This is a genomic window from Oscillospiraceae bacterium, assembly GCA_035380125.1.
Classification (GTDB): domain Bacteria; phylum Bacillota; class Clostridia; order Oscillospirales; family JAKOTC01; genus DAOPZJ01.
Genome location: DAOSWV010000021.1, coordinates 1 through 55,266, shown reverse-complemented (window position 1 = coordinate 55,266; position 55,266 = coordinate 1). Strand labels below are relative to the sequence as shown.

Below are 55,266 nucleotides of genomic sequence, written 5' to 3'. Positions count from 1 at the left end.
CGCTACTCTTTTTTTCCTCCTCCCTTTTGTAACACATCAATTGTAATCCTACAGGAATGACAGTTGAAATTTGGCGAAAGCATTGTAATCATAGACAATGTATTATATAATAAATGCATATTTGCTGAATGATTTTAACTTGGACTGCGATTTGCAATGAATCACAGCAGATGTGGAATTCGCGAAACAGTATGAACCGCCCGTATTCTAATTGGGGTGTATCCATTATCCGGTTTTATCGGGCTGTTTTGCGACAAACAGAAAGGAGCCGTTATGAAAACATTAAAACGCATATTTCTTATAGCCGTTGCTATGATGCTCATCGCTTTTAGTTTCGGCTGCAGTTTCAATTTCACCACGGCAACCATCACAAGCGCGATCATGACTGACAGTATCGATATAGACGGGATACCGGGTGATGAAGTGGCGTCCTTTGCAGCGGATGCGCCTATGCTCTATACTTCCGCGATACTTCAAAACGCGCCGGATCACACGCAAATTCGCATTGTTTGGGCGTACGTCACCGGCAAACAAGTGATGGATGAGGTCACACTCGACAGCGGAACGATCTCCGACCGCTATATTTATTCCAATTTTGAGCCGTCCGCGCTGCTGCCGGAAGGGGACTACCGGGTGGATTATTTTATCGATGATCATGAAATTCCCGATGCAACGGTGGCGTTTACCGTTACAGCTGCTGAATATGATGACACATGGAATGAACCCTCTGCCACGGCCGGCGCTGTCATCAGTGAAGCGCATATGACTTCATATATGGACGAGAACGGCGTTCCTGTGGATTCGATTGAAGTCGTACCGACTACGGGTACCTGGTATGTTTCCGTGATTCTGAGCAATACCCAGGCCGATACGATCCTTCATTTCGTTTGGTACAACATTGACGGAAGCGTGATTGACGTGGGGGACGTTGACCCGCAGGGCGCTACGGACGTTTATATTTACAGCACGCTGCAATTGTCCGGCGCGGCGCCGGAGGGTCAATATTATGTCGGCGTCTTCATCAACGACGCAACCGAACCCGCCGCAGCGGTCAGCTTTACTGCTTCGGATAACGCATAAAAAGCGCGGCATCCATTGAATGGTTCAAATCTGAAAAAGCAGCCCGATTTCAGACGGGCTGCTTTTTTGTTTCAAACAGGAGGAGTGAATGAATTGTACCTATGCCGCCTGAAGATACTTCATTGATATAGCGACGCAGACCGCAGAAATCATATCCGGAAAACAGGCGTTTCTGTCCCATATTTATAACAATTCAAAGAAGTGAATAATGGTGTTCTTGCGGGAATGAAAAATACGGAAGCTTTAATGAAATATCCCGTTTGTTTTGGCACTTTTGAATATGGGATATCTGTTATCCGGATGGCGAAAGTCCATAATACCTGGAATGAATTAACCGTTACAGAGATATGATCGTTTGTTTGGTATCAGATTTTCCGGCTAAGCGTTTACACGCAGTTTGCGTAGCGTAATTGTGATAAATACACCTGTTGCGGTCAGCATTAAAAAGTAAACCGTATAGGGTAGGATGGAGCCGCCGCCATTTCCCATCGCCGGAACGCTTGCCGCGCTGTAAACGCCCTGCGAGGTCGGGGCCGATGTCGTAATGTCGGACGCAACCGACGATACTGTCGAGGTAGCAGCCGATGATGTCATCGAGGCCGCAGCATTCACCGTCACGCTGATAGTGACTACTAATGAAAAGTGATTGGGATTTAATACATCGAGTGGCAGTGATACAACACCGCTAACCGTAAAGGTCTGTGCGGTTTTAACCGATGGGTTGTAAGTGCATGAAGTCATATTCCATATCACAGAGGAGACCTGGCTTCCGTTGTCGGTCACAAGCGTTACCACAGAGGGAAGGCCCAGCGCATTGATGGTTCTCGATGTGCCGTTTGCAAGACCCGTGATCGTCGAAGGCGGGGTAATGCCGATCAAATTACTGTATACGGGGGCAGGCGCACGAACTTTCAGTGTGAATGTTGTCACTGCAGAGGATGCGCTGTTTGTGGTAAGGTTGATTAAAGCGGTCAGCGTCACGGGGTAACTCCCTGCCCTAAGTCCTGCGGCGATGTCCAATTTCTTTGTCGTATTGTTCCAGACGATCTTACCGTTGTAGGTGTTGTCCTGCGTCACTGTCGGTGAGGGAATACCCCCTACCGTAAAGGTCCCTGTCGAAGTTGCCGTGTACCCCTCCGAAAGCGTCATTTCAGTCGGGCCGGATAGCGAAGCACTTTCGGTTACCGTCGTATAGTGTATGGTTCCGTTCCAGATCCTGTCCGAAAGCACTATGCCGGTGAATTCCGGTTTAAACCAGCCGTTTCCGGCGATGATTTTCAGATTTCCGTCTGAGTATTCGGTTCCGACAGGCATTTCGGTATATCTCATTACGGCGGTGGGGTGATCTTCCACCATCATATAAAATCCATAGCGTATCCCCGGTTGAAGGATGATGCCGCCGATATTGAGCGGAGTGGGGATGGATCTGTTGTTCGGTATGACGCCGGACTGCGTGCCTACAAGCGTCCATGCCGCAGCGTCCGTTTCATAACCCGCATAACCCCCCTCACGGTACCAGACACTGATTGTACAGGGGTCGCCGTCAACGTGGACGTCGAACGAGTTGATACGAACGGGGAGTGTCCCCGTGACTTCTACGTCAAACATATTACCCGCAGCGTTGCAGTTCGATGTAAAAGTGGTCGTCAACGCACCGGATGTGCCCACCGTCAACGTAACATTCAGCACCGCGTTAGGCAAAACGCCGTTGGCGGCGGTCAGCATCACGGGATAATTTCCGACCGCAAGCCCGGCCGCGATGTCTAGCTTTTTCGTCACATCGTTCCAGACGATTTTGTCGTTATAAGTCGTGTCCTGCGTTACTGTCGGTACAGGATCGCCGCTTACGGTGTAGGTATCCGTCGTTGTGGCGGAGTATCCCATGGTCAGCGTCGGTTCTGTCGGGCCGGATATGGTCGGCGCGGTACCCGGGGTCGAGGTCACGGCAAAAACTGAGGCGGGCATTAAGATCAGCATCATCAAAAGGCAGAGTATGCCTGCAAGTATTCGCTTTTTCATTTTTTGGGTCTCCTCATCGTCTTTTCGCCTTTTCGACAGTAGATTTACGGGGCCTCCTTTTTTTCACTGACGAATAGCGGCGTTTTTATATAACTATATTTTAATCATGTCGGTCGTGCTTTGTCAACAACAAAAACTTGCTCATACCGCGTCCGGCGAGAAATTCCGCGAGCGCGACAGCTGAATGATAGCCGTTTTTAACTTACCGGAGCGAAAAATTGAAAATCAGTGGTCGTTGTTTTGATTATACACTTTTTCGAACCAGAGTTCGCGGTTGGGGATCGGGCGGACCGGGACAAAATGGTGTTCGGCGGTCAGCTTTTCGAGATCGCAGGTGAGTTCGCCGACATAAGCATATTTCGGGTCGGATTCGGGGATTTGGGAAGGCCCTGCGGGTTCGAACGAGGCGGCATAGAGTGCGCTTCCACGGCTGACGCCGCCCTGTTTGGCGTACTGCTGCATGGCCGAGAGATAGGCGAACTGGGTTTGCAGAATGTCTCGGTTAATCAGCGCGTCTGTAATTTGGCCGGGAGCCGCCGCGGTGACTTTTTCGAATTTGATAAGATCATTCCTGCAGGCCTCGAGGGCAAATTCGAACGCATCCGGGTTGCGCAGCACCGAGGCAAAACGGGTCATGCGCTCCTGATACCGTTTGCGCAGGGAAAACAGGTCTTTTCCGCTGTTGGCGGTCAGATGACGGATTGTTTCGTTTAAGGCGGTGACAGAGGTTTCGCCCTGTTTGATAAAAAGTTCGGATTCGGGCAGTTCGCGGTAATGCTGTGAGATATACTGCGCGGCACGCAGTGAAGTCACCTGCGTGGAATTCAAAGCCGCACCGCCGGGCCGGTAAACGCCGAAAACGCCCGCAGCTTCGCCCGCTGCGAAAAAGTGGGGCAGGTTGGTCTCGCTGTTTGTGTCGATCAGCAGGCCGCCGTTGTTGTGCTGAGCACAGAGATCAATCTCGAGCGGTTCATGTTCAAGGTCAATGCCGTGGGATTGATATAGTTCAATCGCTTTTGGGTTTAACTTTTTCAGCCGTTCGATCGGGGTATCCGCCGTGACGGGTGTACCCGTTATTGCACCGGAACGGGTCAGATAATCCTTGGCTTCGGCGCCGAGAAGGCCGAGATTAAAAGGGCTGCGGGTGAAGTCCAAAAAGACCCGCCGGCCTTTTGCGCGTTCGGTGAAAACCGCTGCGTCGATCGCGGAAGAGCCGTTCAGCTTTTTTGCGTCGAAAGGCCATTCGTAGCCCTTTCTGAAGATGGCGTTGAGCTGACCGGTCGGGTTGGGGATGGTTCCGGAGAGAAAATCTTTTTCGTAGCCGCCGTCTTCGCCGATTGAAAAATAGCGCGGGATCACCTGCTGATAGGAACCGGAGACATTCCAGCGGAATTTCACCGAGGAAAGCCCGAACTGCCACTCGGTGAGGTTGACACCCTTGACGCCGGCCGCAAACGCCGCCCCGTGCGCGCAGGTCTGGCTTTCGGGATAGACAGCGGCGGCGTAAATGCCCGCGGGACCGCCGGTGGCCCAGATGATATTGGTGCAGCAAAACAGGGTGAGTCCGAAATCGGGCTGCGTCTGTTTTAATTTATCGATGGCAAGCAGGCCGAGGGCTTTTTCTTGGTCGCGGATGACGGTTACAACCCGAAAACCGTCGAAAATCGGGATATTTTTTGCGCGGACTTCCGCCTCCAGCGCCTCGGTCATCAATTTTGACGTCAGCGGGCCGCAGGAAGTTGCGCGGGAAGTATTGTCATGGTCGGTGCGATAGCCGACGTATTCGCCGAATTCGTTTTTCGGAAACGGCAGGCCCTGTTCGATGAGATGATAAAAACAGGACAGGGAATTCGCCGCCTCTGACAAAGCCAGATCGCCATGCATCGCGCCGCCGGAAAAATAGCGGTTGGCCATTTCGCCGATGCTGTCCGGCGTGTCGCCGGTGGTGGAAAGTTTATAATAGGTCTGCTTATCCGAACCGGTGTTACGGGAGGTACCCATGTTGATGCCTTCGGTCAGCAGGGCAATATCGGACTGCCCGTGCTTGACGAGTTGAACGGCGGCGTTGAATCCGGCCGCGCCGCTGCCGACAATGATGGTATTGAACAAGTGCAGCGGGTAACTTATACCGCTGATTTCAATTTGCATGGGACCGCCTCCTTTCATTTTGGCTTTGACATCTCTATAGAAAAATTGTAATATAGGAAACAGAGATTGTCAATCGGCGCGCCGCTTGCGGAAAGGAATAAATTTTATGATAAATCCCTATCCGGAGATCCCCTTTTTTTCTGAGGACTGTTCCGTTTTGAAAAAGCCGCTTGCGGTCGGGTTAAAAGCCGCGCCGGACCGGCTGGTCTGTCAACCGATGGAGGGTTGTGACGGAACCGCCGACGGCAGGCCGGGTGAGTTGACGCTGCGAAAATATCAACGTCTTGCGGCGGGCGGCAGCGGCTTGATCTGGGTCGAGGCCACCTCGATTTCCCGCGAAGCCCGCGCCAACCCCAGGCAATTATGGCTGACCCAAGAAAACAAAGAAAGTTTTAAGCAGTTGGTTGAACTGATACACACTTCCGCAGAAAAAGCGGGATTTGAAAAGCCGCTGCTGATTTTACAGGTGACGCACTCCGGGCGGTATGCAAAACCCGACGGAACGCCGAAACCGATCATCGCCTACCACAATCCGATTTTTGAAAAAGAACCGCTGCCCGACAACTGCATTATCAGCGACGATGAATTGGACGCGATGCCCGAAAAATTTGCCGCGACGGCGCGTTTGGCAGAGGAATGCGGCTTCGATGGGGTGGATATCAAGGCCTGCCACCGGTATTTGTTATGTGAGCTGCTGTCGGCATTTACCCGCCCGGGAAAATACGGCGGTTGTCTCGAAAACCGCACACGGCTGCTGTTTGACGCGATGGAAGCCGCGCGGCAGTCCTGCGGGTCGGATTTTATCGTCACGAGTCGGATCAATGTCTATGACGGATTTCCTTATCCGTACGGATTCGGCGTCAATGAGGACGGCGGGTTGGAAGTCGATCTGGCCGAGCCGATTCAACTGATCGAGAAATTGCAAAAAAGCGGTGTGAAGTTATTAAACATTACGATGGGAAATCCCTATGTTAACCCGCACGTCAACCGGCCGTTTAAAACGGGCGCTTACACGCCGGAGGAAAAAGCGACGGAAGGGGTCAGGCGAATGCTCGAAAACACGGCGGTCTTGCAAAAAAAATTCCCCGATCTGCCGCTGATCTGTTCGGGGATTTCGTATTTAGCGGAAAATGCGGCGCATGTCGCGGCGGGACTGATCGAAAACGGCGGTGCGGCGATGGCGGGATTCGGGCGGCTGACGCTGGCCTATCCCGACTATGCAAAAGATATCCTTAGAGAGAAATCGCTTGAACGCGGCAAGTGTTGTATCGCGTGCAGCAAGTGTTCGGAACTGATGCGGGCGGGCAGCGTGGCCGGGTGCGTGGTGCGGGACAGTGAGGTTTATCTGCCGATTTATAAACGGGACGTGCTGAAAGAGGGAATATAAGATGAAAATCGCACTGATTACGGGGTCTTCGCGGGGGATCGGGCTGGGCATTTTGAAAGCGCTGAACAAAGACGGCTATTTCACGGTCATGAGCAGCACCGGGTACAATGATCGGGTAAAGACCGCTTTGGAGGGGCTTGAAAACTGCGCCTATCTCCCGTGCGACATCTCCGATTCCGATTCCCGAAAGATGTTATTTGAGCGGATCGAAAACGACTACGGACGGCTGGACGTGTTGGTCAACAATGCCGGAGTCGCGCCCAAAGTCCGCGCCGATTTATTGGAAGTCGGCGAGGAGAGCTATGATTTTGTGGTCGATACCAACCAAAAGGGCACGTTTTTTGTCACGCAGGCGGCGGCGAATCTGATGGTCAAGGGGATAAAAACAAAAAGCGCGGGCTATTGCCCACGCATTGTCAATATCTCATCGGTTTCGGCTTACACTTCTTCGGTCAACCGCGCCGAATACTGCATTTCAAAAGCCGGGGTCTCGATGATTACGAAATTATTCGCAGATCGATTGGCCGAATACGGCATTCCGGTATTCGAGGTGCGTCCTGGCGTGATTGATACCGATATGACCGAGAAAGTTCATGAAAAATATGATCGGCTGATTGAAGACGGGCTGCTGCCGACAGCGCGCTGGGGTACGCCGGAAGACGTCGGGAACGCTGTATCGCTGTTGTGTTCGGGGAAACTGGATTACTCGACCGGACAGGTGATTGATGTCGACGGCGGGTTTCATTTGAGAAGATTGTAAATCGGAATCAGTAAAAAACCCGCGTGACCATTCGGTCACGCGGGTTTTAGTGAAGAGTGAAAAGATCAGGTACCGCGTGGCGGGAGATCCTATTCGACCACCCCCGCCCTTCGGGCACCCCTAAGGCGTCAAAGTCGCCCACAGGGCGGCATAGCGACGCCATGCAGAGGGGAATTTCAAAGCATTTCGATCAATTTGATTCCGTTAATAATTTGGTCGTCCGGGGTGGGGTTTTCGAGAATCCCGCCGCGGACGGCTTTGTTAAACTGATCATATTGATATTCGCCGATATGTCCGCCGAATTCGCGGTGTTCTTTGACCTGTTCGCCGTTGACGGAAGCGGACAGGTCGAGTTTGATTTTACCGTAAACGGCGTCCACCCCGCAGTTGCGGAAAATGGTGCCGTTTTCAAAGTTCAGCTCCAGCGTGTAGAGATAATGACGGCGGTCATCGATACAGAATGAGGCGAAGATGCTGCCGATGGAACCGTTTTTATGAATCAGGGAGAGTTGGGCGTTATCCGAAGTCGGGCGTTCGGTAAAAATACAGGATTGAAAGACCTGCAAATTTTCGATTTCGCCGAAATAGCGCGAGATGTCGTTGATCAGATAGATACCCAACCGATAGATCGGTGCGGCGGGACAGCGGTTGGGGTCGTCGTACCAACTGCCGTCGGGTTGCTCGCGGTAACGACACCAAGTCGAGGCGCGGTAGGCGATCGGTCTGCCGAGATGGTATTGCGAAATCAAGTCGTCGATTTGCCTGATATCCTCCGGCGGGGTTGGCGCGGGAGAATTGAGGTGGATGGTTCTGCCGAGGGAACGGGCTTTTTGCAAAATACGGCGGGCTTCTTCCGAACTGCGCTCAAACGGCTTGGTCGTCAGCACGTCGCGTCCGGTATCGAGGATTTGATCGATCAGTTTGGCGCGGCCTTCGGGTGCGGTGAACAGGCCGACCGCCTCGATCCCGGGGTCGGCGAGTAGTGTTTCAAGAGAAGTATAATACTTTGCAATGCCGTATTCGGCGGTAAGGCGTTTGGCGAGGGGTTCGTCCCGGTCGCAGAGCGCGGCGATCTCGATGAACGGTTGATTTTCGGGCTTTTGCAGGTCCTTGATCATCAGTTCGCCGAAATGCAGGCCGACAAGGCCGAGTTTGACGGGTTTGTTGTTCATCGGGATGGCCGTCCTTTCGCGGTTTTCGGGTTGGGAAATTTATTTTCCGTCTTCCGAATAATCGAAATAGTCGAAATCGGCGGGCGTTTTTTGCCCAGTCAGGTCTTGGCAGCACAGGCCGACAAACGCGCCGGTATAACCGGTCAGGGCACTGTGGTCATCGGTCAGGGCGACAGTGTCGAACACCGGGCCGATGGATTTGAATTCCTCGTTTGCAACCGAATAATAAAATTGCAGATCCCGGGTCTTGACCTCAACGCGCAGGCGGATTGCTTTATGTTCCGGTAGAGGGATATCGTCAATCGGATAGCTGTAGGCGTTATTGTCATTTGCCATGATACCCAGCATCTTTTTGCCGTCGTCGCGGCTGACGCGCAGGTAGAGGAAGTTGCCGGTGTCGTGCAGACAGACGAGTCCCGCCATCTGTCGGTATTCATTCGGCTCGAATTCGAGCAGGGTTTCGGCGGTGTAATTCCAACTCTGCTGGCGGCGGACGATCAGTGACTGGGGTACCGGTGCGGCAAACGACGGGCCGCCGTATAACCGCAGAAATCCGGGTCGGGCGGTCAGGGAGAGCTTTTCTTCGCCGAGCGCCGCATAGAGGGTTTGATAATGGATACGCAGCGTTTTTGAATCGAAATCATCCCGGGTGGGAAGTGCTTCAAAGGAGTGAGCCGGAAGATCGGGTGCGGGAACAATGAGTTGGGGCTTGGAACCGCCGCTTTCAAGCCGCAGCCAGCCGTCATTTGTCCAGCAGACCTTTTGCAGGCAGGTCTCGCGGCCTAAAATGCACTCGCGGGTGCCGGGGAAAGGTCTGGAGGCCAAATGAACCAAATACCACTCGCCGGTTTGGGTCTGCACAAGGTCGCCGTGACCCGCTTTTTGCAGCGGATAATCGGGAAAATCTTTCGTGGTGACGACGAGTCCGATCGGATCGTTTTCATAAGGGCCGAAAATGGATTTGGATCGCGCCATCGAGACCGCGTGGTTATAACCGGTGCCGCCCTCGGCGGTCATCAGATAATAATAACCGTTATGGCGATAAAGGTGTGGACCTTCGGTGGTTCCGAGTTCGGTGCCGGAGTAGATGTTTTGAATCGGGCCGATGAGTTTTTGCGCTTTGGGGTCGTATTCCTGCAGGAGGATACCGCCGAATTTCGGGTGGTCTTTGCGGAAATCCCAGCTCATATTGACAAGCCATTTGCGGCCATCTTCATCATGGAACAGCGAGGGGTCGAAACCGGTGCTGTTGAGCCGGATCGGTTCCGTCCACGGGCCTTCGATGGCCTTTGCGGTGATGAGATAATTATCGAGGTCTTTGAAAACACCCTGATGACCGTAGACTACCGTATAAATCAGATAAAATGTGCCTTTATCATACGAAAGACACGGTGCCCAGATACCGCCTCGGGATGGGATGCCGCGCAGGTCGAGATTCGTGAGCGGATGGGTCAGCAGCCGCCAATGCACAAGATCGCGCGAGTGGTGAATCTGCACACCCGGAACCCACTCGAAAGTCGAAGTGGCGATGTAGTAGTCGTCCCCGACCCGCAGAATCGAGGGGTCGGGATTGAAACCGGGCAGGATGGGGTTTTGAACGAGCTGCGTTTTCATAATTTGCCTCCGATGATTAAGGTTGCGGGTGTTTTTATAAGCAACTGCCAGAGTCGGGCGTGCAGGTTTTGGGCTTTGGCGGGAATGCCGTTTATGGCGATGATCGGTTCGCTGTTCGAGAGTAATAAGAGTTTTCCGGTTCCCGTGGTGCGGCAGGTGATGCCGTGTTCGGTCTGTTTCAATTCTGAAATTTTACCACCGATATAGTCGAGAATCGAGGGGTTTTGATAGGGCGTGCCGTAAACCGCCGTCATATGGTGTTCGCCGGAGGTATAAAATTCTTTGGGAATCGTGCAAGCGCCGAAAATCGGAACATTGTCCACGATCAAGTGCGAAAAATCGCCCATGCCTGTTCGGTCGAAACTCCAGCGGCCCCCGTAGGCCCAAAGGCCGTCTATTTTCGCGGACAGTCCGCCGGGCAGAACCGTGATCGTACCGCCGTCTGTCACAATACCCGCAAGGGATTCGAGGATCGTTCGGTACAGACCTGTGGCGCAGTTGAGATTCCACGCCTGCCCGAATTTTGTCCAGCCGGTTTCGGGGTCGAGGTCGTCAAAATCGGCGAGCTCCATGACCGCACGGCAACGATTCCACATGCGGCAGATCGTTTTGACATAACGGCGGGAGATGTCGAGAAAACGTTCATTATCTCCGTAAGCAAGGGCGCCGTACCGCATCAGTTTGAGCGCATGGATATCCCAGTGCAGATACCACGAATGGTGGACGCTCTCGGTGTGAGTGTGGGAATCGGATGCGGGCAGCGTGCGGATGCCCAAATCGGTCAGATAATTTTGTCCGATAAAGTCCGCAATTTGACCGATTTTCGGCAGATACAGCGCAAGGCCTTGCCGGCTGTGTGCGGCGAGATAATCATAGAGCGGGTAGATTTGATTGGGATTGCCGTGATCGTCGAGTCCGTCGAGCAGACCGCCGGTTGCGGGGTTGAAAAAGGCTTTCAGATAATTTGATTCGATCAGATCGGCGGTTTGAGCGGTAAGTTCGGCGGTTTCACTATCATTACAGGTGGTTGCGATTTCGGAAATCAGACGGGCGGCGAGATAAAACGCGCCGGTTTCAATCGAGGTGACGCCGGTTTCGGTTCGCCCCATTGCGCGGGGGTTATCGGGGTAGAAGCCGAGACCTTTAATAAAACCGCGGGAATCCGCTTTTTTCTTCAATCCGTTCCAGAGCTCCAAAACCGTCGGATAACACTCTTTTAAAAACAAGGCATCACCGGTTTCGCAAAAGTGCTGATATATCAGCGAGATCAACAGGCAATCGACAGCGCCGAACTGCATGGTCTGCAAGACCTCATAATCGCGGCCGTAACGGTGCGGCACACTGCTGTCACGCCAGCGGTGGGTGAGGAAAAATTCGATGATTGCCCGTTGCCCCTTGAGATCGCCCCATTTGGACAGTTCGTGGGCGGTGACGAGATTGTCCCAACCCCAGACCCAGTAATAGCTGCTCGCCGAGGCCCTTGTCATGCCGCTTTTTTGGGTGGCCGCCTGCACATAACCGGGCAGAGCATTAAAAATTTCATCAAGTTCGGTGTAGTCGTTGAAAGTGACAGAGGGTTGTTTTCCGGCGATTTTTTGATAGCGTAAAATCTGCTGTTTGGCAGCCTGCGAATAGGTGTTTTGAAAGCGCGCCGATTCGGCTTTGGCTTCTTCAACGCTGTCGCCGAACGAAAGGTTGAAGCGGATGGAGTTTGATTGAGCGGTAAAAGTCAGCGTATAAATGCCGTTTTCTTCGGTGGTTTGAACCGGATGAGCGCTGTCGAGAATTAAAACGGTGCGGGAATTGATGAAAAGCTCATCACTGTTTTTAACAGATTCGATCATCGGGGGAAGAACATCAAGGTTATTGACATCGAGCAGTGGGTCGGTGCCGAATATTTGGGTGTGTTGTGAGACTGGCACCAGATAAGCGCCTTTTTGTGAAACCCAATCGCTGAGCTTATAATGGTTTTCGCCGGTAAAGATCAGCGGAAAATCCCCTGTTTCTCTTTTCCAGACCATATGCCCGTGGACATTGGTATTCAGGGTACCGGAGTTGAAGCGGAGGGAAAAAGGTTTATTTTCTGTCAATTCGATATTGAAAAAGATGGATTTGCCCTGTGCCATGGCGAACAACTCACCTACAGAATGCTCGTTTTGAAGCAGTTCGGCGAAACAGCACCAAGGGGCGGCTTCGTATTTACCGAGGGTGAGCGGAATAAAGCCGTTTTGGGAAAATCCGAATTGCAAGGCGGGAGATGTGGTCGAACCGGTCAGAATTTGGGCGTTGCGGCTGACCGGCTGCTTGCCGTGATAATCCAGCCCCGAAAGACCGGTTTTGCAAAATCGCGCGGCGATGACCGCGTCGGTGATCCAGTTGTGCGGCACTGAGAGCCCCGCAAAGCCCGCCGGATAACGGATGGGATGGCTGCCGAGAAAAGATTTATAATCCATAGGCGCGCCTCACTCCGAAAAACGGAGAAGTTCCGTTTTGCCGCCATGCCGCCATTCGACACCGGAGAGATTGGGCAGCGGTGATACGGTGCCGATGGTTTCACCGGGTTTATGCGGATAAAGGAAGGTCAGGTAGGTGGAATTCGGGGCACAGGAGGTGCGCAGCAGGGTGATTTTCTCGCCCATCGGTTTCATCTCGCCCTCCCACATCCAACGGAAATTGTGCCAGTCCATGCCGAATGCGCGCAGAAACATCGGTTCGTCGAGGCCGTTATAGCTCCATTGGAAAGTTTGGTTATCTGGGCTTCCGAAAGTATGAACTGCGATATCGACGCCGAATTGGCCGGTGAAGTCCATACAATTATTTTTGCGCTGCATATCATCCGCGAATAAGAGAAGGTTCTGATTAAAGGGCAAATTACCGGTCACGCGGTCGCGGATGAGTAATGCGCCGCTTTCCTTTTGCCATAAAAGATCACGCTGCCAGCGGTGAGGCGGAATCTGATCGGGCGGAGGTTGGCGGCGGAAGTTCCAATCGGGGTCGCGGGTCGGCCAGAGCGGCCACTCCTGAACGCGGTCGATGGTGACTTCCAAGGAGGTGAAATCGGCTTCGGGGGTCGAGGAGAACGAACACAGACGGCCCCGGCTTTCGTCGGTTTTGCCGTCGACGGAGATGCGGTTATGCAAAAAGGTTGCGTCGACGCCGGGAAAGTACTGGCTGCCGATATCGGCTAAAATCGGAACACCTTTTTCGTACCAGATCAAAGAGCCCTCGTCGTGGTCGTAGTGCATGGCGGCCTTGCCCGCTTTGAGCAGCAGATAACCGGTCTCGGAACGCATGCAGGCGCCGAATTCGGGGAATTGTTTACTCTCGGGCGGGTCGTCGGGGGCTGCGGGCAGATCGCGGTCGATTAATGCGAGGGTTTTGAAGGTGGAATTGAGTTCGCCGCCGGCGTTGATGACCGGTTCCCCAGCCCGATTCCAGGCGCGCATCATTCGAGCGGAAAAAGCGGGGTTTTCGCGTGCGAGATTGGCTGCCCAAGCGAAGATGTTTTGAAAGCTCTGGGTCCAGTAGTTGGCGGCGGTGTCGCCGACGGTGGGCAGCATATGGATATTGCTGCGGATATCGAGCGGGGTTTGAATCGCGGCCAGAAAATCCATGGTCGACAGAAAACGGGAGTCGGTTGAAAAGTCCCGATAACCGCTGTTTTTGAGCGCGGTAAACAGTAAAATCAGATAATTCATCGAGTAGGCCTGATAATTCGGGGCCTCGATCCATGCGCCGCCGGGATAGACCGCGTAATCGAGTTCTTTATCGAGTTCGGTCTCGGCATAGGCAGCCCAAGCATCGGCGTCGGGGTGGCCTTTCAGCAGGCAGGCGAGGGTGCCGAGCGCTGAAAAATGATCGCTGTGGAAATTGCGGTTACCCTTGGAAAATCCGGCGCTCTCCGGCGGCCAATAGTCGGGGTCGGCCATACAATGGGCGATAAAAGCGAATTGCCGCAGGATATCGGTTTTTTCCTGCGATGAGACCGACAGAGAATCGGCAATCAGGTCGAAGTCGAGGGCGACCAGGCGGATGGGGCGGCTGAGGCGGATGCAGACCAGTTCGTGCAGGGAATAGCCGAAGCCGGTGAGCAGCAAAATTCGGGTGCGCAGCCACTCGGCAATCTCGTTTTTCGCAATTTCGGCATAGGTCTCGTCGCCGGTCAGCAGATAAACCCCGGCGGGGTCAAAGCCGTTGGGGTCGTCCTTATGCACTTGCAATGTCTCTCGCAGCCAAGGCCAGTTTTGAACCTGTTTGCGCAGCTGGGGAACGTCTTGGCTTTGAAGCAACAGGTGTGGATGGGTGTCGGCGGGTGTCCAATCACATTGCCGGCGCAGAGTATTTTCGAGGGATGGGCCGCCGTAGACCGCGCAGAGGGTATCTGCGTAATGAATTTTACCGATCGGGTTTTTCAGCATGTTTTCCCAGTTTTGATAGGCGGAAGTCAGTTTGACGCCTTCTATCAATGGGTCATCAGAGCGGAGCGAAAGCACCCAGACGCGCGAACCCTCGGAAACGGGCAAGTCAATTTGATTGGGTTTGACCACAGGACCTACGGTTTTGCCGTTTTGCCACTGAGAGGCGCAGACGGGAACGACGCAAAGAGAGATTTCGTTTTGATAATAAAGCTGCATCAGGGTTGCGGTGTCGGTATCCCAGGTGTAAAAGGGCTGCAGACGGATGGCGTCGTCGGTGCTTGGGGTATATTCAATCCGCTTCCACTCATCCGTGCGGCCTTTTTCGGCGAACGGCGAGTGCATGCGGGCGTAAATTTTTTCGGGAGTCCGGTCGGAGCGCAGTGTGAATTGCAAAGGTTCTTTGCAGGAGAACGACTCGATGATTTTAATATCTGCCGTATCTTTGAAAAATTCGAGGGTGATGTGCCAGGTGTCGCCGTTTTCAAATATGTAGTTTAAATTTGCCTCGACCGTAAGCGGGCGGCAAGTCAGATCGGTTTGCAGCATTGTGCCGCAAGGTATGTTTTGAAGTTCACCTGAAAGGCGGAGAGATTGATTGAAAAATCGCAGAATCGGTGACGGCGGGATTGTATAAGAGCCGCCGGACGGGAGGTCACAGGTGAATTCGGGGGTGCGGATGGAGAGAAAGCCGATTTCTTGAATGATTTCGGCAAAACAGGCATGCAGTGTTTTTATTTCGCGGATATCATATTCGAGCGTCTCGTTCGGGTTTAAAGAGAGCATCAAGCCGACAGTCAGAATATTTTCGTGCAGATCGAGAAAGTCGGCGGCGACCGGTGCGCCGGAGGACTCAAACAAGGATAATTGATCGAGGGAGACAGTGGTTGTGAGCGTGGTTTGCAGACGGACATACTGCCGAGGCCGGAAAATGCCCAGCGGTTCTCGGATTGTCAGTTTGCCGACTGTCAAAATGCTGCCTCCGTCACGGTGATGTCGAATGTGAAAATATCTTTTTCGCCGTTTTGGTCGGCGACGGTGATCATAAAATTGTTTATGCCCTTGTCGGCAGATGTCGGCGTGCCGTGCAGGTAGCCGTCGTAATCGCGGATTTGCAGCCACGCGGGGCCTTGGATCGAAAAAGTGAGCCGCTGGGCATGGTGAAAACCGGTGTACATCGGTTTGTCGGGCAAGCGGTTATAGAACAGTTTTCCGAGTGAGCGGACGGCTTTGACATAGACGGCGTATTCGCTGCCGACACGGGCGGTGGTTTGGATGGAATTTTCGAGAATAAACGGGTGCGGCAGAGCCACACAAGGCGTCGGAAGACCGCCGATGCCTGCGGCGTTGATCGCACGGATGCGATAATGGCCGTAAACCCAATCGGCTTGCGTGAGTTCGAGTTCGGTATTCGGCGTGATGCAGATCAGATTTGCGGGGTAAATTTCGCGGATTGCAGGAGAATCGGTGCGGTGCGCCCAGACCTCATAGGGGGTATGGCTCGGGGTGAAGCCGTCCTCGTCACTGCCGTAGACGGCATAGGTGAGATTTTCACCGGCGGGCTGCCAACGCAAAAATAATTTACGATCTTTTTGAATCAATTCAAGATCGGCGGGAATGGGCGGCGCATCCCAGATAAATGATTCGGGTTCGCTCCACGTACTCCAAATACCATCGGCGGTTTTGCCGCGTACCCGCCAAAAATAAGATTTTAAAGGCGGCAGAATCAATGAGGGGTCAATAGTGAGTTCGGGTTTTGTTACGCGTTGGTGGAAGATCGGCGCATACGGCCAAGCGAAATCGGCGCGGTCGCTGAGGAGGAATTCGTACTCGGCGGCGCCGTTTTCTTTCCATCGGAAGGGCTGGCCGGGGATAAAAGAGAGAAGTTTCGGCGGCGTTGGCGGAGAAACGGCGGACTCGCGGCAGATATGCGTAATTTTTAACGTGCTGTTCGGGTCGGCGCGCAGTTCGAGCGTGTTTTTGCCGGAACGCAATGCGGGCAGAGACGGGCGGCAGACCTGAAACAGAAGTTTGATTTCGTCAATTTTAAAATCGGCGTCTGCCGATTCTATGATCAATGTGCAGTGGTGGCTTGTTTTGGCGAAAGCATTGCAGACATTCTTGAAATCGAAGGAAAATTCGCCGGGCTGCGTGATTGAAAGATGGTTTTTCCCGGAGGCATGCAGAAAAACAGCAAGCTGACCGGAATTCAGTTTACCGTGGATGTAAAGCCCGGTGATCGGCCAGGGGCAGTCGTCCCAATAAACATAGGATGATTGATCTTTTTTCAGGGCATGGCTGCATGCCGCGCCGAGAAGCCGTTTTTCGCCGGAGACGAGATTTTGGTGCGGGAGCTTTTCGCCGATGAATTTATTATAATAAAAAACCAACTGCTGGCCGGGTTGGAGGGTAAAGGACATGTCGCGGGGATCCGTATAAGAAGAGATTCTGTCAGTGCGCCAGTGATCGCCGCTGCCGAAAAGAGAAGCGAGTTCCCCGATTTCGACCGGACCTGCACGGCGGGTCAAAAAAGAATCCAAACAAAGCTGTTCGTGGGATGCGACTTCTCCGATTTCGTCGAGAATAAAAGCGCCTTTGAAAAGGTGTCCGGCGTTCGGGTAGAGCGCGTCGAAATAACGGCTTTTCCCATCGAAAAACAGTTCTGTGACCGCGTGACTGCCGTCGGAAAGCGAACCGGTGCGGGTCGGAATACCCGCCGCGGCAGCAAGCAATGCCAATGAGCCGTTAAAACTCCCGCAGGCACCGCTGCCGAAACCGTTCAGAAAACGGATCAGCGAAAAATCGGGGCTGCGAAAATCCTGATCGGGCCAAGTGATGCCGAAGGTGAGATATTGCCTCAGAAACTGCCAGAGGGCAAGGGCTTTTTCACGGTCGGTGTTGTATTGCCCGCAGACGGTTTTCAGTAAACCGGGTAGGGATGAAAAATCGCACCCGTTTGCAGTCAGGGCATTCACCTTGACCGATGTGGCGGTGGGATTTTCGAGAATCAAGGCGAGGTTATTTTGAAAAGCGGGCGGGTCCGAGGGTTCGGCGGAAGTGTTTAGACTGTCGATGGTTGTCTGTGTCAAAATTCGATATTGACAAAATCCGCTTGAATCCGTCGTCAGGGTTTCGGTATACTGCTGTGCAGCGGCGTCAGCGCAAAGCGAGCTGTTTTCGACAGCGTTTTTCGGAGTTGCCGGAGCTTGCTGTTTTTCCGGGTTTTCACGCGTCGGTTTACTCATGTGATTTCTCCCTTGTCGCTTGCTTTATCAATATTTTACCACGGTTCGGCGTTTTCGGCAATCGGCTGATTGTCGTTTTTTATGATTGTGAAGATTCCGGCGGGAAAAACAGATCGGAGATCTGCAGGGATCCGGTCACATGTTCGGCAAAAAGCGCCGGTCCGAATGCGGTTTCGACCGGCTTCGGCGTAAACGGTTCTCCGATGACAAAGGGCTGCTGCGCGTTGAGTAGGAGTTCCAGCCCTTGAAAGTCGCCGTCGAGCGGAAGCACATAAATTGAAGCGTCCCGAAGGCCGTTGACCTCCAGTTTGTGCCGTTGGCGGTAACTGACCGGCGCGCGTTCTTTGCACTGCAAAACGCCGCCGACAGACTGACGGACGAATACGCGGCACGGGGCGTGAGCTGCGCGCGGCAGGCGATAGACCGAACGGCCGTTTTCCAAGATGGTCTCGAAACCGGTCAGAAGCGGTGCGCCCAAAGGTGTATTGAAATGAATATCCGTTGTGGTATCGGGATTGTAAGCGGAGAGCCAAAGAGCATTGCGGTTTCGGTGCAGGGTGATGACCGGAGCAGGCGTTTGCGGCGACCGCAGCACAAATCGGGTGCTGTAACCGAATTGTTCCGCGGCCAGCGCAAAATATCGGGCGAGCGGCGCGGTATCTTGGTCGGTTTCCGCGTTGGCAGAGGATGACCCCCGGCACCAGACAATTCCGCCGCCGTTTCGGTTCGGATCGGAAGTATGGGATAAGACGACGCGCGCTTGATCGTTTTGACGGACTACCGCAAGAGCGGAGAGGTTCGGCGAGCCGTCCGTCGATTCGGTGACGCCGCCGTCGGTTAAAACGCCGTCGTAAAAGAGCCGCGAAGAGTAGGTTCCGGTTCGGAAAATATCACCTTTAAAATGGGTTTCCAGTGCCATTTCACCGGTCAGGGGCGATTTGTTGCGAATTTTTAAGGCGTTTAACAGTTTTTCATCGGCGGACGAGAGCGCGCCGTACAGCATGATTTGGCCGCCGTTTTGAACAAAACGCAGAAGTGCATCGTTCAGCAGGCTGCTGTTTGCGGGTACGGGAACCACGAGAACCGAGTGCCGCAGAAAATCGGGACTATCGGCGAAAAGGCGGATAAAATCGTCGGAGGCGATTACGGTGTTGAGCGGAAGTCCGTTATTGATGGCCTGCACGATGAACCGATCCTCGAAAAACAGCTTGGCGATATTGCCGGAGGCGTTTTCGTGGTATTCGTTAAACGGATAGACCCAGACGAACGGGGCGGGTGCGTCGGGTGCAGTCTCGAATCCCTTAAGCAGGTGCGGGATGACCTCGTTGACGCAGTTTTCCGGCATTTCACCGAGGGAATTGTCGACGGTCAGCAGGTTCAGATGATCCGGCGTCACGGTCTGCCCCTGCGGGTTGATGCGGGATACCGAGAGCGGCAGATAGATGTCGTGGGGTTGGCTTTCATAACGATCCAGCCACGGGCTGTTCATCCACCACGGGTCGTGGAGATAAAAGCGGAACAGATAGCTGTCGGGATCGTTTTCGTAGGCGGGCAGTTTCGCGATGTGCGACAGGTAGCCCGCCAGTTCCAGCCCGAAATCGCCGTTGATTGCCGCCCAGGGCGAGTTCGGCGGGGCCAGAATGTTGAAATCGCCCGCGTAGATTTTTTCAAGATTGACCGCGTCGGTCGCAAAATCGATTCCGGTAGTCAGGTTGGTGCCGCGCGTTTGGACGGGCAGGTGAAATTCGCTGCGGAACAAGCGCCAGAAATCGAGAATGCGTCGTTGGGTTTCTTCGATTTTTTCGGGATAAAAGGTTTTGCCGTCGAAAGTCGCGCCATTGACGTTCCAGGTCTCGGTTCCGAAGCCGAATCCGTTAGAGAGCCACAGATAGTCAAACCCCAGATCGGTCAGAAACCGTTGCGCTTGTTTTCCGAAAAACGTGCCGAACGGCGTGTTATCCGGGATTCCGTCGGGATAGGCGGCGTATGCGTGGGAATCGGCATTGAGCGTCGCATAACAACAGACCATGCTTTTTTGACCCATGGAGGCGCCGACGCAGATTTCGCGGTGGCGGTTGTATTTAAAGTCGGATTTGGCGAATTCGGGGCCGGGGTCGAAGGTCTCGCCGACGAGGATCGGCTTGCCCGTCGCTTCGGTTCCGATCCGTTTCAAGGTGGTAATCAGACGTTTTAAAAAGCCGTTGGTGAAGGTCGGCGGGTTTTTGGTGTAGAGGTACCAGCGGGTGTGCAGGCCGACGCCGTCGGGATCGGTCTCTTTATTCAGGTTCAAAAGCGGATTCGCCCCGCCGATATAGCGGCACCATTCCAGTTCGGCGTCTTCGCGGCCGTCGTAATCGAGAATCTCACTGCCGTCTGCCGTCCACAGCAGCACGCAGACGGTCTGCGCGTGTTTGGTCAGCGGTTTCCACGCCTCGAACAGTTCTCGGCAGACCACCTCGACATCGTTTTGGTCGGTCGAGTGGAAGGGTTTTAAACTCATTTCCAGTGTGACGGCTTTTAAGGGTTTCATTTTCGGCTCCTCGTTTTCGGGCGTTTTTATCGGGTTTCGGTCGCGGTTTGAGATTAAAAACATTTTACCACAGTACAGCTTGATCGGCAACCCGAAACGACAGAGGCGCATTGACATGAAATCAAGTTTTATGGTAATATAAGCCAGATTGTGATTTCGGCAAAGGGATAGGGACGGGCGAACTAGAGTTTTCAGGCGAGGTGTGACCGTCGGTATAGAAAAAGGGGACAAGACGATGAAAAGAATCATTATGATTTGCCTGGCGCTTTTTATGGTTTTAGCCGGATGCGGACAAGCGGAGGTTTCATCGGCCGGTTCAAACATTGAATCGTCTGAGCTGGAGACAAGTTCGATGGTGAGTTCATCTGCGGAATCGGTGGTTTCGCAGGAGGCGTCATCTGAACCGGAGATCATAACACAATATACTTATGATGAGGGCTGTGTTTTTATAAGAAATAAAGATCAAGGATACGGCGTTTTAACAGACGGGAGAGAAATTCCGGCTTCTTCGGAGTATGAATCAGAAGTTGGCGTATACCGCTGCCAGTCGGTAACAGTTCAGGTGTATTCGAATGGAAAAGAAGAGATCATTGGAACCTCAGAACAATATAAAACCTATAATATCGCGTCATGGGATAATCGAGAGGAAGCACCACAGAAATTTGTTCAATACATTTTGGAAAGCTATATGAACACGGGATGGCATTGCGCTATCTCGGATTATAAAATTAACGATATCCAGGTAGAATCGGGCCTTGAATCCGGTTCGATTATTTTTACGGTGAATTACACAATAACACCGGCACCGTATGCCATCTCTTTTAAAACATATCAATACACATCTGGAAAAGCCGATCAGGAATCACTCACTATTACCCAGCGCATCACATTGGTTGAATATTATAAGGGGTGGTATTCGTATACTCGTGATACCGATCTAATTTACCCTTATCTGAAAGAAAGCCAGGACTACGGTGAATATGAAGACAGAACTGTATTGTTATATGAGACAGACAGATTCACTTATACTTTTATAAGAACTTATGCAGAAGAGCAAGATCCGAATGATTTACCGCAGTTCATCGGAACCTTGGAGCGCTATGATAAAACCAATGGCAGTGTATATGTGGTTTGGCGGACGCAGACGGTCACGATGGGATTTCTCGCACAATATGGAGACGATATCTATTTTTATGAATATGATTGTGGTAATTTTACCTGGTTTGATTGCGGGTTTATATGTATTTCCGAAAAAAACGGTGAAGTGATTGAAACAAAGGAATATCTGCGTTGTGCGGTAACCGATGAGTATATTTGTTGTGGAAATTATAACGACGATTCGCAGTTGATTCTTTATGTTTATTCCATGAAAGAGAAAAAATTTGTACACATTTGGGAGGATGCGATTCTTAGCTGTGACGATACAGAGTATACATGCCAGTGCATCGATGGAATTTTAATGTGGTACGATTTTGATTATGAGGAGAAATGGCATCATTTTAACATTGAGACCGGAGTTGATATAATGACGAATACTTATTGGGAATGGAGTCGTGAGGGATAATATGAAAAGAGCGTTTGCGGTATTGTTGTTATGTTTGATAACACTGAGTGGATGCGGACAGGCGAATGTTTCGGAGGAAAATGAGTCGGCACAAAGCGATACCTCGAAGCAGGTAATTGTTTCGGAAAGCTATTCTCTGGTTCAAGGCGATATATCCGAATTGATTGAAAGCGAACCGTCGACGGTTCCGAAGAATATATCGCTGACAGCGGGACTGCCGTATACATCGGAGGGCAAAATTGACTTTGAAAAAATCGCATTAGGATATAATTTGATTTATTCTGCCGAAGCAGAATATCATGGCGATTTTGATTATAAAGAGGCATTTCAGATCGTTATGTATTTTGGGATTTATGATTTTACGGAACATGTGAAAAGTCAACTCAAGCCGTATTTTAATGAGGACGAGTGGTGTATCACGCTGCCGGCGGACGCAGTGGACGAGTATATACTCTCGAAATTTGGCGTCTCCGTCGACCGGTCGCTAATTGAAGAATACAACTCCAAAACAGAGACCTATCTGATTTATCCTTTCGCGGGAGAATATTATTACGAGACTGAAGTGCTGTCGAGCAAGACACTTGGAAATGGACAATATGAGTTTTATATCAAGACCACAGGAGAACAATTGAATGAAGAAGGGACGCCGGTTCAATCGTGGGTGCAGCGGTTTGTGATCGATTGCACGAGTGATGATTATAAATATATCTCCGTGAGTTTGGAAGAAACCGATACGCATTGAATGATTGTTAGAAAAGAGGGATCAGAATATGAAAAAGGTGATCGTAGTTGCTTTGGCGGGTTTGCTGTTGTTGAGCGGGTGCGGACAAGCGGAGGTTTCCGTGAACAGTTCAAGCGCGGAATCGTCTGTGGAATCGGTGGTTTCGCAGGTGAGTGTTGAATCTTCAAATCAAACAGCAGTCGTTTCAGAGAGTCAGAATACGCATGAAATTGTTGGTGATGATATCTTTGAAGGCGACAGATACGTATCTCCGGAAATTCCGGAAGACACCTATTCGTTGATTCCTGAACGGGCGGCTCCGGTTAAGGACGACGCTTACTGGGAAGCGCTTTTAAACGATGTAGAGGAATGGACGGGTGATGATACACTTGAGGAGATATTCATTAGCCTTGCCGGGACATTGGAGATTATTGGTCTCCGCGAATATAATTTTGATAAAATTGAAAAAGACAAGATCGGCTGTTATGATGAGATGATTTTTGTTGCTTTGAGTTTCTCAACATTTGAAGAGTGGGAAGGAGAACTTGACCTCACTTGTTCACACAAATTTTATAAAGAAGAGATTATTGATAAATATGTATATTACCTGTTTAATCAGAAAATTGATTTTATGAAGGTGACCGGATATTCGCCGAGTCAGGCAGGGGTATGGGCGAATGAATTCGGCTACGGCGGCGGCGGTCGGGGACCTGAGATTGATCAGATTGAAGATACCGGAGATGGAAATTATACGGTTTTAATGACTTTTATCGATGAAGAAGATAACCATTTGCTTTGGAAGAGCGAGTATAAGTTTACGGTTGAGGGTAAACGGATTATTGTGAACTCGATTGAGATTTTAGAGATATATGACCAGGATTGGTTTTGAGACGGGATTGCTTAAAACGCAGGGAGAAATCGTATGAAAAAAATAATGAGGTTTGCTTTGGCGGGTTTATTGATGATCGCGGGTTGTGCGGGGCCGGGAACGTCGGGCGTGGGGTTAGATATTTCAGAAATTTCAGAGACACCGGTGGCGTCGCAAGTGTTTTCAGAACCTTCGGTATTAATACCGGAAGCATCTTCAGAGTTGTCTACAAGATCGGCGGCTTCGAAAACTGTGTCCGGAGAAACCGAAAAGATTGCAAGCGCGATAATTTTTATTTTGGATCAGAATAATTATAAAGCAGTGTCTTATGACGGAGAAATGATTCAGTTTTGGGGTTTGGGCAGTGAGATGCAATCAGGAGACAGATTGGAAAATGTCCGTATTAAGAAAAATTTCGCTGGAAATTGGTATGTGGCAGATGATATCAATCATTATTCGTGCAGATCACAATCGCCGATTGCCGCGGAGCAGGATAAAGCACCGGAGGTTTTTTGCCGATATTGGTTCGCGGGCAAACTGTTCAACGGACAAGGCGACGCGCTTTCGGATTATTCAATAAAGAGAATTACCGTTCTGGATGGTGGTAATGAACATATGATCCGGTTTCGTGTGGTGTATACCGTAACACCGGCACGGTACGCCACTAAGTTTTCGTGGTATCGTCTATATGAAGATAAAAAATTCGGAAGCATGGAACCTTCAAAAGAATTGACGGCGGATGTGACGCTGGTCGGTACCGATGGGCTGTGGATGCCGGTCAAAGAAACGATCTCGGAAATAAATAATTGGAATACTCCCCATGAAGTTTATCCGGATTATCTCTATGTAGCACCTCTTATTAATGTTCATTTCCAGAGCGATAAATACACCTATTATTCGGAATACCGGGTGGCTGTGGATAAAGATGGCACGAATCAGGAGAGCACAACACTGACCACGGTTTATGCATATCGAAACAGTGACCAAAAAGTGACTCCGGTGATTAAAGATATTGAGAATATGGAACTGGAGTTCTTAGATAAGGCCGGAGACAAAATAATCTTTTCATCCACTTGGCATCATCCTGAGGGAGAACCGGGCAGCGGACCGATTTATGTGATGGACGAAAGCACCCTAAAAGTTAAGGAAATCCCATGTGTTTGCATTTATACCGTCAGCGATCAGGGGATATATTACGGCGAGAGGTATAACGATGAGTATTACTCTCAATTGTGTTATTATGACTACGCCTCCGATAAAATCACAAAACTGCCCGGAGCATGCAAATCTCTCAGTGACTATCCGGTCATCAATGAGAGTACGCCCTTTTGCAGTTATGAGGGGAAATTGATCTGGTTTGTCGGAGATAAGTGGTTGTGTGTGGGGCCTGATTCCGATATGGTCTCCGAATACGTGTGGAAGTGAGTGCGACAAAATGGAGGAGCGCTTATGAAAAAGATCGTAACAGGTTTATTGTTCGTGTGCCTGCTGGTCGGATGTGCGGCGACAGGTGGGACTAGCTCGGGAATTTCGTCTGTTCCAACTTCACATCGTGCAAGTTCGGCGAGTTCTGCGGCTTCGATTGTCTCAAACAAGACTTCGTCCGCAGCAAGCAGCACAAGATCGTTACCATCTGAGGTTTCGTTTGCGGTCAGTATTGATTTTACGGGGCTGAGCGGCAATGAATATTATTTGGCGTGTCTTGAAGCGGGAAAATATGACGCCTTTGATATCAGAATCGGCGATCCGATCGGAAATGCCGAGAATGAATTCGGAAAGGGGGAACCGTATTATTACGGGCTAGGCGCGGATTGTTATTACTTCGAGAATGCGAATGTGACGGTAGCTTATGTAGAGGATTATATGTCATACCGAAATAAAATCTTGTTTATTGATATCATCGGAGTGGAAGGTGAGGTCACGGTTTTTGGCCTGACAACCGGAAAATCAACCCCGGAGGATGTTCAGGTAATTTTCGGTGAGAACCACAATATCGAGCATCATTCATACGGTTCTTCCTGTTATAATGAAGATGTTTATGATGAAGGGGAAGATTATGAAACGTTTGGTTATTGCAGTGATAACGGAAAACATTACATCAGATTTTTCTTTGAAAAAGGTAGTTTGAATTATATATCACTGGGGACGACATTTGCCGGAATTAAATACTGATATTGAATTGCTCCGACAGGTAAGAATGAAAACTAATTGACATTTCGTTGAGGTATCCGTATAATCTGGTAAGAATAAGCAAAGGGGTGCGGGAAATATGCGCATGAAAACCATCTATGCAAGCGAGACCGGGGCGAAACTTGACAGCGACGTTTATACCGGCGGAGGGACCGACGATACTGCGGCGCTGCAAAAGGCGCTGAATACGGCAAATACCGAGGGCGGCGTACGCCTGATCATGGACGGCGCGGCATTGATTACCGGGCTGACGGTCTATTCCAACACGACCATCGAATGCCTCAACGACGCCTGCGGGTTTTATCAGGCCGATAATTCCAATCAAGCGATGCTGATCAATGCGCACCCGTCGAAAGGTGAGCGGATTGACCGCAACATCAAATTGGTCGGCGGCACCTACAACCAAAACTGCCTGCATCAGGCGCACCATGTCCCGCCCGAAAAGCCCTATCCCGAGGGCGACTCGCTGGTCGTTCTGATCTCGTTTTTCGGCATCGAGAATTTATTGGTGCGCGACGTGGTCATCCGTAACCACCGCACCTTTGCGTTTTTAATCACCAACTGGGAAAAAATCGTGATGGAGAATATCCGCTTTGAGCTGCCGGATTATATCCGCTGCGGCAATCAGGACGGGATTCATGTGCAGGGACCCGGGCGGTTTCTGACGATTCGCAACGTACAGGGCAAGACCGGCGACGACATGATCGCGCTGAATGGCGACGAAGAGGCCAACGGCGAGGAACGCAACTGGATGCACCCGTATGCCACCGTCGGGCCGATGTCGGATATTGTCATTGACACGGTGTTATCCGATGACGCTTCGCAGGTCGTGCGGATTTTATCGCGTGAAAATCCGATTGATCGGGTTACGATTCGAAACGTCTCGGGCACTTACCGCAGTTTCGGATTTTATCTGCACGCGTGGGATCTGCGCAAAAAGGGCTTCCAAGGCGACTACGGCAATATCTTTATCGAAAATGTCGACCTGCGGCAGACCGAGGCCGACTATACCTATACCAGACGGTTTTTGTTCCGCATCTCCGGCAAGCACAAGTGCATGACGCTAAAAGATATCTATTACCGCGACCCGACCGACGACCGCTATCTGATTTGGCTCGAGGGCATCTCCGATATGAAGGGCATGGGATATGCACCGGCGCAGATCGATTCGCTGGTGATCGATGGGCTGCATATTCAGGATGAGGGTGACGCGCCGCAGACCTATCCGTATATCGCGGCCGAGGGCATGGTCAAACACATGGTCATCCGCAACAGCGAACTGTATTGCAAGGCCGGGAAAGAACCGGTGTTTTTGGCGACGGGTGAGGTGTCCGACATCGGGCGGCTGGCGATGTACAATGTGGTTTCGGAGAACGTCGGCACGCTGATTGACGACCCGGAGGGAAAAATCAAGGCGCTGGAACTGGACAGCGAGGACTGCGAGTAAGGGTTAGAACCTGAAAAGGTATTCACGGAGATCCGCAGGCTTTAATTAAGCCGAGATCCTTCGACTACGCGCAAAGCGCTTCGCTCAGGATGACATACACTGAGGACTGTGAGTGGAAGAAGCATAGGTAAGAAGATATGCGGCGGGCTGTGGTCAGCCCGCCCTACTTGTTTTTATCGGTTTTTTAAGGTATGATAGCAGGGTAAATCTTGAAACTATTTGTGAACGGAGATCAAGGGATTATGGCAAAACGGGCGGTTGTTTACGGGGCGGGGAAACTGGTGCGGTGTTTTATCAGCCAGATTCTGCACGCCAGCGGATATGAGATTGTGTTTTTGGAATTGGGCAAAGATCTGGTGCGCATGCTGAACGAGGCAAAACGCTATCCGGTGCGGCTCGTGACTAACGACGAGACCGTGGAATTTTACATCGACAGCTTCCGCGCCGAGGACAGTTCGCAGCCCGGGATTGCCGCAAAAGAAATGCTGGACGCCGATTTGATGGTAACCAGCGTTGGGGCGCGCAACCTGCAGTATATCGCGCAGCCGATTGCAGAGGGCATCAAAGCGCGCATTGACGCGGGGAAAGCGCCTTTAAACATCATTTTAGCCGAAAATCTGAACGACTCGGGCAACTATATGCGCGAGCAGGTATGCAAACACCTTGACGAAGCGACCATTGCGAAAATAGACGCAAACGTCGGATTTATCGAGGCCAGCATCGGGCGCATGGTGCCGGAACTGGCCAAGGGCGAAGCGGACGATCCGCTGTTGGTGCGCGGTGAGCCGTATGAGATTTTGCAGATCGACGGCGCGGCGGTGGTCGGCAAAAAGCCGGAACTGGTCAACACGCTGTTCTGCGACCCGATTGAGCCGTATATCCAGCGCAAATTGTTTGTGCATAACATGTGCCACTGCGCCTGCGCTTATCTGGCGGCGGGCAAATATGAATTTATCCACGAGGCCATGACCGATCCGGCGATTCGTTATTTGGTCGAGCAGGCCGGACTGGTTGGGGTGCGCTCCATCGCCGCCGAAGGGCAGATGGGCTATGATTCGCTGCTCGACTTTTTAATGAAGCTGCAATATCGGTTTTCTAATGTCAGTTTGCGTGACACGGTTGCGCGAGTGGGCGCCGACCCGGTTCGCAAGCTCGGCAACGACGACCGGATTACCGGGCTTTACCGGTTGGCCAAAAAACACGGTGTTGATACCTCGTTTTTGATGCCGGTGTATGCTGCGGCGCTTTGCTATCGCAATGAAGCGGACAAAGCGTCGATGCAGGTCAACGACGATTACAAAACAACCGGAGTGAAAGAGACGCTGAAAAAATATACCGAGATCGAATTTTCGGAAGAAGAAATTAAGCAAATTGAGACACAGATTGAAAATTTGCATAAAGGTGAGTTTACCGAACTTATCCGGCTGGCGGAATCGGCAAGAGCCAAGAACACCGAGACGACGTGAGGATGATATCAAAAAGGAGGTAAAACTTGAAAAAGGAAGAATTCGAAAAATACTATAAAAATGCAAAGCCCCTCTTTATTGATAAGGATGATTTAGAATCTATTAAACCATTAACAAAACAAAAATATCAGCCGGGCTTTGATAAATGGATTTTAAAATACGAAGCAGAAAAAGATATTGATGTATTTTTTAAAATCTTGCAATTTTCATATGCCGGTTATGATTATTATAAAGATAAAATTAACTTTATTGATGTTAAAAATCAAATATTGGCGGAGTTGCCTGAAAAAGACATAACGACTACAGACTTTGGGAAGGTAATTCATCATGCACTATACCCATATATAACTGATTCGCATTTTGTTTTTTTAATTGAGGGAGAGTATTCGTTCAAAAAGCTATACCGGGCTTATTTTACCGATTTGCTTTTAGAATTAAAAGATGATTCATATATTGTTATAAAAGGTAATGAAGACATTAAAGAAGGTTATTGTTTTTCATATAATCAAGTCAAAGATTATCTTTTTGAGACCTTGCCAGCAACAAATGGAAATAAAAGATACTTATTAGGAATCTATACATTGCAATTCCCTAACAATATCTCAATAAATGGATATGAGTTATTATTGCATCCATGTAAAACAGATGATATTCAACAAATAAAAGAAGGAGTTAAGATAGATATAATAAATGGTGTACCTATTGTACACCATTCCACATATAGTTTTAAATCACCTCAACCATCATTTGATGAATATCGAGAACTCGGTCAGAAATATAAAAATACCGAGTATTTAGTTTGGTCAATTTTATCAAATAACGGGGGGAATAGTGAATATCCTAAAAGCTTCATTATGGGGTTAAACGACTATGCTATATGGACTATGAGTGCCGCCGTACTTAATAATCCTTCTTTAGAGAATTTATTACCGTTAAAATCTTTTAAAATCTATGAGGAAGGCAGTATAAATTTAGCTTGCTCGAATTATAAGGGGACTTTATATATTATTCAAAACAAAAAAGTCGCTTCTTCCGGAGAATCAGCTATAATGTATGGGCGTTGTGTCAGAAATAAGGTCTTCGTAGGCAGTGCATCTATGGGATGCGGACAATTTGGAGATACGCTGCTATATAAACTGCCATACTCAAATCTCTTTTTTTCGATGGGATATAAAGTATTTAATATGAATGGGTTTGAGGAAGGGAAAGGAATCTATCCCGATTATTGGTTAGATAGTCAAGACCCAGTGAATGATGTAGTGAGATTTATTTTATTGCGTAAAGAATTATAAGTGATATTTTAGTGGCTTATTTGACAAGCCGCTTGTTTGTAAGTATAATTTCTATATATATTTGATATATTCAACTATAGATAGAAATCAGTTCAAAAACAAGGTTATTGTTTTCCGGATAGGGCGGATATAAGATGAAATCACAACGGCGCGGTTGTTTGATGAAAGGGGTCGAGCATATGACGGTTTATTTCGGAGAAAACCTCAAGCGGTTGAGAAAAGAAAAAGAGCTGACGCAGGAAAAACTGGCCGATTTTCTCGGGGTATCGTTTCAAGCGGTGAGCAAGTGGGAGCGCGGAGAGACCTTTCCGGATATCACGATGCTGCCGTCGATCGCCTCGTTCTTCGGAACGACGGTTGACGATATGCTGGGAGTTAATCGGGCGGAACGCGAGCAACGGGTGCAAAATTATATCGACGAATATTACAGGTTGTGGAAACCCGGGGAAATCGGTAAAGTGCGCGAAAAGATGAAAGAGGCGATCACCGAATTTCCGGGCGATTTCCGGCTGCTGGCACGGTATCTGAACGCGTTAATCGGTGAAAAAAACACGACAAACGAGGGCGCGCTTGAAATTTTGGATGAGGCACGGACGATTTATGAGAACATTAACGAGTACTGCACCGAAGACAGCATCCGGATTTGGGCGAAAAAGTTGATTTGCATGCTGTATAAGCGGTTGAGTTTCGTCGAAAACAGCGGGATTCAGCTCTCGGATATGGAGAAGATTCTTGACGAGATGCCGTTGATGCAGAACGGGCGCGACTATGTGGCGACTTTTCTTTATCCGCCCGGAGAACAAAAGAAAAACGCTTGTAAAAACGCAGTGCAGGAATTGATTTACCTGTTCGGCGGTGCGGTCAATAATGCGTTTTATTGGTCAAAGGAAATTTCGCCGGAGGAAAAGCTGGAAGCAGCGAAGACCGAGCTTGCCGTATATGAAATCGTCTATCCCGACGGCGATTACGGCAAGAGCTGGCTTCGTGCGATCAATACCTGCCTGTATGCGGGAAATTGGGCGTATCAGTGCGGAAATCCGGATCATGCGGTAGCATATTTGAAAAAAGGAGCTGAAATGGCAAAGAAGTTCGATGAACTGCCCGATCAGCTGGAGAAGAGTTCGCTGCTCACGAGAGGGTTGGATATCAAAAAGAGAGAAATTCCGGTGTACGGTGAGAATCTTCGAGAGCGTGCGAAGAAAGTGATCGGACAGTATACGTTTGAAGAGGAGTTCAGGGATTCAATCGGGTATAAAGAGGTTTTGGATATCTTGGAGGAATAAAAAGTCTGGGCGGGGAAAAATCCCCGCCTCGATTTTTTATAACCGAAAAGGGGGAATTTTCGGGCGGCCACATGGGGCCGCCCCTACGGTTGCGATGCGGGCGATTGCAAGTCGTAGAAAAATGACCACCCCGTCACTCCGTGCCACCCCTAAGGCGTCGCTGTCGACGCCTTAGAGAGGGGGATTTTTTTGAATACATACACAGATATACTCCTGTGGTTGCGATGCGGGCGATTGTGAATCGCCCTTCGATTATAGTGCGGGCGGATAATATCCGCCCCTATAGAAGATCACCGAGGTTGGCAGCGCGGATAGAAAGAACCGCTTTAAAGCGTTTCTCTTAAAGAATATTCCTGGCGAAATATTCTTCCCGTTTTATAAAGATCAACAGATTCTATTTCGCGTATGAAAACGGCGTCATAACGGCGGAACGGTCAAGACCGTTCCCTACAGAGAAAAAACGAGTGGGGAAACGCGGCTATGTAGCGATAGAATTCGCAGATTCTGCTTCGCGTTTGTGAGCGGGTACTGCCCGTCGGAGCGACGAGGTCGTCGCTCCCTACAAGACAATCACCAAGTATGGAAGCGCGCGCTATCGGGTGAACGGAACGCAGATTTCAAGACGCGTTTGAAACCGCCATGATGGCGGTGCGTATTGCAAGCGGCTTTAGCCGCATGCGGGTATCTCATCCGCCGGTTGCAAAATGGAGGGGTTTCGAATATAATAGGGAGGTGTGAAAACACGGATTTTAAAAATCCGTTTCGGAGGACGTTGATTCATGAAATTATTCGTTGATACCCCTGAAAATATCGCGCGCGCAGCCGCAAAAAAATACATAACGCTGCTGCGCGAGAAGCCCGACGCGGTGCTTGGATTCGCCACAGGATCGACGCCGCTGACGCTGTATAACGAGTTGGCGCGGCTGTACAAAACAGGGGAAATCAGTTTCAAACAGGCCAAAACATTTAATCTCGACGAATACGCCGGGATGAAAGGAATCGAAGAACAGAGCTACCGCCGGTTCATGGACGAAAATCTGTTTTCCAAAATCGACATTGCGCGAAGCAACACCCATGTGCCGTCCGGAATGGACATCGACGCCGCACCGCTTTATGATGAGGCGATTGAGGCGGCAGGCGGGATTGATCTGCAGCTGCTGGGCATCGGAAACGACGGGCATATCGGCTTCAACGAGCCGGGAACGCCGTTCGGCAGCAAAACCCACCACGTCAAACTGACTGAGATGACAAGGGAAGCCAACAAGCGGTTTTTCTCTTCCGTTGATGAGGTGCCGACGCATGCAATCACGATGGGCATTAAAACCGTGATGAACGCGAAAAAGATCATTTTTATCGCGTTGGGCGAAGATAAAGCAGACATCGTAAAGCAGGCGTTTTTAGGCGAAGTAACACCTGAAGTGCCGGCTTCGGTGCTGCAGTTGCATCCGTTTGTGGAAGTGTATTTGGACAAATCGGCGGCAAAGAAATTATAAGATCATCTTGAAAGTTTCACCGTCCGGTGCGAAGAAACACATGAAAAGGCGGTACAATCGGTATATCGGCGAAATCGCCGGAACACTTTATAAATCCATGATGTAAATTGAAAAAATATAATCATGAAGAGGGAGAGTGCCAATGGGCAAGTATTTCGGAACAGACGGATTTCGCGGAGAGGCCAACGTCGGCCTGACTGTAGATCACGCCTTTTTGATCGGCAATTATCTGGGTTGGTATTTCGGACGTGAGCACAAATGCAGCATTGTGATCGGCAAGGACACGCGCAGAAGCAGTTATATGTATGAGGCGGCACTGTGTTCGGGGATCACTGCGGCCGGTGCGGACGCGTATATCATGCACGTAACGACCACGCCGAGTGTCTCGTATGTGGCGCGCACCGAGGATTTCGACTGCGGTATTATGATTAGCGCAAGCCACAATCCGTTTCAGGACAACGGCATCAAGCTTTTAAACCGAAACGGTGAAAAGATGGACGCCGAGATCGAGGCCGAGATCGAACGTTATATCGACGGCGAGATCCCCCGGCTGCCGTATGCTACCGGTGAGAAGATCGGGCGCACCATCGACCATTATGCGGGCAGAAACCGCTATATCGGATATTTAATTTCGCTGGCAGTCAATTCATACAGGGGCAAAAAGGTGGGTCTGGATTGCGCCAACGGCAGCACCTGGATGATTGCAAAAAGCGTCTTTGACGCGCTGGGCGCCGATACTTACGTTATCAACAACACACCGGACGGCTTGAACGTCAACCGAAACTGCGGCTCGACGCACATTGATGGTTTGCGGAAATTTGTCGTCGGCAACGGGTTGGATATCGGATTCGCCTTTGACGGAGACGCCGACCGCTGTCTTGCGGTGGATGAAAACGGGGAAGTCGTCAACGGCGACAAAATCATGTACATTTGCGCGGCCAGCATGAAAAAGTTTGAACAGCTGGGCGATTCCAAAGTCGTTACGACCGTAATGTCGAATTTCGGGCTGTATAAGGCGCTCGATAAGCTGGGCATCGGGTATGAGAAAACCGCCGTCGGCGACAAATATGTCTATGAAAACATGGTCAAAAACGGCCATCTGATTGGCGGTGAACAATCGGGGCATATCATTTTCCGCAAATATGCCAACACCGGCGACGGGATTATTACGGCCATCAAAGTGATGCAGACGATGCTCGAGAACAAAACGCCGCTTTCCAAACTGACCGAACCGATGGTTGAATACCCGCAGGTGCTGAAAAATGTCCGTGTCAAAGACAAGGACGCGGCACTGAATGCCGCAGCGGTGAAAGAGGCGGTGGCGAAAGCTGAGGCACAACTGGGCGACAGCGGACGTGTCCTGCTGCGCAAGAGCGGTACCGAACCGGTGCTGCGCGTGATGGCGGAGGCGTCGGACGCAAAGGTCTGCGAGGAACTGGTGGACGGCATCATCGGTGCCATCGAAGGTGCGGGGATGTTGGCGTAACCGCGTCTCCGGGAAGATTCTTGTTTGCGAGATCCTTCGTTGCGTGTTTCCAAAACACGCTCCTCAGGATGACAGCTTTAGCGGAGGGATGAAAGATGAACTGTAAAACCGTTGACATGCTCGATTTGACCAAGACAAAAGCCGCACCGTTGCTGTTGGGCGTTGAATATCCCTGGGAAGCGCTTGACAAGCTGAAAAGCTTTATCCTCGAAATCGGCGCGTTTTTGCCGGAGAATGAGTATGATCACCCGCAGCCCGACGTCTGGATCGCGAAAGATGCCGTGATATTCGGATCGGCATTTGTCAAGGGACCGTGCATCATCGGGCATAAGACCGAGGTGCGGCAGTGTGCGTTTATCCGGGGCAGCGCGCTGGTCGGAGACGGATGTGTAGTCGGCAATTCAACGGAATTAAAAAATGTGATTTTATTCGATAATGTGCAGGTGCCGCATTTCAATTACATCGGCGATTCGATTTTGGGCTATAAGGCGCATATGGGCGCGGGCGCGGTCACTTCGAACGTCAAGAGCGACAAGACCGACGTGGTTGTCAAGGACGGCGGCGAATGCCTTGCGACAGGACGGCGTAAACTCGGTGCGATTTTGGGTGATTTCGTCGAGGTCGGCTGCAACAGCGTGTTGAACCCGGGAACGGTCATCGGGCGTAACACCAACATCTATCCGCTGTCATGCGTGCGCGGGGTGATCCCCGAGGGCAGCATCTATAAAACCGGCGGTGTGATTGTGAAAAAGCAATAAAATAATACATATTGTATATATAATCGATAAAAATACCCCGTGTGCAGGATTTTAATCTGCTTGCGGGGTATTTTTTAAAAGTCGTATTGAATTATTAATCAGGGGCGGAGATGACGATGTAATATTTCCAGAGCTGTTTCACGGCGGTGACCACTTCTCCTGCCAGAAAGTAACGATCCTTCCCCTTGGGTGAACCGTCGGGAAAGAACCTATCCCATGTGTTGGGGTCATAGACTTCAAAATAAGTGGTGCCATCGATAACCCGATACCCTTTGACGATTATGTAATGGTTGCTGTTGTTGATACCGTATTTATTGATGCGCTGCTCCGAACTGAAATCGGCGGAGATGTATTCCATGTCCAGCAAAAGTATGAGAATATTGCCTTGATTGAGTTCCTTTTTAAAAGAGAAAACGCTTGCTTTTTCATAAGAGAAAGGAATATCGCTCTGCTTGAGGTAAGACCCCATCACTTTTGCAGTCCAACCTTTCCCTGATAAAATGAATTGCGCACGCGCTTCTTCGACGGTTTCGGAGAAATTTTTGTCGTACCATTTAGCAGCCATGACACAGCAGGCCGGACCACAGTTCATTTTGCTGTGGGTTCCGGAATCGTATTGGTCAACATACCACTCGTAATCCCGGCCGTTGCAGACATAGCGGGTCTCATTTTCGCCGAGCCCCCATTTTTCAAGATTCTCGGTGGAGATCGGTGTCCCGACATTTTTACCGCACCCGGTGTAAAATAACATCAAAACCGCAAAAAGAACCGTAAAAATATGGATGGCCTTTCTCATAATGAAACCGTTCCCTTTCTTGAGAGGATCGTTTTATATCTGAATCGTCATGCCGTCGCAGGTGGGAATCATGCCCTCGGGGACGAGGCGGGCGGTGCGTTCGGCGTGGGTGTCGTGGTGCAGCGTTCGGGACATATGGGAGAGATAGATTTTGGTTTCGGGCGTTGTGATGCCGAAAGTAGCGAATGATTTTAACATCATGCGGATCATCGGGATACTATTGTGTTCCGCCATGCGGTAATCGCCGTCATAATCACCGACCGTCGCGTCGAGGATCATCGCGTCGAAGGCGGCGTCTTTCAGATAATAATAACTTTGGTGCAGCATCCATGCGCCGTCGCAGCCGTAGAAAAACTTTTTGCCGCCGCGCTTGAAGATATAATGCAGTGGAAACGCGTCGTGGTTGGCCATGACTGCACTGACCGTGGTGTCGCAGCAGTCGTATTCGGTTTCGGGTATGATGCCGATGACATGCGCGCCCGGGAATTTGAAGGTCGCATCGGCACGGCACCAGATGCGCGGCTTAGCGCCCGACATGAGAAGCATCGAGACGGCTTCCGGGCGGAAGTGATCGTCGTGCAGGTGGGTCAAAAAGATGTCGGTGATGTCTGAAAGCGGCGTCTTTGCAATGAGCAGCGCATCGTCTGTATGCGGGCCGCAGTCGATAAGAATATGCCCGTCGACCAACACCGACGAACAGCGCCGCACATCGTCGTCAAAACGGTTTTTATAGGTGGTTTCGAGTTCCGGAGAAAAGTCGGCGGCACCGGTACCGAGGAATTTGAGTTCGAAAGACATAAGACACCTCGCAAATGAAATTTCCGTATCGGATAAACAATGAATATATATACGGAATGTTTTATTCGGTGAGCATAAAACGGATTGATTCAATTATATTCGGCTTTTCTGCGGTTGTCAATCAAGCGCTTGGGGTGGTATAATGAATCATTAAGCGCGGAGGTGCCGGTGTGAAAAAGAGTATACAAACCGTGAAAATTATCGACACGCTCGGACCGAAAGCCGGATTTGCAGCAATTAAAAAAGCCGGATTCGACGCGGTGGATTACAGCATTGATTTATTGTTTTCCCGCAAAGAGATGTTAACGGGGAAACCGTCGGAGCGTTTCAAAGACGAAAATTTGATTCCGTTTATGACCGAGGTGCGCGATGCAGCCCGTGAAAACGGCATCGAATTCGGGCAGATGCATGCGCCGTTTCCGTCTTGGATTGACGGCGAACCGGCGATTACCGAAAATATCTTTGAGACGATTGTCAAAAGCATCGAGATGTGCGAATTCTGCGGCTGTACGCGGCTGGTCATCCATCCGGTTTATATCCCGGATGCGCGAAATCCGCTGTCCGCAACCGCTTCGTATGAGATCAACCTCCGACTGTTCGAGGCGTTGATTCCATATTTGAAAAAACATAATGTGATCGGATGTTTGGAGAACATGCCTTTGCGGGATCATGTGAAAAACCGGATCTATGCGGGGGTGTGTTCAAATGTACACGAGGCAAATGCGCTGCTCGATGAACTCAACGCTTTGGCAGGTGAGCGGCGGTTCGGGTTTTGTCTGGACACCGGGCATTTGAACCTGATCGGAGCGGATCAATACGAATTCATCACAGCACTCGGTGACCGGTTGGAAGCGCTGCATATTCAAGACAATAACGGTGAGGAAGATGAACATCTCGCGCCGTATATGGGTACGACAATCTGGGAGCGTTTCTTTGAGGGGATAAAGGCCGTCGATTACAAGGGCAATCTGAGTTTCGAAGCCGGAGGTGCGGTCGGAATTTATTTGCCCGACTTGCTGGAGAGCGTATTAAGATTGATGGGCGATACGGCCGATTATTTTTTAAAACGAATCAGGGAATAATGACGTATAAAATTCAGGAGGAACAAATCGATCATGCAAAAATGTATCCAAAGCGCTTTGATCACCGATGTGAAGGGACCGAAAGAGGGTTTTGCCACGATTAAAAAGGCCGGATTCGATGCGGTGGATTATAATATAGATTTGCTGTTTACCCGCAATGAAATGCTGAGCGGGAAGCCGTCGGAAAATTTTAAAGACGAGAATTTGATTCCGTTTATGACCGAGATTCGCAATGCCGCGCAGGAAAACGGAATCGCGTTCGGGCAGATGCACGCGCCGTTTCCGACTTGGATGGACGGGGAAACTGAAATCAATGAAAATATCTTTGCGACGATTGTCAAAAGTATTGAGATGTGTGCATTCTGCGGATGTCCGCGGTTGATCATTCATCCGGCTTTTATTCCGGGCGCCCGTGCGCCGATGTCAAAAAAGTGCGTACACGAAACCAATGTCAAATTTTATTCGGTGTTGATTCCGTATTTGAAAAAATACAATGTGATCGGCTGTTTGGAAAATTTGTTTTTACGGGATTATGAGAAAAAGCGGATTTATGCGGGGGCATGCTCCGATATACACGATACAAATGCTTTGCTTGATGAACTCAATGATATTGCAGGCGAAAGGCGGTTCGGATTTTGCCTGGACACCGGTCATCTGAATCTGATCGGCGCCGATCAATATGAATTCATCACGGCGCTCGGTGATCGGTTGGAGACCCTGCATATCCAGGACAACCACGGCACAGAGGATGAACATCTTGCGCCTTATATGGGCAACATCATTTGGGAACGGTTTTTTGAGGGTCTCAGAGCGATAAATTACCGAGGGAATTTGAGTTTTGAGACCTTCGGCGCGGTCAGGATTTATCCGCCTGAAATGGCCGAGAGTGTATTGAACCTGTTGGGTGACACCGCCGAATACTTTAAGCGTCGGGTTACGGAATAATAAAAACGCAATGCGGGAGGAAAGCAAATTGACTATGAAAAAATGCGTGCAGAGCGCCCGGATTACCGAGGTGATGGGGCTGAAAGAGGGTTTTGCCGCCATCAAACGGGCCGGGTTCGACGCGGTGGATTACAACATCGACCAACTGTATTCCGGGAGCGAGATTATGAGCGGAAAACCCGCGGAAAAGTTTAAAGATGAAAATCTGATTCCGTTTATGACCGAGGTTCGCGACGCGGCGCGCGAAAACGGTGTCGAATTCGCACAGATGCACGCGCCGTTTCCCTCTTGGGTCGACGGAAACGGAAAGGCCAGCAAGAATGTGTTTGCGGCAATCGTCAAGAGTATCGAGATGTGCGAATTCTGCGAATGCCCCCGGATGATCGTTCATCCCGGATTTGTTGGGAACGCCCGCTCACCGCTGTCCAAAGAGCGCGAACACGAGGCCAATATCAAATTGTATACCGAGCTGATGCCCTATCTGAAGAAACATAAAGTGATCGGTTGTTTGGAAAATATGTTCCGGTATGACTCGGAGAAAAAGAAGATTTATGCGGGAATTTGTTCGGATATGCACGAGACGATCACTATAATTGATGAGCTGAATGAAATCGCAGGAGAGCGGCTGTTCGGCTTTTGCCTGGACACAGGTCATTTGAATTTGATTGGTGTGGATCAATATGAATATATCATGACACTCGGCAACCGGTTGGAGACACTGCATATTCACGATAACCACGGTGTGGATGACGAGCACATCGCGCCCTATATGGGTAATATCATTTGGGATCGCTTTTGCAAGGGGCTGCACGATAGCGGTTACGAGGGTAATCTGAGTTTTGAGACCTTTGGCGCGCTCAACCTCTATCCCGATGAATTACGCGAAAGTGCATTGCGTCTGCTTGGGGATATCGCTGAGCTTTTTAAACGGAAAGTATGGCAGGATTGAGAAAAACTCTTTTCATAAAGGACGCTTTGTGATATAATACTGAAGTTGTTTGGATTTGTCACAAATATTTTAACAGGAGGAACACGATATGAAAAAACTTTTGTCTCTCATTCTCGCGCTTGCTCTGATACTGATGTTGCCCGGCTGCGGTTTACTCGGCAAGGCCATTTCCAAAGCCGAAAGCATTGCTTCGGATTTTGCCGAAAGCACCTATTCCGAACCCGATGAATATTCCGAACCCGAATACAGTTATGATGAAAATTATGATTATTCGGGAAGCGATACGATTTACGGGCAGATGACCGCTGAGGAAAAAGCGTCGTTCATCCAACAAGCCGCACTGTCCGGATGCACCGTGACGTTTAACGCCGACGGCAGCACCTCGTTCGCTTATGAAGACGGCTCCGTCACAACCCAGAATGCTGACGGCACATGGGTATATTCTGACGAAGACGGTACGAACATCACACAATTCGGTGGGGAATGGCCGGATAACGAGTTCACCCGTCTGGTGCCCAAGCCCGATTTCGGCGAACTGCTCGGTGCAGTTACAAGTGAGGATTCGTTCTATGTCTCGTTCACCAGTACCGATTTAAATCAGGTGCGTGCCTATATTGAGCAAGTGAAGGAAACGGGCTTTACGGTTGATGCGACGACAACCGATGAGTCGGCTTTCGGTATTGCGGTGGTCTCTTATACCGCCTATAACGCAGCGGGTTATAAAATCGAGATCGCCAGCACGATGGGTGTGAACGGCATCACGATTTCCAAGGAATAATTGAAGCATATTTTCAGACAGCGCGGCATTTGCCGCGCTGTTTTTATTTTGCTCTTGATTTTCTGTGGGTTTTCCTTATAATTAGGAATGATGAATTTTTGCGGTGAAAGGACAACAGAAATGAAAAACCAAAAACCACGCGTGCATCTGATCGGGAATGCGCATCTTGACCCCGTCTGGCTGTGGCGCTGGCAGGAGGGTTATGCCGAAATCAAGGCGACCTTTCAGAGCGCGCTTGACCGAATTGACCAGTTCGATGATTTTATCTTTACCACGGCCTGCGCCGCGTATTATCAGTGGATTGAAGAGTCCGAACCGGAGATGTTCGAAAAAATCAAGGCCGCCGTCAAGGCGGGGAAATGGTGCGTGGTCGGCGGTCAGTGGATTCAGCCCGACTGCAATATTCCCTCGGGTGAGAGCTTTGCGCGTCATGCGTTATACAGCCAGCGCTATTTCGAAAAGAAACTCGGCGTAAAGGCAAAGGTCGGCTACAACGTCGACTCGTTCGGTCACAACGGCAATCTGCCGCAGCTGTATCACAAGAGCGGTATTGAGGCCTACATCATGATGCGGCCGCACAATGGAGCAGAAAAACAATATCCGTTCGCGGACGGCATTCCGTTTTTGTGGGAAGGTATCGACGGTACCCGACTGCCGACATTTCATATTCCGACCCGATATGGCAGCGACATCAACGAAAACGAGCTGAAGATCATCGAGGATATCGCCGTCAAGAGCGGGCGGAGCGAATCGATGGCTTTTTTCGGCGTCGGGAATCACGGCGGCGGTCCGACCATCAGCAATATTGAGCGGCTGCACAAAGCGCAGGAAGAGGACCGGCCGGTTGAATATATCATCTCCACGCCGGATCAATATTTCGACGAGGTGATGAAAAAAGCCGAGTGCGAACCGCTGCCCGTGCTGACAGGCGATTTGCAGCACCACGCGAGCGGCTGCTATTCGACGCACACCGAGACCAAATATCTGAACCGTAAATCAGAACAGACCTTGATGGCCGCCGAGAAATGCGCCGTTCTGGCCAACCGCAAACTCGGATTGAAATATGACAATCTGCGGCTTGAAAAGGCCTGGGAAAAGGTTTTGTTCAATCAGTTCCATGACATTATGGGCGGCTGCTCCATCAAGCCTGCATACAGTGATTCTCGGGATTTTTACGGCGAGGCGCTCACCATCGCTTCCGAGACCTACAACATGGCGCTGCAGAAAATCTCCTGGGCGATTGATACCGACAAGGGCGTTCGGTTTTTATCGAAGGATAACGACTGGAAACTCTGGGAGATCGAAAATAAAGGTGTTCCGGTCGTCGTATACAACCCGCTGTCCTGGCCGGTGCGTGCAACGGTGCAGATCAACCGAAAGGACCTCGCCGGCCTGACCGACGAAACGGGCGGCGGGAAGCTGTTTCAAAAAGTGCGCGGGCCGCAGCTTAACAGCTCCGGCGACGCAAGCAATGTGATTTTCCAAGCCGATCTGCCGGCGATGGGCTACCGCACCTACTGGGCGTATCTGAACGAGGCGAAACCGGGTGAAAAACCGCTGCCGCTCAGAGCGACCGAATTTTATATGGAAAACAACTTTATCCGCATCGAATTCGACCATAAGACCGGATTTTTAAAAAGCATTTACGACAAGGTTTCGGGACTGGAACTGCTTGCGGGCGCCGGTGCGAAACCGGTCGTCGTCGACGAGACCGAACTCGACACCTGGGCACACAACGTTTTCACGTTCCGAAACGACATCGGCGCGTTCGAAAAAACCGAAATCCGTGTGATCGAGACCGGGCCGGTTCGCGCAAAAGTGATGGTCAGATCGGCTTACGGCTCCGCCAGCGAACTCACACAGATGTTCACGCTTTATGCCGACGGCAGAGATATCGAAGTGGACGCAAAGCTTTTCTGGAAAGAGAAGCACAAGCTGCTCAAGCTCGCGTTCGAGACCAAAGCCGTTGATTCGAAAGCGGTATTCGAAATCCCTTACGGGTTTATCACCAAACGGTCCGACGGAAAAGAGCAGCCGGCACAGTGTTGGGCTGCGGTTGAGGACGAAACGCGCGGCCTTGCGATTTTGAACGACGGGAAATACGCCTATGACGTCAAAGAGGGCGAAATCCGACTGACTGTGGTGCGCGGCGCGATTTATGCCGATCATTTCGGCGGAAGCGGGCGCGACGATTTGTGCGATTATCAGGAACAGGGTGAGCACGAGTTCAAATATATCATCAAGCCGTATGCGGGTTCGTTTGCCGACGCCGGAGTTGTTCGGCGGGCATGGGAATTCAACAGTCCTGCGGTGCATGTCATGGAGACCTACCACAAGGGCACGCTGCCGCAGACACTCGGCGGCGTCGAAATTGACAATGAAAATGTGATTTTGTCGTCGCTGAAACAGGCGGAAGAGGAAGACGGCGTGATCGTGCGGCTGTATGAGTGCAACGGAAAAGGCGGCGATGCCTGCGTGAAACTGCCGTGGCTCGGTGCCGAAATCAAGGCCTCGTTCAGCCCGTGCGAAATTAAATCGTTTAAGATCAAAACGGACGGAAAAATCGATGAAGTTAATTTAATCGAAGAATAATCAAGACAAAAACCCTGCCGCAGCCATTGGCTGCGGCAGGGTTTTTATAAGTGAATATTTGTATGGCTTTTCGTTGCGGGCGGATGATATCCGCCCCTACATTTCAAAAAATCGCGACGGCGCGGACAAACGAGGCCTCGGCTTCGAGCGGAAGCGGAAAGGCGTTGAATTTGAAGGGCCCGTGCAGTTGTTCCAAACCCGTCAGGTTTTCGACGATGCAGATATCGTGTTCGAGCAAATACAGGTGCACCGTAAACGGAAGAGCATCGGGAGACGGAAAATCCAGACCGATGAGTTTCACGCCGGAGGAAACCAATTTTTCGGCGGCGGTCATATCAAGAGCGGGATGGGCCGTGAAGTATTCGGGTTTGCCGAAGCGTTTATCCCAGCCGGTGAAAAACAGCGGAATATATCCGGGTTTCAGTTCAAAGTCGGATGCGGTAATCACGGATTTTCCGCGCACGTCGAACACCTGCCCGTCGCCGTAAAAGCGGTCGAGTGGGATATCGGCGCAGGTCGTATTGCCGAAAAGCAAATGCATCGGCAGATCGACATGGGTGCCGTTGTGCAGGCATCCGCCGATTTCATAGGAGATATAACCGGTCGTTCCCTCGCGCTTTGTCAGCCGGAAAGGCGGATCGCCGGGATAGGCCGGGGTATGATCCGTGAGTTTATGCGAGAGGTCGATGATCATTTCTCGGGTTTCTTAGCACCAAAGGTGAACCAGACGCCGGCGGGTTCGGGGAACTCGGTCGGGTCGGCCAGCAGTTCTTTGTAATTGGCGGCGACCTTTTTGATGGCGGCAGCGAACTGATAGATGAGTGCTTTGTCATATTTCTTCATCCACGGGACGGAATAGATTTGGCTGTTGATGGCGGCGGCGACCGGAAGGGAAGCGGTTGCTTCACGCACGTCGGTCTTTGTGAAGGCAATGCGGGTGGGTTTGCCGTCGTGATAGAGGTCGGCGGTCTGCATCATCGGATGTGTGTGCAGCGGGCGGTTGGCGCCCGGGTTGAGATCGGGTACGCCTTCGGCGCGGACAGCCGCGCAGAATTTAGCGATCGGGAGTCCGCCGAGTTCTTCGGCTTTGTATAATCCGTGGGCGTAATACCATCCGGCCATGGTTGAACCGGTTTTTTCATCGACGCGGTGGGCGCGGACACCGGGAACGCCCTTAAGCTGATCCCAAAATTCATTCATCGTCTTGCGAATTTCTTTGCAGCGTTCGTCGTAATATTTTAATTGTACAAGCCCGATGGCGGAGGACATCTGGTGTACGCGGCCTTTGAGCCCGCCGAGCGGCAGACCGACCAGCGGAATCAGGTCGGGATCGGTAACGTTTTCGGGGTTGTTGCGCTCGTAGTGGCCGTAGACCAATGCACGCTCGTAATACTTTCGGTCATTGCAGACAAAGATACCCGCTTCGCCGATGGCGAACGACTTGCCGCTCATCAGGCTCATGGCGGCGACGTCGCCGAACGTGCCGAGCATCCTGCCCTTATACATACCGCCCTGGGCGTGTGAGACGTCTTCGATGACCTTGACGTTATGTTTCTTGGCGATGGCCATGATTGCATCCATTTCCGCCGGATGGCCGAGATAATGCACGACCATGACCGCCTTGGTATTCGGGGTGATGCGGCGTTCAAAATCGGCCGGGTCGAGGCAGAGGGTGTCGGGGTCGATATCGCAGAAAACCGGCGTTGCACCGAATAAGTACGCCTGAATGCAGGAGGCCCAATAGGTCAGCGACGGGCAGATCAGTTCGTCTCCGCGCCCGAGGCCGATGGAAAACATCGCCGCTGCAAGCGCCATGGTGCCGCTGCTGTAGCCGACGGCGTATTTCATGTCCATCCACTTGGCGAATTCGTTCTCAAATTTGATTGTGATATCCGTGCCGCTCATGGCTGAGCGGTGCAGCACGTCCAAAACCGCTTTTTCTTCTTCTTCGCCGTAGATCGGCCAACGCAGAGCTTCGGTCGGATCAAGCGTGACGGTTTTCGGGCCGCCTAAGAATGCCAGTTTGCTCATAAAAATACCTCCGTTAAGAACTTGAGTCCAGTATAACAGATGGTGCGGAATTTGACAATGCCATTTTACGATTTATACGATGAATGGAAAATCACGCAAAGACGAAAAATGTGCATGCGGAACTTGCCATGATATACACCGGATGATATAATGCTTGTATCGGAACAAGGGGGATTTTTAACATGGCCGATATCGCGCAAAACCGATACGACGAGGACCGCTGGACCAAGGGACTGGCGCGCAACAAGGTGATGCAGGAATTTTTCCGGCACACGCTGGGGATCTATATCAAATGGAAATTCAACTATCGGTTTGAAAAATATACGCCCAAAGAAAAATCGTTTTTGCTGCTGGTCAACCACACCAACGATAACGATCCGTTTTTGGCGTCGCTGATTTTTTCCGGCTATATCCGATTCGTGGCGACCGAGCAGCTGACTGCGGGGCCTGCGGGAAAATTGGTCTCTTTTTTGGTCAACCCCATTCCGCGTAAAAAAGCCGCAAGCGCGGACGATACGGTCGAGTATATCAAAACCAACCTGCGGCTCGGGATCCGCGTGGCGATGTTCCCCGCGGGGGTCGTTTCGATCAACGGGCAGAGCGGCTATTTTTCGCCGCGCACCGGGGAACTGGTGAAAGAGAGCACCGGCGGGCTGATTACCTGCCGCATCACGGGCGGGTATTTGTGCTATCCGGTGTGGGCGAAACACCGCCGAAGAGGCCCCGCCGAGGGCAAAGTCGTGCGCGAATACACCCGCGAAGAACTTGACAAGATGAGCGTCGAAGAGATCAACGCGGCGATTGCGAGAGATTTATACGTCAACGCCTATGAGGAACAGCGGAAAAACCCGAAAGTTTACCGCGGGAAAGCGTTTGCCGAGGGATTGGAAAACGCGCTGTATATCTGCCCGAAATGCCACGGCGTCGGGACGATGCGGAGTGAAAAAAACGACTATTTCTGCTCCTGCGGGTACAAGGTGACGCTCGGAGAGACCGGATTCTTTGCAGGCGAACATGTGGTATTCGACAATGTGCTGGACTGGGATTTATGGCAGCGGGAATATATCAAAGAGCAGGTTCCGATTTGGAAGCAGGACAGCACCGCACGGATTACCGCTGACGACGGGGAATCGCGCAAAGGGATGAAATTGCTCGAGACCTCCGGCAGAAAACGGCGCCATGTTTTGATGGAAAACGCGCAGGTCCAACTTTACTGCGACCGGTTGGAACTGGCCGACGGAGAAAAGACGGAGACCTTTTTGCTGTCGGACATCAGCCGAATGGGCAGCTACCGTTCGAGCGGGTTATTGTTCACCTGCAGCGGGCGGTATTACGAGGCCGCCTCGAAGCACGAATGGCCGGTGTTCAAATATGTGGCGCTGTGGCGGTTTTTGACCGGCAGGCAGTATTTATAAAATAGGCACTCTTGTTATGACCACCCCGTCCGCTTCGCGTCCACCCCTCCATAGAGGGGAATTATTAGGATGCCATTTTAAAAGTAAGTTTCCATCAGCGTTTCCACCCATTTCGGGGTGGAGGCGTCTTTTTTATCGTACTGCGGGTAATAGGGCTTGATGTCGAGCACGGGGGTTCCGTCGATGGCGTCGAGGCCTTTGACCGTAAGGATGTTTCCGCTGACGGCGATGATCTCCACGGCGGTGATGCCGATGGGGTTTGGGCGGTCTTTGGCGCGCTGGGCGAAAATGCCGACCATGGGCATATCTTCGCGTCCCTGCGGCCTGCGGACAAGGTGCTTTTCGGGGATGTATTTGGCCTCGTTCAAATGAAAAACGATGATCGCATGGTTGAATTCGGCTAAGCCGGTCAACCCCTTTTCATATTCGGGGGCAAGGATGATTTCTGAAATGACGGTTCCCCAGTTGTAATCGACTTTTTCAGTCACAGGACATTTGACGGTTCCGATGGGCGTAAACATGTTTCGCTCCTTTGTCATGGATAAATATAATAATGTAGGGGCGGATAATATCCGCCCGCTAAAGCAAAAAGTAAATGAAAATACAGTGCTTTTACATCTCGTTATTCATATTAATATAAGGGCGGGATATTTCCCGCCCCTACAATTTATAATGTGATTTCTTTGCCCGTTTTGATGGATTGGTCGATGGCCCAGAGGACGTTGACGGCTTCTTTCATATGGGCTTCGGAGAGTAATGTCTTTTTTGCCTCGATGGCTTTGGCGAATTCCGAGAAGCCGTAGAAATAGCTGCCGGGGATATCGAAATCGCGGTAATCGGTCTCTTTGCCGAGGTGCATCATCACGCGGTAACGGTAGTTTTCGCTGACAAAATGCAGGACGCAATCCTTATCGGCATATTTCAAAATCGCGGTGGCGTTTTTGCCGTCGGCAGCGCCGAAGACGCTCTTGACGCCGTAGCCGAACACCTCGAGTGCGCACTCGACCAGATGCTGACTATAGAAAAACAGGTTGCCGTAATCGTTTTCCATCGAGACCGCGTAGGTCATCGAGCCGCCCTTGAACTGGTCGCCGGCCGCCTCGACCGTCTTTTTGCAGTCCAGAATTGCAGGGACATATTTGACCGTCGAGCCGCCCGCGACAACCGCGCCGCTCTTTTTGGCTGCGGCAAAGATCGCGTCGGTGTCTTTCGGGTCGATGGTGAACGGTTTGTCGATCCAGGTCGGCATGCCTTTTTCGATGAACGGCAGCGCGTATTTGGCGTGCAGGCCGCCGTGCCGCCAGACCACCATCACGCCGTCGACTTTGTCAAAAAGTTCTTCCGGGGTTTTGGCGATATAGGGGATCTTGCCGACTTCGGCGACTTCTTTATTGCGCTTTTCGTCGGTACCGAAGATCGCCGTGACCTTGTAATTCGGGAACGGGAACACCGCATTGCCCGAGGCCTTGAGATCGGGGCAGAGAAGTTTGGCTTGTTCGTCGTTGGGATCGAATCCGACATTGAGCAGTTTGGAGAATGCGTCGGCATGGGAGTTGTCCGAGCCGACAATACCGATTTTGAACATAGGGTATGACCGTCCTTTCGAGTGCAATGTGCAGAGAGTAAATATTTTTAATTATAAATTCTTGAACCACCCCGGCATGAACATCATAGATGTCCATGCCACCCCTCCATAGAGGGGAATTATTCGTCGGACACGGCCGCTTATATTTTGAGCGCTTCGCGATTGTCCCGGTAGTACGTCCAGCCCGACCAGATGGTCAGAACAATCATAATGATGCCGGTGACCATGATGACGATGTTGAAAATCGGCTGGAACGTGTCGGCGTAAAAAGCGCTTTTTTCCGGAAGCCGAAGATTGTCGGTGAAAAACATCGCGAACAATTCGAAGCCGATATAAATGCACTGGAAGGTGGTTTTGAGTTTGCCCCAGATGTTGGCTCCGATGACTTTTCCCGAGCCGCCCGCCGCGACCAACCGCAGGCCGGTCACGATCAACTCGCGCCACAGCACCACACAGGCCACGACCGTCGGCAAAATGGCGGAGCCGTCGAGTGCGGCGATGCCGATCAGCGCCGTAAGGGTCATCAGCTTGTCGGCCAGCGGGTCCCAGAACTTGCCGAACGCGGTTATGAGATTGTATTTACGGGCGATTCTGCCATCGAGCAGGTCGGTGACCATCGCAATCGCAAAGATAATACCCGCCCAGAGGATATTCAGCGGGATGTCGTTGATCAACAGGAAAAACAGAAAGAACGGGACGCAGAAGATGCGAAACATCGTCAGTTTATTGGGCAGATTCATTTTTTCTTTTTTTGTTTCCATCGCAGTAAAGCCGCCTTTTTCAGAGATTCGCGTTTGAAATCAATTTTCGGAGAGGTCTCCGACCAGATCGAGGTCAATTGCCTCGGTGATTTTGACGTTTACCCGATCGCCGGGTTTTAGATTTTTGCCTTTGAAGAACACTTTGCCGTCGACTTCCGGGGCGTCGGCGTCGCTGCGCCCAAACCAACGTTCCGCCCAGCGGTCATAACCTTCGACCAGTACTTCGACGGTTTGGCCGATTTTCTCGCGGTTTTTTTGCTCCATGATTTCGTTTTGCGTGAGCATAATCAGTTTCATGCGGCTTTTGGCGGTGCGTTCGGCACAGGCATCGGGCAGGGACGCCGCGAGCGTGCCGTCCTGCGGAGAGAAAATGAAGCAACCGAGGCGGTCGAATTTCGCTTTTTTCACGAATGACAGCAACGTATCAAACGCTTTTTTATTCTCTCCCGGGAAACCGACCATTACGGTGGTACGCAGGGTTACGCCGGGAACGCGTTCGCGCAGTTTTTTGATCAATGCCAAAAGGGTTTTGTCGTTTCCGCGCCGATTCATCAGTTTCAGGACTTTTTCGTCGGCGTGCTGCAACGGCAGGTCGATATATTTGACGACCTTGGGATTATTGGCAAAACAATCGATAATTTCGTCACTGATGCGATCGGGGTAGAGATACATGATGCGGATTTTTTTGAGCGCCTCGATTTCGGAGAGTTTTTCAACCAACTCGGGCAGTGCCTGCTTTCCGTAAAGGTCTTCGCCGTAACGGGTCGTGTCCTGTGCGATTAAAATCAGTTCGCTGACGCCGCCGTCGGTGAGCTCTTTGGCCTCGGTGACCAGTTCCGGGATCGGCACAGAACGAAACGCACCGCGGATAAACGGGATCGTGCAATAACTGCAGCGATTGTCGCAGCCGTCGGCGATTTTTAAGTACGCCCAACCGTCCGGCGTTGAGCGGATACGGTCGCCGGTCAGTTCGAGTTTTTCGGGTTCGTTGATTTTGTAAAGTTTTTTACCCGCTGCGGCCGCTTTGATGGCCTCGCAGATATCGCTATTATGTCCGGGCGAAATGATGCAGTCGACTTCGGGCAGTTCGGCCTTGATCTCCTCGGCGTAGCGCTGCGCCATGCAGCCCGTCACGACGATGCCTTTAATACGTCCTTCTTTTTTGAGTGCGGCGTATTCGAGGATCGTGTCGATGCCCTCCTGCTTGGCATCGTCAATAAATGCACAGGTATTGACGATCACCACATCGGCGTTGGTAACATCGGGGAGTATATTAAATTCGTTAATATACAATTTGTATAAGATACGTTCGGCATCCACGAGGTTTTTGGCACACCCGAGGGTTACAAGCGCGGTATTAATCGCCATTTTCAAGTTCTCCGTTCGTGTATTGGGTCAGGGCGCTTTTGATGTCGTCCCAGCGAAAGCCGAGACGTAAAAGCGCCTGAGCGACCTTTTTGGGGCCGTCTTCTTTTTGCAGTTTCAGGCGGTATCGGCCTTCGAGCAAAGCGGTGATCCGCTCTGCGGGATTGCTGTCGAGGTCATCAATCGCATTTCGTGCGGTTTCGGAATCGACACCCTCTGAAATCAAGGTATAAACCGCCGTTCGTTCCGACATCTTTTTGCCGGTGATCAATTGTTGGGCTCTGCGGGCGGCGTAGGCGCTGTCGTCGAGGTAACCGTCGCTTTCGAGACCGTCGACCACGACCTGCGCGATTTCCGCATCGTCGCCGAGTTTTTTGCAGAGTCCCGCCTTGGAATAGTCCTTGAGACCGAGGAAATAATAAGCGCGCCGTAAATAGTCCTCGGTCAGACAGCGGCGGCGGAAGTTGGAAAGCTCGGTGTCGGAGAGTTCGTCGCCGTCGGAATAGTCCTGTTTGCGCACGACCGGTGCGTAAGCGGTGAAAAACGGCTCATCGTCGACGGTGACAATTAAATTATGTTTTTGTTTTTGAAACGAGAGCTTATTCATCGTCGACTGTGATGTCGATATCTACCCGTTTCTTGGGTTTGACCGGTTCGTCAGAATCGTCGTCAGTTTCGGCGGAAACGGCCTTTATGCCGCCTTTCGGTTCTAATTTTGAATCAACCGCGCCTTTTTTGATTTCCTCGCGAACGAGATTATACACTTCGTCAAAGAGTTCTTTGTCGTTGGAAAGCATTTCTTTGACATTATCGCGCCCTTGACCGAGACGGTTTCCTTTAAAGGAAAACCAAGTCCCCGCTTTTTGGATGATTTCGAAATTGATGGCATTATCAAGCACTTCGCCTTCTTTTGAAATGCCCTTGCCGTACATGATATCAAATTCGGCGACGCGGAAAGGCGGTGCGACTTTGTTTTTAACCACTTTGGCCTTGGTGCGGTTGCCGACAACGACGGTGCCGTCTTTGATGGCGTCGCTGCGGCGGACATCAATGCGCACGGAGGCGTAAAACTTCAACGCGCGGCCGCCGGTCGTGGTCTCGGGGTTGCCGTAACCGCCGACTTTTTCACGCAGCTGGTTGATGAAGACGACAATACAATTATTATGGGAGGTGACACCTGCGATCTTGCGCATGGCCTGGCTCATCAGACGGGCGTGCATGCCCATCGTGGCGTCGCCCATGTCGCCCTCGATCTCGTTGCGCGGAACCAAAGCAGCAACCGAGTCGATGACAATGGTATCAACCGCGCCGGAGCGGATCAGCTGTTCGGTGATTTCGAGCGCCTGTTCGCCGTCGTCGGGCTGGGAAATCAGCAAATTGTCCGTATCGACGCCGAGGGCTTTGGCATAGGACGGGTCGAGCGCGTGTTCCGCGTCGATAAAAGCCGCCTGACCGCCGGCCTTTTGGGTCTCGGAGATGACGTGCAGCGCAAGCGTGGTTTTACCCGAAGATTCGGGCCCGTAAATTTCGATGATTCTGCCGCGCGGAATGCCGCCGACACCGAGTGCGATATCAAGGTTCAGGGAACCGCTGGAGATCACGTCGATCTTTTTGTCGCCGCTGTCGCCGAGTTTCATGATGGCGCCTTTACCGAAGCGTTTTTGGATTTTGGCCAGCGCCGTCTGCAATGCGGCTGCTCTTTGATCGTTGTCTGCCATTTTTACGGTCATCCTTTCATATTAGGCATTTCATAATGGTCTCGGTTGATGTTATTTAACCGTTAAAATTATACCATATTGACGTTTTTGTAGCAAGGGATTTTTCGGAAAAGGGCGGATTTTCCGCGCGGCAATGTTGCTATCGGGAACTTATGGTTCCCGCGTCCCAAACGCGTTATAAAATCTGCGTGCCATTAACCACATAGCGCGCGCTTCACACTTTGGTACGATTTTTAAATATGTAAAATGTACGCGTCCGTAGGTTCGAAACGGAATGGATGCGATCCGAGATCGTTCCAGACGGCGTCGGGCTGCCGGAATTGAGCGGAATGAAACAAAACGATTTCGTTGGGCGGCCGAGGTTCTTCATACAAGATTTCTGCCCTCTGCTCTTTCATCTCTGTCTTCTCGCAGGGTTTGGAACGGCCAATGGCCGTTCCCTACAACGGATCACACATTAAAAAGAACGACGTCGCCGCCCTGCATGACGTATTCTTTGCTTTCGCTGTCAGGCGATTGCTGCGGACAAGCTCCTTCTCTGGAAGAGAAAGGAAATCACACATTAAAGCGGAAAAGAACGACGTCGCCGTCTTGCATGACGTACTCTTTGCTTTCGCCGTCAGGCGATTGCTGCGGACAAGCTCCTTCTCTGGAAGAGAAGGGAAATCACACATTAAAGCGGAAAAGAACGATGTCGCCGTCTTGCATGACGTACTCTTTGCCCTCGCTGCGGACTAATCCCTTCTCTTTTGCTGCCGCGATTGAGCCGTGTTTCATCAATTCGTCGTAAGCGATGACCTCGGCGCGGATAAAGCCGCGTTCGAAATCGGAATGGATTTTGCCGGCGGCCTGCGGCGCTTTGGTGCCTTTTGTGATGGTCCACGCACGTACTTCGGGCTGCCCGGCGGTGAGATAGGAGATCAGACCCAGCAGATCGTAGGCCTCGGCTACCAGACGATCGAGCCCCGACTCTTCCATACCGAGGTCGGATAAAAACAACAGCTTTTCGTCCGGGGTGAGTTCGGTGATCTCCTCCTCGAGTTTGGCACAGATGGGCAGCACTTTGCTTCCGGTTTTCGTCGCTAATTCGCGTAAGCGGACGAGGCCCGCGTTTTCGGTCTCGGATTTAAAATCGGCCTCTGCGAGGTTGGCGGCATAGATCATCGGCTTGCTGCTTAAAAGACCGGAGTTGTGCAGCCAAAAATCCTCGTCATCACCCGAGGTCTCAAACGAATAAGCGGGGTTGCCGTCTTCGAGGTGTTTGGAAAGCCGCATGAAAAAGTCGGCTTCGATGTCATATTTCTTGTCACCTTTGGCGTTCTTGCGGGCTTTGTCTTCGCGGCGGGCGGCCAATTCGAGATCGGCAAAGATCAGTTCGAGGTTGATAATGTCGACGTCGCGCATCGGATCAACACTGCCCTCAACATGGACAATTTCGGTGTCGTCGAAACAGCGCACGACCTGCACAATGGCGTCAACTTCACGGATGTTGGCCAGAAACTTGTTGCCCAGTCCCTCGCCCTTTGAAGCACCGCGCACCAGCCCCGCAATATCGAGGAATTCAATGACGGCGGGCGTGATTTTGACAGGATTATAAATTTTCGCGAGTGCGTCGAGACGCTTGTCCGGTACGGCCACGACGCCGACGTTCGGCTCAATGGTGCAGAACGGATAATTGGCCGCTTGAGCGCCCGCGTTGGTGATCGCATTAAACAGCGTGCTTTTTCCGACATTCGGCAGACCGACGATTCCGACTTTCATTTTACATTCTCCAAAGCAAAACATTATTTTTTTATCACATTGACATCACAAAGCAGCGTGATAATTCCATTATACAACGTATGCGGGGCGTTTTCAAGCGCCGGGAAAAGGATACGCGAAGCGCATAAACCCGCGACGGAAGTCAAAAATCTTTTCGGAGGTATGACAGATGGCCTTTTTTGAAGAAAACAACGGCGGGAGCCTTCCGCAGGAACCCAAAAAGCCGGATGAGAATATGACCTCGAATCCTTCGGATTCGGCGGATTCGGTGAATCCGATCAATTCGACTCCGGTGTCTGAACCGGTCCCTGAGCCCGACAGCGCTCCTGCAACGGATTTTTTGGCGGATTCGCAGCCGGAGCCCCAGCAATCACAGCCTCCGGTTCAACAACCTTATTACATTCCGCAGCAGCAGCCGCAGGGTCCCAAAGATCACAAGGATTCGGGCAAGAAACTCTCCAAGGGCAGTAAGATTTTTATTTCGGTGATTGCAGTCATTACCTGTTTGGTAATGATCGGCTCGGCTATCGGTATTGCAGGTGCGCTCAACGGCAATAACGCAGGCAATTCTACCGTTAGCACACCGATCGACAACACCGGAAGCACCGTCAGCTCACCCAACGTCACGCTTGACACCTTAATCACCCGTGAAAGCGAAAATAACCTCTCGGTGGAAGAGGCATATGACAAGGTTGTGCAATCGGTGGTCGGCATTAAGACCTATGTTTTGAGCAGCATTGAAGTATATGCCGAGGGCACGGGGATGATCATTTCGGAAGACGGCTATATTTTGACCTGTTATCACGTGGTTGAAGACTGCAACAGCATTACCGTTACCACCAACGACGGCAGCACTTATGAGGCGACTATCGCCGCTTATGATGCCAATACCGATATCGCGGTTCTTAAAATTAACGCCACCGGTTTGACGCCTGTGGAATTCGGTTCAAGTGATGACACCGGCGTCGGCCAGTTCGTGCTGGCGGTCGGTAACCCGGGTGGTGAACAGCTCTCCAGCTCGCTTACGTTCGGCGTTCTCTCGGGCAAACAGCGTGAGAGCTCGCTGGCAGGATATAATACACTGCTTCAGTTTGACGCAGCCGTCAACCCCGGCAATTCCGGCGGTCCGCTGTGCAACCTGAGCGGACAGGTGATCGGGTTGGTTTCCTCCAAGATTGCCGATATTGATTACGAGGGCATCGGGTTTGCGATCCCGTCCGATGAGGTACTTCCCATTGTTCAAAATCTACTCGAAAACGGTTATGTCACCGGCAGAGTCCGTCTCGGCATCACCGTCAGCCAGTATGAGGATTACATTGTCACGGCCAACAATCTGCCCGGCAGCGTATATGTCGTCGAGGTTGCGGCCGGAACCGATGCCGCTGCACAGGGTATCCGGGAGGGTGATATTATCACTGCCGTCGACGGAGAAGCCATTACATCCACATCGCAGATGGTCTCGATTATCCGTTCACATGAGGCCGGGGATAAGATCAAGATTTCAATTTTCCGCAAGCAGGGCGGTTTGACTGATACATTGACCCTGACCGTCACCCTGTACGAAGATAAAGGTCAATAAATCGTTTGCACAGCAAACGATTCAGAAGAACGTTTCTGACATAGCGTTCTTATCATTCTTAGAATTTACATTACCAACACTTTTCTTCATGAAAATTCTCCTATACAAAAACGGCGGTCGAAAGGCCGCCGTTTTTGTATAAAACCATTGTTTTCTGCAGGGATAATAACGCG

40 protein-coding genes and 1 pseudogene are annotated in these 55,266 nt (G+C 51.0%); 22 read left to right on the top strand and 19 right to left on the bottom strand.

Translation table 11 applies throughout. The features are described from left to right. The first annotated feature begins 273 nt into the window (after positions 1-273). Positions 274-1,080, top strand: coding sequence for a hypothetical protein (locus tag PK629_09505; GenBank protein HOP11710.1), 807 nt, complete (start codon positions 274-276; stop codon positions 1,078-1,080). 378 nt (positions 1,081-1,458) lie between these two features. On the opposite strand, the gene PK629_09500 is transcribed toward PK629_09505, so the two are convergent. Next, complete coding sequence (locus tag PK629_09500; GenBank protein ID HOP11709.1) at positions 1,459-3,099, bottom strand: hypothetical protein; 1,641 nt, start codon at positions 3,097-3,099, stop codon at positions 1,459-1,461. A gap of 225 nt (positions 3,100-3,324) precedes the next feature. Continuing rightward, complete coding sequence (locus tag PK629_09495) at positions 3,325-5,247, bottom strand: FAD-binding protein (protein ID HOP11708.1); 1,923 nt, start codon at positions 5,245-5,247, stop codon at positions 3,325-3,327. Between the two features lie 106 nt (positions 5,248-5,353). On the opposite strand from PK629_09495, the gene PK629_09490 reads away from it, so the two are divergent. Both PK629_09490 and PK629_09485 read left to right on the top strand, forming a co-directional pair. After that, a complete protein-coding gene (locus PK629_09490; GenBank protein ID HOP11707.1) occupies positions 5,354-6,634 on the top strand; it encodes a flavin oxidoreductase/NADH oxidase in 1,281 nt (426 codons plus the stop codon). Between the two features lies 1 nt (position 6,635). Further along, complete coding sequence (locus PK629_09485; GenBank protein HOP11706.1) at positions 6,636-7,394, top strand: 3-ketoacyl-ACP reductase; 759 nt, start codon at positions 6,636-6,638, stop codon at positions 7,392-7,394. Between the two features lie 176 nt (positions 7,395-7,570). Here PK629_09485 and PK629_09480 read toward each other — a convergent pair whose 3' ends face one another. The 6 genes from PK629_09480 to PK629_09455 form a co-directional block, all read right to left on the bottom strand. Continuing rightward, the gene (locus PK629_09480) at positions 7,571-8,566 is read right to left on the bottom strand and encodes a Gfo/Idh/MocA family oxidoreductase (GenBank protein ID HOP11705.1); all 996 of its coding nucleotides are present in this window, start codon (positions 8,564-8,566) and stop codon (positions 7,571-7,573) included. 39 nt (positions 8,567-8,605) lie between these two features. Continuing rightward, on the bottom strand, positions 8,606-10,180 hold the full coding sequence (locus PK629_09475) for a glycoside hydrolase family 43 protein (GenBank protein ID HOP11704.1): 1,575 nt from the start codon (positions 10,178-10,180) through the stop codon (positions 8,606-8,608). Continuing rightward, on the bottom strand, positions 10,177-12,633 hold the full coding sequence (locus PK629_09470; protein HOP11703.1) for a hypothetical protein: 2,457 nt from the start codon (positions 12,631-12,633) through the stop codon (positions 10,177-10,179). Before PK629_09470 ends, PK629_09475 begins: the two co-directional genes overlap by 4 nt. Positions 12,634-12,642: 9 nt before the next feature. After that, complete coding sequence (locus tag PK629_09465; protein ID HOP11702.1) at positions 12,643-15,567, bottom strand: hypothetical protein; 2,925 nt, start codon at positions 15,565-15,567, stop codon at positions 12,643-12,645. After that, a complete protein-coding gene (locus PK629_09460) occupies positions 15,564-17,840 on the bottom strand; it encodes a putative Ig domain-containing protein (GenBank protein ID HOP11701.1) in 2,277 nt (758 codons plus the stop codon). Before PK629_09460 ends, PK629_09465 begins: the two co-directional genes overlap by 4 nt. Positions 17,841-17,919: 79 nt before the next feature. Beyond that, the gene (locus PK629_09455; GenBank protein HOP11700.1) at positions 17,920-20,370 is read right to left on the bottom strand and encodes a hypothetical protein; all 2,451 of its coding nucleotides are present in this window, start codon (positions 20,368-20,370) and stop codon (positions 17,920-17,922) included. Between the two features lie 235 nt (positions 20,371-20,605). Between PK629_09455 and PK629_09450 the strand changes: the two genes are divergently transcribed. The 12 genes from PK629_09450 to PK629_09395 all read left to right on the top strand — a co-directional run bounded on the left by PK629_09450 (position 20,606) and on the right by PK629_09395 (position 34,938). Beyond that, a complete protein-coding gene (locus PK629_09450) occupies positions 20,606-21,934 on the top strand; it encodes a hypothetical protein (protein ID HOP11699.1) in 1,329 nt (442 codons plus the stop codon). Between the two features lies 1 nt (position 21,935). Next, on the top strand, positions 21,936-22,676 hold the full coding sequence (locus PK629_09445) for a hypothetical protein (GenBank protein HOP11698.1): 741 nt from the start codon (positions 21,936-21,938) through the stop codon (positions 22,674-22,676). Positions 22,677-22,704: 28 nt separating this feature from the next. Next, a complete protein-coding gene (locus PK629_09440) occupies positions 22,705-23,544 on the top strand; it encodes a hypothetical protein (GenBank protein HOP11697.1) in 840 nt (279 codons plus the stop codon). 33 nt (positions 23,545-23,577) lie between these two features. Continuing rightward, a complete protein-coding gene (locus PK629_09435; GenBank protein HOP11696.1) occupies positions 23,578-24,948 on the top strand; it encodes a hypothetical protein in 1,371 nt (456 codons plus the stop codon). A 24-nt stretch (positions 24,949-24,972) separates the two neighbouring features. After that, positions 24,973-25,695, top strand: coding sequence for a hypothetical protein (locus tag PK629_09430; protein HOP11695.1), 723 nt, complete (start codon positions 24,973-24,975; stop codon positions 25,693-25,695). Between the two features lie 97 nt (positions 25,696-25,792). Continuing rightward, positions 25,793-27,160, top strand: coding sequence for a hypothetical protein (locus PK629_09425; protein ID HOP11694.1), 1,368 nt, complete (start codon positions 25,793-25,795; stop codon positions 27,158-27,160). A gap of 209 nt (positions 27,161-27,369) precedes the next feature. Continuing rightward, positions 27,370-28,626, top strand: coding sequence for a hypothetical protein (locus tag PK629_09420; protein ID HOP11693.1), 1,257 nt, complete (start codon positions 27,370-27,372; stop codon positions 28,624-28,626). Between the two features lie 26 nt (positions 28,627-28,652). Further along, a complete protein-coding gene (locus tag PK629_09415) occupies positions 28,653-29,918 on the top strand; it encodes a hypothetical protein (protein HOP11692.1) in 1,266 nt (421 codons plus the stop codon). A gap of 134 nt (positions 29,919-30,052) precedes the next feature. Continuing rightward, positions 30,053-31,201, top strand: a complete 1,149-nt coding sequence (locus PK629_09410; protein HOP11691.1) for a helix-turn-helix transcriptional regulator — start codon at positions 30,053-30,055, stop codon at positions 31,199-31,201. 779 nt (positions 31,202-31,980) lie between these two features. Next, positions 31,981-32,694, top strand: a complete 714-nt coding sequence (gene nagB, locus PK629_09405; protein ID HOP11690.1) for a glucosamine-6-phosphate deaminase — start codon at positions 31,981-31,983, stop codon at positions 32,692-32,694. 142 nt (positions 32,695-32,836) lie between these two features. Then, complete coding sequence (gene glmM, locus PK629_09400; GenBank protein ID HOP11689.1) at positions 32,837-34,180, top strand: phosphoglucosamine mutase; 1,344 nt, start codon at positions 32,837-32,839, stop codon at positions 34,178-34,180. 95 nt (positions 34,181-34,275) lie between these two features. Further along, positions 34,276-34,938, top strand: a complete 663-nt coding sequence (locus PK629_09395) for a UDP-N-acetylglucosamine pyrophosphorylase (protein HOP11688.1) — start codon at positions 34,276-34,278, stop codon at positions 34,936-34,938. 94 nt (positions 34,939-35,032) lie between these two features. Here PK629_09395 and PK629_09390 read toward each other — a convergent pair whose 3' ends face one another. After that, complete coding sequence (locus PK629_09390; protein HOP11687.1) at positions 35,033-35,734, bottom strand: hypothetical protein; 702 nt, start codon at positions 35,732-35,734, stop codon at positions 35,033-35,035. Positions 35,735-35,767: 33 nt separating this feature from the next. After that, complete coding sequence (locus PK629_09385; protein HOP11686.1) at positions 35,768-36,532, bottom strand: MBL fold metallo-hydrolase; 765 nt, start codon at positions 36,530-36,532, stop codon at positions 35,768-35,770. A 170-nt stretch (positions 36,533-36,702) separates the two neighbouring features. Between PK629_09385 and PK629_09380 the strand changes: the two genes are divergently transcribed. The 5 genes from PK629_09380 to PK629_09360 all read left to right on the top strand — a co-directional run bounded on the left by PK629_09380 (position 36,703) and on the right by PK629_09360 (position 42,878). Continuing rightward, positions 36,703-37,614 (top strand): sugar phosphate isomerase/epimerase family protein, encoded by a 912-nt coding sequence (locus PK629_09380; GenBank protein ID HOP11685.1) that lies wholly within the window; start codon positions 36,703-36,705, stop codon positions 37,612-37,614. Between the two features lie 33 nt (positions 37,615-37,647). Next, positions 37,648-38,559 carry a sugar phosphate isomerase/epimerase family protein gene (locus PK629_09375; protein HOP11684.1) on the top strand — a complete coding sequence of 304 codons (912 nt, stop codon included), beginning with the start codon at positions 37,648-37,650 and terminating at the stop codon, positions 38,557-38,559. A gap of 34 nt (positions 38,560-38,593) precedes the next feature. Further along, positions 38,594-39,508, top strand: coding sequence for a sugar phosphate isomerase/epimerase (locus PK629_09370; protein ID HOP11683.1), 915 nt, complete (start codon positions 38,594-38,596; stop codon positions 39,506-39,508). An 88-nt stretch (positions 39,509-39,596) separates the two neighbouring features. Further along, positions 39,597-40,286, top strand: coding sequence for a hypothetical protein (locus PK629_09365; GenBank protein ID HOP11682.1), 690 nt, complete (start codon positions 39,597-39,599; stop codon positions 40,284-40,286). A 120-nt stretch (positions 40,287-40,406) separates the two neighbouring features. Beyond that, on the top strand, positions 40,407-42,878 hold the full coding sequence (locus PK629_09360) for a glycoside hydrolase family 38 C-terminal domain-containing protein (protein HOP11681.1): 2,472 nt from the start codon (positions 40,407-40,409) through the stop codon (positions 42,876-42,878). 103 nt (positions 42,879-42,981) lie between these two features. On the opposite strand, the gene PK629_09355 is transcribed toward PK629_09360, so the two are convergent. Both PK629_09355 and PK629_09350 read right to left on the bottom strand, forming a co-directional pair. Further along, positions 42,982-43,572 (bottom strand): cyclase family protein, encoded by a 591-nt coding sequence (locus tag PK629_09355; protein HOP11680.1) that lies wholly within the window; start codon positions 43,570-43,572, stop codon positions 42,982-42,984. After that, positions 43,569-44,909: an aminotransferase class I/II-fold pyridoxal phosphate-dependent enzyme gene (locus PK629_09350; GenBank protein HOP11679.1), complete on the bottom strand. Its 1,341-nt coding sequence runs from the start codon at positions 44,907-44,909 to the stop codon at positions 43,569-43,571. Before PK629_09350 ends, PK629_09355 begins: the two co-directional genes overlap by 4 nt. A gap of 182 nt (positions 44,910-45,091) precedes the next feature. On the opposite strand from PK629_09350, the gene PK629_09345 reads away from it, so the two are divergent. Beyond that, positions 45,092-46,324, top strand: coding sequence for a lysophospholipid acyltransferase family protein (locus PK629_09345; GenBank protein HOP11678.1), 1,233 nt, complete (start codon positions 45,092-45,094; stop codon positions 46,322-46,324). 77 nt (positions 46,325-46,401) lie between these two features. Here PK629_09345 and tsaA read toward each other — a convergent pair whose 3' ends face one another. The 7 genes and pseudogenes from tsaA to ychF form a co-directional block, all read right to left on the bottom strand. Next, positions 46,402-46,845 carry a tRNA (N6-threonylcarbamoyladenosine(37)-N6)-methyltransferase TrmO gene (gene tsaA, locus PK629_09340; protein ID HOP11677.1) on the bottom strand — a complete coding sequence of 148 codons (444 nt, stop codon included), beginning with the start codon at positions 46,843-46,845 and terminating at the stop codon, positions 46,402-46,404. Between the two features lie 146 nt (positions 46,846-46,991). Further along, on the bottom strand, positions 46,992-47,909 hold the full coding sequence (locus PK629_09335) for a Gfo/Idh/MocA family oxidoreductase (protein ID HOP11676.1): 918 nt from the start codon (positions 47,907-47,909) through the stop codon (positions 46,992-46,994). A gap of 140 nt (positions 47,910-48,049) precedes the next feature. After that, positions 48,050-48,670 carry a CDP-diacylglycerol--glycerol-3-phosphate 3-phosphatidyltransferase gene (pgsA, locus tag PK629_09330; GenBank protein ID HOP11675.1) on the bottom strand — a complete coding sequence of 207 codons (621 nt, stop codon included), beginning with the start codon at positions 48,668-48,670 and terminating at the stop codon, positions 48,050-48,052. A 39-nt stretch (positions 48,671-48,709) separates the two neighbouring features. Continuing rightward, positions 48,710-50,038, bottom strand: coding sequence for a 30S ribosomal protein S12 methylthiotransferase RimO (gene rimO, locus PK629_09325; GenBank protein HOP11674.1), 1,329 nt, complete (start codon positions 50,036-50,038; stop codon positions 48,710-48,712). Continuing rightward, entirely contained in the window at positions 50,028-50,642 is a 615-nt protein-coding gene (locus PK629_09320; GenBank protein HOP11673.1) for a regulatory protein RecX, read from the bottom strand. The genes rimO and PK629_09320 overlap by 11 nt, the downstream gene beginning before the upstream one ends. Beyond that, positions 50,635-51,753: a recombinase RecA gene (recA, locus tag PK629_09315; protein ID HOP11672.1), complete on the bottom strand. Its 1,119-nt coding sequence runs from the start codon at positions 51,751-51,753 to the stop codon at positions 50,635-50,637. The genes PK629_09320 and recA overlap by 8 nt, the downstream gene beginning before the upstream one ends. A gap of 555 nt (positions 51,754-52,308) precedes the next feature. Then, positions 52,309-53,514, bottom strand: a pseudogene (ychF, locus tag PK629_09310) (redox-regulated ATPase YchF). 169 nt (positions 53,515-53,683) lie between these two features. Between ychF and PK629_09305 the strand changes: the two are divergent. After that, entirely contained in the window at positions 53,684-55,093 is a 1,410-nt protein-coding gene (locus tag PK629_09305) for a trypsin-like peptidase domain-containing protein (protein ID HOP11671.1), read from the top strand. Positions 55,094-55,266: the final 173 nt, after the last annotated feature.

Bases quoted from the DNA above. Each gene is read 5' to 3' on its own strand.
- PK629_09410 (HOP11691.1), top strand. From the start codon at position 30,053: ATGAAATCACAACGGCGCGGTTGTTTGATGAAAGGGGTCGAGCATATG.
- PK629_09305 (HOP11671.1), top strand. From the start codon at position 53,684: ATGGCCTTTTTTGAAGAAAACAACGGCGGGAGCCTTCCGCAGGAACCC.
- PK629_09505 (HOP11710.1), top strand. From the start codon at position 274: ATGAAAACATTAAAACGCATATTTCTTATAGCCGTTGCTATGATGCTC.
- PK629_09500 (HOP11709.1), bottom strand. From the start codon at position 3,099: ATGAAAAAGCGAATACTTGCAGGCATACTCTGCCTTTTGATGATGCTG.
- PK629_09395 (HOP11688.1), top strand. From the start codon at position 34,276: ATGAACTGTAAAACCGTTGACATGCTCGATTTGACCAAGACAAAAGCC.
- PK629_09470 (HOP11703.1), bottom strand. From the start codon at position 12,633: ATGGATTATAAATCTTTTCTCGGCAGCCATCCCATCCGTTATCCGGCG.
- PK629_09485 (HOP11706.1), top strand. From the start codon at position 6,636: ATGAAAATCGCACTGATTACGGGGTCTTCGCGGGGGATCGGGCTGGGC.
- PK629_09460 (HOP11701.1), bottom strand. From the start codon at position 17,840: ATGAGTAAACCGACGCGTGAAAACCCGGAAAAACAGCAAGCTCCGGCA.
- tsaA (HOP11677.1), bottom strand. From the start codon at position 46,845: ATGTTTACGCCCATCGGAACCGTCAAATGTCCTGTGACTGAAAAAGTC.
- rimO (HOP11674.1), bottom strand. From the start codon at position 50,038: ATGGCGATTAATACCGCGCTTGTAACCCTCGGGTGTGCCAAAAACCTC.
- PK629_09355 (HOP11680.1), bottom strand. From the start codon at position 43,572: ATGATCATCGACCTCTCGCATAAACTCACGGATCATACCCCGGCCTAT.
- PK629_09445 (HOP11698.1), top strand. From the start codon at position 21,936: ATGAAAAGAGCGTTTGCGGTATTGTTGTTATGTTTGATAACACTGAGT.
- nagB (HOP11690.1), top strand. From the start codon at position 31,981: ATGAAATTATTCGTTGATACCCCTGAAAATATCGCGCGCGCAGCCGCA.
- PK629_09385 (HOP11686.1), bottom strand. From the start codon at position 36,532: ATGTCTTTCGAACTCAAATTCCTCGGTACCGGTGCCGCCGACTTTTCT.
- PK629_09350 (HOP11679.1), bottom strand. From the start codon at position 44,909: ATGAGCAAACTGGCATTCTTAGGCGGCCCGAAAACCGTCACGCTTGAT.
- PK629_09390 (HOP11687.1), bottom strand. From the start codon at position 35,734: ATGAGAAAGGCCATCCATATTTTTACGGTTCTTTTTGCGGTTTTGATG.
- PK629_09490 (HOP11707.1), top strand. From the start codon at position 5,354: ATGATAAATCCCTATCCGGAGATCCCCTTTTTTTCTGAGGACTGTTCC.
- pgsA (HOP11675.1), bottom strand. From the start codon at position 48,670: ATGGAAACAAAAAAAGAAAAAATGAATCTGCCCAATAAACTGACGATG.
- PK629_09370 (HOP11683.1), top strand. From the start codon at position 38,594: ATGAAAAAATGCGTGCAGAGCGCCCGGATTACCGAGGTGATGGGGCTG.
- PK629_09360 (HOP11681.1), top strand. From the start codon at position 40,407: ATGAAAAACCAAAAACCACGCGTGCATCTGATCGGGAATGCGCATCTT.
- PK629_09335 (HOP11676.1), bottom strand. From the start codon at position 47,909: ATGTTCAAAATCGGTATTGTCGGCTCGGACAACTCCCATGCCGACGCA.
- PK629_09365 (HOP11682.1), top strand. From the start codon at position 39,597: ATGAAAAAACTTTTGTCTCTCATTCTCGCGCTTGCTCTGATACTGATG.
- PK629_09495 (HOP11708.1), bottom strand. From the start codon at position 5,247: ATGCAAATTGAAATCAGCGGTATAAGTTACCCGCTGCACTTGTTCAAT.
- PK629_09440 (HOP11697.1), top strand. From the start codon at position 22,705: ATGAAAAAGGTGATCGTAGTTGCTTTGGCGGGTTTGCTGTTGTTGAGC.
- PK629_09475 (HOP11704.1), bottom strand. From the start codon at position 10,180: ATGAAAACGCAGCTCGTTCAAAACCCCATCCTGCCCGGTTTCAATCCC.
- PK629_09375 (HOP11684.1), top strand. From the start codon at position 37,648: ATGCAAAAATGTATCCAAAGCGCTTTGATCACCGATGTGAAGGGACCG.
- PK629_09435 (HOP11696.1), top strand. From the start codon at position 23,578: ATGAAAAAAATAATGAGGTTTGCTTTGGCGGGTTTATTGATGATCGCG.
- PK629_09450 (HOP11699.1), top strand. From the start codon at position 20,606: ATGAAAAGAATCATTATGATTTGCCTGGCGCTTTTTATGGTTTTAGCC.
- glmM (HOP11689.1), top strand. From the start codon at position 32,837: ATGGGCAAGTATTTCGGAACAGACGGATTTCGCGGAGAGGCCAACGTC.
- PK629_09320 (HOP11673.1), bottom strand. From the start codon at position 50,642: ATGAATAAGCTCTCGTTTCAAAAACAAAAACATAATTTAATTGTCACC.
- PK629_09425 (HOP11694.1), top strand. From the start codon at position 25,793: ATGCGCATGAAAACCATCTATGCAAGCGAGACCGGGGCGAAACTTGAC.
- PK629_09480 (HOP11705.1), bottom strand. From the start codon at position 8,566: ATGAACAACAAACCCGTCAAACTCGGCCTTGTCGGCCTGCATTTCGGC.
- PK629_09455 (HOP11700.1), bottom strand. From the start codon at position 20,370: ATGAAACCCTTAAAAGCCGTCACACTGGAAATGAGTTTAAAACCCTTC.
- PK629_09345 (HOP11678.1), top strand. From the start codon at position 45,092: ATGGCCGATATCGCGCAAAACCGATACGACGAGGACCGCTGGACCAAG.
- PK629_09430 (HOP11695.1), top strand. From the start codon at position 24,973: ATGAAAAAGATCGTAACAGGTTTATTGTTCGTGTGCCTGCTGGTCGGA.
- recA (HOP11672.1), bottom strand. From the start codon at position 51,753: ATGGCAGACAACGATCAAAGAGCAGCCGCATTGCAGACGGCGCTGGCC.